The sequence below is a fragment of the Helicobacter trogontum genome, from assembly GCF_000765905.2.
Taxonomy (GTDB): domain Bacteria; phylum Campylobacterota; class Campylobacteria; order Campylobacterales; family Helicobacteraceae; genus Helicobacter_A; species Helicobacter_A trogontum.
The window spans coordinates 1-40,604 of sequence record NZ_JRPL02000022.1; the positions used below are offsets into that span (position 1 = coordinate 1).

A 40,604-nucleotide genomic window follows, 5' to 3' on the forward strand; every position below is an offset into this window, starting at 1 on the left:
AAGTCTGTATTCTAACATATTTTTTTACTGGATTCTAAAGTCAATTATTTTTTATTTGCTAGAATTGCTTGTTTTTGTCTAATAAGATTATAAAGGATAATGAAATGAAACATTTTCACAAACGCAAGACACAAAGATATACGCAAAAACATTAATGGCGTATATAAATAAAATTAGATCTCAAGCAAGATTATGTTCTATTGCATAAGATGGCATATTCACAATCTTTACATATAGATCTTTTCTCTGTCATCTCGTTTGTCTCTCCAAAAGTTTCAAGGATTTTATGAATCCTTTGTATATTATCACTAAGTTTTTTTTCATCATTAAATACTAGGATTTTACTTGCATCCTTTGCACCAAGATGATAATATGCTAATTTTATCTTTAAATCCGCATATGGTTTCAACAGCATAATATCAGTTGCACACATGACATAAAAAGGCATTTGCAAATCAGAACTTTTTGGGATACTAGCCCCACTTTTATAGTCATATAGCACAATCTCATTATCTACAATATCTATCCTATCTATTGCTCCATGTAGCTTATAACCCATACCTTGCGTGGAGTTTATATGAAAATTTTCTATTTTAAAGACATATTCAAGCCCTAAAATCTTTATACGCGATTTTTCCACTCTGTTTCTTTCATGTTCAAAAAAAGTCTGCATATATGGCGTAAAACTATCAAGTTTTGCAAAAGTGCTCATGGTAATTTCTGAATCTTTTGTTTGATTGTTCTGTGTTAGTAATGAAGTGCTTAGGGTTTGTAGTTTCGAAAAAAAACTAGCTTCTATTGTATCTATAGAATCCTTACTCAATACCTGTTCAACATAAGGAAGATAAGATTCATACAACCATTGATGTATAATGCTGCCAAAATATTGACTTTGCGTTCTCTCCTCTCGCAAGTTTTCAATATAGCGATAATAAAATTTACGAGTGCATTCATCATACACATTGAGTGCTGTGGCACTCAAATTTTCCACAAATCCAAATGGTTTGTATTCATCCTCATAGAATGTTATGTTTGCCTGTTTAGTCATATCATAATAACTATAAAGTGTATCAATAGATTGAGCCATCTCAGTATTACAACCAATCTCAAATAACATGCTTGATGGAATTTGCTCTTCATTATTTACAAAGCTAATATGCGTTAGCTCTGTGTTTCTCATAATATTATAATAATGGTGCTTATAGAGGTTTTCCTTATCTTTTCGTGTAGGCATTGCATAATGTGCACGAATCTTAGAGTTTAAAAATATATCATCATGTGTAACATTTGGGACAAAATCATCTGTAAAATCAAGTATTAATACTTCTTTAAAGTGCAAATTTCTTGCCTCTAGCGTACCAATCACTTTGATTTTACCACCTGCTACATGATTAATTCTTAATCCTACAATTTCACGCATAAATAAGGCAAATAGATTCTCAAACTCTAATGTATTGATATTAAAAAATCTTCTGTTTGCAATATGATTAAATGTTGCAAGTATTTGTATCATTTGTGTAAGCAAGGCTTCTTCACTTGCAAATAATAATATGAGAATATTTTCTAAATGCGATATATTTGGATTTATAATGATTGTAGAATCTTGTTGGCATTGTTCTCTTAACTCATTAAGTTTTTCTATGTTATAAGTCCCGACATGCTCTAAAAGCTGCGCTATATCAAATACCTTTGTTTGCATATAAGATTCATATAAAGATGAGAGTAAGCTATAAGATTCTAGATAGGCAATATGTATCCCCATTGCAAAATTAAAAATATTATTAGAATCTAGAGTTATTAAGTGATTGCAGAAACTTTCATTAGGTAAAATAATTGCAAAATCATTTTCATTTGCCTCACCACACAAAATTTCTTCCTGCCATTTATGTGCCAAGGCAAGAGCTAAATTTGCCTGACTAAACCTTTTTGTAGTTTTATAGAGTTTCAGATTTTTTCGTTGCAACTTTTGTGTATCTTGCATGAATTTTTCTTGTGTTTGCAAATTATAAATATAACTCTTAAAGGGTTCTAACTCTTGCTTTAAAAAATGAAAATGTCCTATATTATATCTATCTGTTCTAAAATAAAGAAAGGTTGGTGTAATATTGCTTACACGCTCTAAAATCTCATACTGCAATGGCGATATAAACCCCTCTAATTCAATATGTATGCTTGAAAAGTTTTGTATATATTCTGTAAAGATATTATATGATTGTGTTGTATTGCTATATATAGAATCTATTATATCATTAGAATTGAGCAAGAAATGATATTCCTCATAAATATCTGCCACAAGGCTTAATTGCTCATCATATTCTTCATAGCTATCAATAGTTGCAAACTTACTAAGATTTTCTTTTGTTATTGTAATTTTATGTTCTCTTAACTCGTCATAAAACTGCAATAACACTGATGAAGTTTGTAAAAACATTATAAAACTTGTTTCAAAGTTTAAAAAGCTTTGTGGTTTTTTAGTGATATTTTTATTTTTTTGCTTTACATTTTGTAAGGCTTGCAACATAAAAAAGTCACGTACGTTGTTTGGAATCTTAGGGTGATTGCTAAATGTTATTTTCGTGAAAAATTCAGCAATGCTTAGGGCATCAGGCAAAATCATTGTATCTTTATTTATACCAAATGTATCAGCAGAAGCATAGCTATCAAATAACATAAAACAATTTTGCAATATTTCATTGTTTTCTTGATTTAAATGTAAGTTGAAATCTAGGTGACTTTTAGACTTAAAGTGTAGATAAAATTCTTTCTTGGATCGTGTGCTACTTAGTATAAATAAGGGTTGCTTTGTGGTAAAAAGCTCTTGTAATTGTGTGTTATTATCCATTGCCTTCCTTTATTTTGCATGTAATTGTAGCATCAATATTATTGTTACACTAAGCCAAATATTCTGTGGCAAGAACAGATATAATCACATCCAATCAATAATCTGTGCGACCTCTAATGCTTGCACACACTTCACTTGTCCTTTATAACCTTTTGGAATATTTGGGACTATGGCGTTTTTAAAACCAAAGTTAGCCAACTCTTTTAATCTCAACTCAAGCCCACCAACTTCTCTGATATCACCAATAAGACTTACTTCTCCGATAAATGCTGTGCTTGATTTTAACGGACGATTTTTATAACTTGAAAGAATACTTGCAATAAGGGCTAAATCAGCACTTGTCTCGCTAATCTTAATACCACCTGCAACATTTACAAACACATCGTATTTATGCAAATGAATTCCCAACTTTTTTTCAAGTAAAGCCAAAATCATATTTAACCTGTTGCTATCAAAGCCATTTGTAAGCCGTTTTGGCACACCATATTCATTCTCACAGGTTAGTGCTTGAATCTCAACAACAATACATCTACTCCCCTCCATAATCGCCACTGCAGCACTTCCTGGCATATCTTTTTTTGCATTAAAAAACTTCCTTGTGGCTTCATTTGCACTCACTAAACCATATGCTTTCATCTCAAAGATTCCAATCTCACTTGTTGTACCAAAACGATTTTTAAAGCCACGTAAAATCTTTAGCTCATTGCTCCTCTCACCCTCGAAATACAACACACAATCAACCATGTGCTCTAACACTCTAGGACCTGCAATCTGTCCATCTTTTGTAATATGTCCAATAATAAACATGGCAATATTGAAGCTTTTTGCAAGACGCATAAGTTCAAATGTAATCTCTCTTACCTGCGATACAGAGCCTGGAGCCGCTGATAAATTTGGCGAATAAATTGTTTGTATAGAATCTATAATGCAAACCTCAAAACCACCATTTAGCAGATTTTCTTTAATTTCTAAGATGTTAATTTCACTTAAAAGATATAGGTTATCACTTAAACTTTGGCATCGTTTTGCACGATTGTGTATTTGGTTAAGACTTTCTTCACCACTTACATAAAGAACTTTTCTGCCTTTTGTTTGCATAGTTGTATGTTTTGTCTTTAGATTCTGTGTCATATTTGAGTGATCTGATGACTTTAGGACATCATCACCTGATTTTACCTTGGTCATCTGGGCTAGTGATGGATTCTTTTGTGCAAAATTTAGAGGAGCTATATCCTGTTTATTATTATGAAATTGAGTAGAAGGGTCATTGTGCAAACCTACTTGGAGATCTAAGTTTAAATGAGTATTTTTAGATTCTACGTTTTGTATATTTGAAGTCGTAGTTTCTATGTAAGATCTTGGATTCATTGTGTCATGATTTTTTTGTGACATATGCGGCTGTATATCAGAATCCCCATTTGCCAATCCACTTGCTACTTTTAAAAGCAGGGTAGATTTCCCAACACCAGGGCTTCCGCCAATGAGATACACTCCACCTCGCACTATCCCACCACCAAGCACAATATCAAGCTCACTTTGCGTAGAACTAAACCTTTCTAATACTTCTTCTTGTACTTGCGTGATAGGTAAAGCTTTTACATGAGAAGTTGCATATTGTAGGTTATGCTTTTGATTATGTTGTATGTAGTTCAACTGATCGCTTTTTAATTCTGCAAGACTTTCCCATGCATTGCAATTTGGACATTTACCAAGCCATTTACTACTTTGCCAACCACAATGCTGACACTCATAAAGGCTACTCTTTTTAGCTTTCATAATAAGCCTTTATTATTGATATCTTATCACACAATGAATTAGCCAATTTGACAAAATGACAACCTCATTACACACTTAGGATTAAAACAAATAAAAGGTATTATTATATCAATTCTTAAAAATACCATTTATTACGGCAAAGTTTTAATATTCACTTTTCTTATATACGATATAGCCCAACCATTGTGCTTCATCTTGTATCTCTTGTGGATGCACTGGAATCTTTGCTATCTTGAAATTTATAATTTCCTCTGGAAAAAAATCTATACAAAATTCATTCATCTTTTGCTGTAATTCTTCTGTCGTTTTTGCAGTAAATATCTGCACTTGTGTAGTCATCATCTCCTCCTTACTATAGATGTAAGATATTTATAACTTCATATCATTTAAAATTTGCTTAATCACACCAACTTTATCAATTGCATTGTAAATTGGTCGACCAACAACGATAAAATCACTTCCAATTTTTTTAGCTACTTTTACATTTGCTGTGCGTTTTTGATCATCGCTGCTAGATTCTAGTCGTATGCCAGGTGTCACCGTAAACAATGTGTTTGATATGCTTTTTATAAGTGAAACCTCATCTATTGAGCACACAAGCCCATCTATACCACTTTCATATACTATATTTGCAAGTGAATTTACACCATGTTGTATGGAGGTATTATATATCTCTCTAAAACCATCTTCATCAAAGCTTGTTAAAGCACTCACAGCTACAACACGCATGTCTGAAGATTCTTTACGCAACAATTTAGCAATAGATCGCATCGCTTCCTTGCCACAACTAGCATGGATAGTCATCATATCTACCCCAAGTTTATGACATTCATAGACACAATCAAGCATAGTATTAGGAATGTCATAAATCTTTAAATCCAAAAAGATTCGAAAACCTAAATCCTGCAATATACATACAAAGTCCCTACCATCACGCACAAAACTACGCAAACCAACTTTTAACCAAATCTCCTCATTACTAAAGTGCTCTTGCACCTCTTTTGCTAGTTTAAGATTCTCTTGCATACTTGGCATATCAAGAGCAATACAAAGCTTCATGTTAATCCTTTTTTGCAGTAGTTTTTATGTCTTTATTAAGACTTGTATTTGACTTTAGCACATCCTTTTTATCCCCATTACTTCTTGTATTATTGGAATCTGTTTGTGCATGTTTTATCCCATTGCTACTAAATTTTTTGAATTGACTAGATTTTTTAGATGCTTTCAAACGCTCAACATCTTTTGATCTCTTAGAATCTGACTTTTTATTCATATGCGTTTTTTTCTCTAGATTCTGTTGTTCTTTGCTCTTAGCATTTGCATTTATCTGGATCGATTTGATACGTGCTATATCTGTTTTTTTTGTTGGCAAATTTTGTATAGAATCTACTTTTATTGCTTTTTGCATATCCGCTTGAGGTCTTGTTTTTTTTGTAGCATCTTTTTTGAGATATTGCGTGTTTTTTGGCTTTTGTTCTTGTATTTTCTTAGATTCTATGTAAGTTTCATTTATAGGTTTTTGATCTACTGCATTAATACTATCTGTCTGCACTTGTTGTTGTATCAAATCATCTAACACCTTAGGATCTGCTTTTGCAACAGAATCAAGTATACCATTGACTAACCTAAATGCATCTTGCACATTAAAAGATTTTGTAAGCTCAATAGCCTCATTAATCACAACTGCTTTTTGCGTATTTGTTTGCAATAATTCATACACACCAAGCTTGATTATATTTTTTTCAATGACACCCAAACGACTTAAATCCCAGGTTTTCAAAAATACATTGATAACATCTGTAATGCGTTTCTCTTCACTACAAATCCCATGCAATAAAGTGAGGGCAAAATCCTGCTGCTTATTGCGTATTTTTTGTTCATATAGAAATGATTCTGCTTGCTCTATTGCCTTATCATTGCCCAATTCTTTTGCATACAGAATCTGAATAACAGCTTCTCTTGCTTGTTTTCTTGTTGCCATTAGTCAAGCTGCCTGTATATATCAATGAGTTCGATTAGACTTGCCATCGCTTCAAAACCTTTATTCCCCACCTTTAACCCTGCACGATCAAGAGCTTGTTCAATACTATCTGTTGTTAGGATACCAAAACTTACTGCTCCACCATATTTCAATGTTACATTTGCAATACCCTTTGTAGATTCTGCTGCTACATAGTCAAAATGTGGTGTACCACCACGGATAATCGCTCCAAGCACACATACACCATCATAATCGCCATTTTCAAGCACTTTCTCAAGCACAAAAGGCAATTCAAATGCACCTGGGACTCTTATAAGAGTGAAGTTATCCTCATTGCCGCCATGTCGCAAATAGCAATCTTTTGCTCCCTCGATTAACCTCTCTGTTACCATGCTGTTAAACCGACTGCACAAAACAGCAATTCTCTCATTGCCTTGTAAAGCAATCTTACCTTCTAAAATCTTCATATACCAAACCTTTCAACGCACAAAAATAAATACTAAAATATAATTGTAGCAATAAAAAATGAAATATGTAGTAATTAAATAATGTTTGCATTCAATCAATTTTAGATATTAATCAAACTAGCCCAATATCTTTAAGTCTAAGTTCTATAACCAATGTTTATCCAAGTGATTCTAATTTATGAGTGTGCCAACTCATCAACACATTTTAAGAATAAAAATCTATAAAACAAAATACTTATTACACAAAAAATAACCGCTACGCATTCTAAAGCTATCCTTCTTTAAATATTCTCAACAAATATCTATCAAACACACTCACAGACTTCCACCATAAAGCTTGATTGAATTAAGTGCTTATTTCATACATAAAAAGATGAAAGTCAAAGCAAATACAATAAAGAAACATCGCAATTATTATGTTTTATTAGGTTTTATTGCCATCAATAAAGTTCATTTGTAACACGCAAGGACACTTTTAGTGTTTTATAAATATTGTAAAGTATTATTGATTTTATATAAAAATAAAAATCGATATTAATATTAACAAATAATTGACACATTATATATAAGATTTCGCATCTTTCGTTGGAGCTTTTTTATGAAAAAAATCACATTTATCGTATTATTATTAGATTGTTTTAGCACTGCTTTGGCAGGACAAACCATAAGAGTTAATAGAGTAACGGCAACATCAAAAACAAATTATTTGAGTGAAGAGGTTTTAAATCACAATGGCACTGCACATATAATTTCAAGCGATACGCTTAAAAGAGGTGCGGTAAGAAATATTGATGAATCTTTGCAAAAAATCCCAGGTATTCAAATAAGAGACTATTCTGGTACTGGTATTTTACCAAAAATTTCCGTGCGAGGCTTTGGAGGTCAAGGGAATGGACATAGCAACACGGGATTAATCATGCTTGATGGTGTTAATATATATAGTGCCCCCTATTCAAACATAGAATTGGCTCTTTTCCCAATCACAACACAAATGGTTGATTATATCGAGGTTACAAAAGGGGCTGCGGCACTTTGGGCAGGTCCAAATACATTTGGTGGAGTGATCAACATCCATAGCAAACCAATCCCAAAAGAATGGGAAACAGAAATTAGTGAGAAAATCACATGGTGGGGCTTACCTGATAATATTTATAAACTGAAAGAAAATGGTAAACCATTTGGCAATAATATGTTGTTTGATACATATATACGCACAGGCGGATATATCACACAGAATTTTGGTATACAAGGACAAGCAAACGTGATTAAAGGGGAAAGTTTTAGAGAAAACACACCACAAACAATACAAAACTATAAGCTTGATGCTATTTATGATATAAGCGAACATCATAGTCTAAAAAGCTACATCCAATATTATGAATTTAACTCTAAACTTGCTGGTTCACTAACCCCTGCAGATTACATCGCTAACAGATTTCAAAACAAGCGTCCCTATCTCGCCGCAAGTGGTGCCACAACTAGATTTGGATTAAATTATGATTATGACTTTGAAAAAGAAAATATAGATGGAGATGTCAATATAGCTTACTATTATCATAACCTTAGTAGAGATTTTACTCTAGATGATAAATATAAAGAAGTCAATTATACTGGCAGCAATGCACCCACGACAATTACTGATCATTTAAGATCTTTTGTTGTAAATGGATTTGCACCAAAGCTTACACTTAATATCGATGGACAAGCAGTAAAACAAAAGATTGTTACAGGTGCTACCTACACTAGCGAGCAAATCACGCCATTTGTATATACCACAACCATTAATACTGGTGCAACAGAGCAAACATCTCGCAATTTTCATAACAATCATTTCCTTGCTTTTCACATAAGTGATGAAATAACGCTATTTGATAAGCTAATCTTAACCCCTGGTTTACGTTATGATTTCCTTTATTATAATGGAGAGTACACGCAAAGTAGTAGTAATTCCACAACAAACAAACAATCAATATATCATGAGGTATCTGGTGGGTTTAATATAGGATATAAACCTGTAGAATCTGTATTAGTTTTTGCAAATTACAATAGATCATTTTTACCCAAGCAATATGGAGCAAATCCGCTTCTTAATGTAAATTATAATCAACATGCAAATGTAGCAGAAGCTGGGGTAAGATATAATTTTAATAACGATATAGTTATGACTGCTACCTATTTCTATATATACGTAGACAATCAATCTGTTACTCAAGTAAGTGGTGGGCAAATACAAGCGGGTGCGACATCATCTCAAGGAGCTGAATTTGAGCTCTATTATAATCCAAGTTGGCTTGAAGGATTAAATATGCATTTAGGTTATAACTTTATTGATGCAAGACAATTAAAATCTGGACCAAATTATATGAAATTTCTGCCATTTGTATCTCCTCATCAACTTATTGCAGATGTGAGTTATAATTTTGGAAAAACCGTTCTATCTTATTCAAGTTATTTTTATTCTAGTGCCTTTAGCGACCTTGATAATAATATAAAAGAAGATTGGACATGTCCTTCATCAAATGGAACAAGCAGTCAATGCACTGGTGGAAAAATACCAGCATATTATGTCGCAAACATTCAAGTTAGTAGACCTCTTTGGGAAAGTGGCAAACAAGCCCTTATTGGTAGTCTACAGGTGAATAATATTTTCAATGACAAGTATTGGTTTATAGGTGATGGGACAAGTCCAAAAGGAAGATACCCAGCACCAGGTCGCAGTGTCAGTGTGCAATTTAGATATTTATTTTAATTCTATGGTATTGCATCAGCATTTGAGATTATTTGTAGATCTAGGGTTAGGTATAATTAGCAACCACATTTACACTGAAACCATACATGCAAGACTAGAAGATAAGAGGTGAGACATTATGTTGAATGTCAAAACTCTGAAAGCCTACCACAAACAGCAAATTATTAACCTACTCTACTATTAAACAATATCTTTGTATATTTTTTGGATGAATCATGAAGATTTAAGAGGGGGGATATTTGAAAATTTTATATCTTTTTCTAGATATTAGCACTCAAAATGGAGGGAGTTGAAATAAAACGAGATGCATGAATTTTTTAGACACCACCTCTCCTTCCAAAAACAGAAAAGTAGCAATTTTACATGCTTAGGTTATTTCAGAAGGTATGCTTTTATTTTAAAATTTCACTCTCTTTAGCTATGTTATTTATTGACATATAGCATATTTGGACCCCTCATTGATTTAGGTAAATTTCATACTGCCTTTATTTAACCAATCTTTGAAGTATCAAAGATATTGCATTGTAACAGGCGATTTGCTCTGCTATAGCTATTTGTTTCTTTTGCTTCTCCTGTATAGTGCTACTTTGCAATTCTCGGAGCAAAGCAGCATCTCGCTGCAAAAGGGATTGTTGAATCTGATATTTGTCTTGTAAGATATCGCAAAAGGTTTCTTGCATATAGGCAAGACTTTTATCAAGCTCATTCACGATTTCTTTTAAAGCGTTGATTAACACTTTATTGCAGAAATGCTCTAATGCCTCTTTCCTCTCCTCTTCACACGGAATTTGCAGAATCTTTACAAATCGATCATTACCAATACTAAAATATTGGGTAATGTGAGTTGAAAAAATCTGCCCTATTACCCTCTCGCTTTCACGCATTGCATAATCAATATTGTATGTAGGAATCTGACCTTGTTCGAGTATATCTTTCAGCGATTTAATATGATTTACTAAAAAATAGGTAATCTCATTTTTTATCTTTGAAGCTCGATCTTGCACATTATTTTTTAACTCATTTAAAGCATGGATTACACCCATGTTCTCTTCTGGATTCTGTGCCCCTTTCTTATATGTCTCTTTTGCGACATTATCTATATCTGCCTTATTATTAGAAAAGAGGTCTTTTGCCTCTTTAATAAGTCCAATCACCTTTGGAGCATACATTATAGCCGTCCTAACCACTTTACCCAATTCAGTAAGCCATTTAGCCATTATTTCCCCTTAATTTTTTCCCATTTAACAATGTTGCATATTTCACAAAAAATAACTCTTGCAAAACGACAAGTTGCTTGTGCTCTTTTTGGGCGATATCCTTGCCATCGCTAGATTTTAGATCTTCTAAAACATCAAGCGATTTTTGTGCATTTGCTTTCATGACCCCCAGCCTAGTTTTTAGCTTATCGTTGACATTATCTATGCAATCTTTATTCTTTGTATCCATATCATTTCTTAAGCGTATAAGAGATTCCTTAAAACTCTTATTAATAAAATTTCTCATTTCTGCTTCTTTGTCTTTACCTGCTTTTAATTTTAAGATTTTTAAGCATTCTTTATTACCAATGCTAAGCTTTGGCATAAGATCTTGCATCAGCACACCCTTTATATGTCGCACATTCACTCTGTTTGTATATTTAATTTGTCTTATAGGTAAATTCAAAGATATAGAACCAAACTTTCTATTATTAATTTTTTGTATTTGATCTTCCAATTGCCTAAAATTATTTGCTATCGCGTGAGCAATCTGATCCTCTAGTTTACACGCTGTATTTTTTGCTTCATTTGTAAGATCCACCAAGGATTGATGTATCCTATCAGCTTGTTCTGCAGACGCAGATGTAGAATCTCTATCATATGAGTCTTGTTTACCCATATCTTTTGCAGCTTTATCCCCAAACCCAAAAAATGACTTGATATTATCCCATACATCACTCATCCAATCAAACATTCCCATATATATATCCTCCTCATATCATCACGTCACAAGAGTTATCGTATCTCAATATCTCGTTACCATTTACCACGCTATCACTCAATTTCTCTATAATCGAATCAATTTGTCTTTTTAGTTCAATAATATTTTCTTTTGATTCTTCTTCAAATTTTTTCATTATTTTTTCCAAATCTCGTGTTTGGTTTTTAATCCCTTCTAGATCCTCCTCTGCTTTAGCAATCCTTTCATTGATTGCGTTTATATCCTTTTGCGAAACATCAAAGTTCTCCTGCAAGAGTGCTGCAGAATCTTGAAAATATGTCTCTATTTCATCATACAAAAACTTATAAGCACTTCGTGCATCTTCTATAGCTGCCTGCTCTGCTGTTTGAAGAATATCTTCTTTAATGCGTTCAAAAATTATATGTATATTGCTTATCTTTCTTAATCCCTCAATATGCTTTTCAAAGTCAGTATCTTCAAAGAATTTAAACGAACATTCTTTTATTTTCTTTCTACCATCATCATCAATCTTATCTTTCTCATACAAATCAAGTAAAAGACCTACATATCCTGATACTTGGATAATATTTTTCTCTGCTTGGATTTTTGTAAATTGCGCAATATCTTTATCTCTATCAGAAGAAAGGTATTTTATCCATGATTGCTTTTGCTGCTCCCATTCTTTTAATGGGTTATTGAGAGTATCATATTGTGTGCCAAGTACATATACTTTTTCTGGTTTACCCCGCGTATTATCAAAGATCCTATAAATTGTATCCACCTCTTTAGCTGTGAGTGTTTTAGCCTGCACACATACAATCACTGCATTTGCTCTATCAATATAATCTCGCGTAACTTTTGAACGATAGTCAACTGGATCATCAAGCCCTGGCGTATCTACAAAAACAATGTTTTTACCAAAAGGAAAGTCTTTTAACCTAACACACACTTCCTTGACAAAATAGTGGCTTTCACTCTGTGAACTTGTATATTTCTTAAGCGTGTCAATGCTTAGCTCCTCTGTTATAGGGCTATGGTTTATCCACTTGGACTTATAAAACTCTGCACCACTTTTTTCATACTCTTCCCTAAATACTCCTCCCTTACTTGCACTCTGCCAAAACTCTTGCCATTCAGATTCATTATAGAAGGAAACAACAATCTCATCTTTTTGTCCATAGCAAAACTTCGTTAAAACCGCTGTCTCTGGTGTCACGGAAGTAGAAGCATATTCATCTTTTAGCATAGCATTAATGAGCGTACTTTTCCCGGCCTTAATTGTGCCACAAACCGCAATTTGAAAGCTATCATCACGTGATAAAAAATTATTACATTTTTGGATAAAATTATTTATACGTGCATCTTTTTTATCATTTACTTGTTCATTATACACGGTAAAGACTTCTAAAAATGCCTTTGTCTTAGAAACATTATTAAACAAGTCTTGTAATTGCTCAATCTTAGATTCTACAATGCTTTTTGCCATCTTTTGCTGCAAAGATTGTAAAAAGGCTTTGATCTTTTTTTCACTCTCTTGCAAAGCTTCTTTATCGCTAAAGTATGAATCATCAACTATGCTTCCACAACTCATGCAAAACACTGCCTTATTTGAGTTTTCATATCCACATTGACACTTTGACATCTTATCTCCCTGTCATTAAATTTTATGTTGAAAATCTGCCATCGTACAAAAAAAAGAAAATAAGTCAAGCAATCACGAGGTTAAATAAAAAATGGGTTTATCATACATGATGTAAAATCACAATCAAAAAAGGAGTAAGCATGGATGTAACACAACAAGCAAAATATATTGCCACACACTACCAACAACAACTCCTAAAATGGTATGCTAAAGAAGGCAGAATCTCTCTTCCATGGAGAAATCTAAAAGGAGAAAATGCGCCCTATGGTGTATATGTGAGTGAAATCATGCTGCAACAAACACAGGTTAAAAGAGTGCAAGAAAAATATTTCACACCATTTTTACATACTTTCCCTACACTCAAAGCCCTTGCACAAGCTCCACTAGATTCTATATTGAAATGCTGGGAAGGATTAGGCTATTACACACGTGCGAGAAATATGCAAAAAAGTGCCATAATCTGTTGTGATAAATACAATGCTGCTCTGCCACGCACACGCAAAGAGTTATTGCAACTACCAGGTATTGGAGCATATACTTCAGGAGCAATTTTATGCTTTGGCTTTGGGGAGAGTGTAAGCTTTGTAGATGGAAATATCAAGCGAGTTCTATGCAGAATCTTTGCATTACGTGAGCCTAGCCAAGCACTCTTAGATAAACTTGCATTACTCCTTTTAGATAGCAAACATAGCTTTGATTATAATCAAGCCTTACTTGACTTAGGCGCGATGATTTGTACACCAAAATCTCCATCTTGTCATATCTGTCCTGTGCACAATTTCTGCAATGGGAAAACAAACCCTGCCCTCTACCCAACACCAAAAAGTTCTCACCTCACCACGCTTATACTGCATCTTGCTGTATATATGAATAAAAAAGGTGAAATTGCCTTTGTATACACAGATGAGAAAGAAGGCAAAAATAGCTTATATCAAGGTCTATACAATCTCCCAAGCTTTAAACTAGAAGAAATTGCACATCACGAAAAATGTTATACAAAGTGTGGGAGCTTTAAGCATCACTATACAAAATACGCCATCACCGCCAATGTATATTGGCTAGATTATGAATATCTAGATATTTTAAGGCATATGCAATACAAAAAATTACATTTTTTCCTACCTCAAGAGTTAGACGCTAAACCGCTCTCATCACTTTGTAAAAAGGCATTGAAGCTTGTAGATTCTAGATTTTAAGAATACAAATGGGGATTATGAAATTATGTATTATAAACCATACAAATAACACTTATCTAGAATCTCAAGTGTATTTCTTTCCTTTAAAATAGAATCTAAATTCTAGATTCTATAAATGCACGCATATCATCAACGATTACATCAATCGTTCTTTCTCCATTAATAACATGCAAGATACCATTATTTGTGTAAAATTCCTGAATCTCTTTCAATGGCTCCAAATATACACGCATACGATTTTTAAACACTTCAGCATTATCATCAGCACCCCGTGCACGACCAAGCACTCTGTCTTTTGCCACCTCTTCACTCACCTGCACTTCAATCACATTTACAAGCTGCACATTAGAATCTTGCTCTAAAACCTTATCAAGCTCAAGCATTTGCTCAACACTGCGAGGGTAACCATCAATCAAAATAATATCTTTTGGTGAGTTATTGATTGCACCAACAATTGTTTGCACAACAATATCAAGTGGGACAAGATTCCCAGCTGATGTAAAGCTCTCGATAAGTTTGCCTTGCTCACTACCACTTGCCACTTCCGCACGTAGCAAATCACCTGTAGAATAATGTGCAATCTTGGAATTAGATTCCGCAATTTTTTGTGCATCTGTTGTTTTACCACTACCCGGTGCACCAATAATTAAAAACAATTTTTTCATAGACTTCTCCTTTTTTAATGTTGAACTTTGATATGCAGCTCATTTAATTGTGACACCGCAACACTGCTTGGTGCCTCCATTAAGAGACAACTTGCTTTTTGTGTTTTTGGAAAGGCAATCACCTCTCGTATGCTTGTCGCACCACTTAAAAGCATGACAAGTCGATCAAAGCCTATTGCAAAACCACCATGTGGTGGTGCACCATACTGCAATGCTTCAAGCAAGAAGCCAAATTTTTCTTGTGCCTCTTCTCTACTAATTTGCAGTAAATCAAAAATTTTACTTTGTATTTCGCTTTTATGAATTCTTATGCTACCACCACCTAGTTCCACACCATTTAACACTATATCATAGGCAATTGATTGTATAGATTCCACGTCCTCTTCATCTATATTTTTTGGCATTGTGAATGGATGGTGAAGAGCTTTAACACCCTCATCTGTTCTTTCAAACATAGGGAAATTCACAACCCACACAAAACTCAATTTATCCGCACAAATAAGATTGAGCTGTCCTGCAACTTCAAGCCTCAATCGCCCCATATAATCCCAAACCACTTGCTTCTCACCTGCACCAAAGAATATAATATCGCCCTTTTTTGCACCAACTCTTTGTATCAGGGTTTTTATAGAATCTTCTGTGAGAAATTTAATGAGTGGTCCCTTTAAACTCTCTTCAATACCTTCTTTATCAAAGTTTTTACACTCTTCTTTCACTTGAATATATGCTAATCCCTTTGCACCAAAACTACGCACAAATTTTTCTAAATCAGTAAGGTTTTTGCGACTAAACTTGGAATCTCCATCAGCCACACACAAAGCTTTTATGCGATTAGCTTTTGTATCAAGGGCTATCTCTCTAAACATATCATTATTTGAATCTACAAACAAATCAGCAACTTCAACCAAAGGCAAATCAAAGCGCAAATCAGGTTTATCACTACCATAGGTCTCCATCGCATCAATATAATCTAAATGTGGAATTTTATAAGAAATGTTCTTCCCACATGCTTTAAAAATTTCAAGGATTAAATCCTCTGCAATCTGCATTACATCTTTTTCTTCACAAAAACTCATCTCAACATCAATTTGGCTGAATTCTGGTTGCCTATCAGCACGTAAATCCTCATCTCTAAAACACTTTGCTATTTGGTAATATCTTTCAAAGCCACTCATCATAAGCAATTGTTTAAAAAGCTGCGGACTTTGCGGTAACGCATAAAAAGAACCATCATGCACACGACTTGGCACAAGATAGTCTCTTGCACCCTCTGGAGTTGCCTTTGTGAGTATAGGTGTTTCAACCTCTAAAAAACCATTCGATTCTAAAAAGTTACGTGTAACACTTGCAATCTTAGCACGCAATTTAAAAATATCAAGGCTCTTTTGACTACGCAGATCAAGATAGCGATACTTCAATCTCAACTCTTCATTTACACTTTCATCACCTATAATAATTGGCGTTGTTTGTGCTTTATTTTCAATAACGAGCGTATCTAATACCACTTCTATTGCACCCGTTTTTAGCTTTGGATTCACTAAACCTTCGCCTCTAGCTCTTACTTTACCTTTTGCCAATAATACATATTCATCACGCACACTCGAAGCTACTGCATGTGCCTTACTACTTGGATCTGCCACAAGCTGTATAAGTCCACTCTTATCACGCAAATCGATAAAGACAACACCACCATGATCACGATAGCTATTGCACCAACCACATAGGGTAACCTCTTTATCAATATCATCTATACTTAACGCCGTGTTATAATGTGTTCGCATTAAATTCCTTGAAAGAAAATGATTTTAGGATTCTAGCATTTTTTTGTTGAAAATAACATTTTAAAAATCTCTTTTTATTTTTCGCATATTACACAACCTATCTACCTAATGCTTCCATAAGTCCTATGGAATCTAGATAGGTATCCCCTATACCCCAAGCATAGGAACATATTGAAACAAATATGATACAACAAGGATTGAAAAAATACAAAGAACAGCACACAAAAATGCGACAAAGCGAATTGGTGTGGTACTATTGTCTTCATAAAAATCCTCATTACTACCTTGCTTAAAATACATCGCAACAATAAGTTTAAGATAATAACACACAGCAATCGCACTGTTTAACATCATTATAAATGCAAGTAATATTTCATCCTGTTGAAAAGCATTCGTGACAATAAAAATCTTGCCCCAGAAAATGGAAAATGGTGGTATCCCAGCAAGTGAAAGCATAAATAAAGACATGCTCAGCGCCATTATTGGATGCTTTTTTCCAAAACCATAAAATCTTTGCAAGTCATAATCATAACGAGCTTGAGTATTGCGTGGCTTTGCCATCCACAACATTGCAAAAGCACCCAAATTGCTTATCAAAAATAACACCCAATACAGTATCAAAGTATTAAATGTGTTAAGGTAAATACAAGCTAAAGCAAAACCAGAATGCGAAATAGAACTAAATGCAAGCATTCTTTTCACATCTCTTTGCACCAATGCCATGATATTTGGCAAGGTAATGGTAATAAGTAAAAGAATCCTCATAAGCTCTTCAATATAATTGTGCGATGTGTTGTTTCCTTGTAAAAGCGGCAGAAAAAGTATAGCAAAAAGTGCAAAACCAGCAATCTTTGGCACAATTGAAACATAACCTGCCAACACAGGATTACTCGCCTCATAAACATCGGGCATCCAGCTATGCCATGGGACTAGTGACACTTTGAAGCCAAGCCCAGCAAGCATAAAAAGCATACTAAAAAGCAATAATAAAATATCTAACACATGTCCATATAATAAGACATTCTTATACTCGATCTCATTTCTTTGCAATGAGAAGTCGCCAAAATATAGATAAAAGAGCATGATTCCAAGTATAAAAAATATACTCGCAAGTGCACTTGAAACAAAATACTTTATACCCCCCTCAATGCCATAAATCCTGCGATTAAACGCTAAAAGTGCGGCTAATGGTAGGCTACCAATCTCCAATCCAAGCAATACTAATACTAGGTCATTACCGTGCACCATAAGCATAAAACCTGATATGGAAAATAGATAAAGTGGATAAAACTCGGGTGTTTGGAACTCAACAAACTTATATTTTGAGAAAGTAAGTAATATAAGCCAAAAAGAAGCAATAAGGATAATATATTCTGCACTCAAAGTAATTTCTGAAACATTTTCTATATGTCCAACACTAAGACAGAAAAATAAAGCTGCTACAATAAAAATCATACATAACGATAAACTTGTATTGCGTGAAAATTGGCTTGCAAACACATTACTAAACAGCACAACAATAGCCCCTAGCACCAAAATGACAGAAGGCATATACATATATAAGTAAGTGTAAAAATCTGGTGTATTCATATTTACTCCTCTCCATTTGCACTATTATTTTGGCTATTTATACTTTTAGATGCTAAGCTGTTAGAATGTGCATTGTCTCTTGTTTGCATACGCGATGGCAATTCCTCAAGACTTTGTGATATCGTATTATCAATAAATGCTCTCTCTATGACCAAGCCATTATTAACCTTAGCGATATGCTCTTTTGTCTCTTTTTCCTGTGCTAATGTATAAATAGTGCCAACAAGTTGTTGCACAGAAACCTGCATGGGATTTAAAAGCGTATTTGGAAAAACACCAAGCCATACAATTACAAATGCAATGGGGCTAAGTACACACAATTCCTTAAAGCCCAAATCTTTTAATGTTTGTGTGATATGTGTTTGTCTCAATGTGCCATAAAATATGTTCTTAAAGAGATAGAGCATATAACTTGCTGCAATGATAAGCGTCGTCCCAGCAATAGCAGTCACAATAGGTGAAGTTTGGAAATATCCATAAAGTGATAAAAACTCTCCTATAAAACCAATGGTAAGTGGTAATCCAACATTTGACAACATGACAAGTGCAAAGAAAGTTGCATAGTGAGGCATAGTGTGTGCAATCCCACCAAAATCATCGATATGTCGAGTCATTGTGCGATAATACAGCATACCTGCTAACATAAAAAGCCCCCCACTTGTAACACCATGTGCTATCATCATGAAAATCGCACCACTAATACCCTCATTGTTGAATGCAAAGATTCCAAGCACAACAATACCCATATGTGAAATCGAGCTATAGGCAATTACCTTTTTTATATCTTTTTGCTTGAAGGCAATAATACCTGCATATACCACCATAATAACTGCCAAAACACTCACAATTGGCATGAAGTGCACACTTGCATCAGGAAATAATGGCAACACAAAACGCAGAAGTGCATACGTCCCCATTTTCGAGAGCAATGCTGAAAGCATAACGCTGCCAAGTGCTGGTGCTTCACTATAAATATGAGGTAACCATGTATGTAGAGGAATAATAGGTATCTTCACAGCAATAGATACAAAAAAGCCTAAAAATAACCAAATCTGTGTTTCCAGCGGAATCTGTAAAGCCCCACTCAACCAAACACCTAAATCAAAGCTCCAATATCCAAGTTGTTCATAACATAAATAACCTATATAAAGAATTGCAAGCAACATCATAAGACTAGATGCAAAAGTATAAACAAAGAATTTCAATCCAATATAGATTTTTTGCCCACTACCCCAAACACCAACGATATAAATGATAGGTAATAATGCAAGCTCCCAACATGTATAAAACATTAATACATTTTGCGAAACAAATAACGCCATGAGGATTGCTTCCAATGAAAGTAAGCACACAACAAAAGGCTTTGCATCATCTCTTCTTTGTAAATAAATAGTAGCAAGAAAAATAATAAAAGCAGTCAAGACAACCAAAAACAAAGAGATTCCATCAACAAATACAATATAATCAATACCAAGTGCTGGGATCAAAAAAATCTTCGTAAAAAATTGAGTATCTGCTGTATCAGATGAATAGCCAACCCACAATGTAATAACCAGCCCAAGCTCAATAAAAGAGATAATACGCCCAAATCGCTTCGCCCCACTATCATCAAACATAAATATAAATAAGCACGCAACAAGGGGACAACCAATAATTAAGCTCAATAAATATTCCACTTTTACTCCTTGCTTAATTCATTATAAAATAGGCTAACGTTACACATAGCAAAATCGCAACACCTGCACTCATTAGCCGCAACATACTACTTAAATTCCCATTCCGCAATGGCCGTAATACATAACTACAGAGAACAAAACATTTTGCAATCCCATCAACAATCTTATCTAGAATCCCCATATCAACGATATGATACAAGAAATCTGATATAAAGCCAAAAGGTTTTATAATAAAGATTCTATATAAGTATGGAATGTAATATTCATTCTCTAAAATCTTATGCAATATGTTTTTCTTGCCCTCTTTGTAACCATTTCTATACATAAAATACGCACTCACAATAGAAAGTACAACAAGTCCCAATGTGAGTGAGATAAGCATAAAAATATTATCCACATGTATGTCTACTGATGTAAGTGCAGATGACAAAAAAGTATCAAATTGAGTATAAAATAATCCAGCAATAACCGCTAGGAATGCTAAAGGGCTCATTGCATAGAGCATAACTCTACTTGCTTCATGTGGATGTTCATCATGATTTTTTGGTGCCAGAAACACCAAAGTAAAGAGTCTAAAACTATAAAAAGCCGTACAAATAGCACCAACAAGCAGCACAGCCCATAACTCATAATTAGATTTTGCAAATGCAACTTCTAAGATCTTATCTTTTGAAAAATAACCAGAAAGAGGTGGGATACCACAAAGAGCAATGGAGCCAATAAGCATAAAAATCATACTTATTCTTAATGGCTTAGCCAAAGCTCCCATTTTAGTAATATCAAGCTTATCATTCATTGCATGCATAACATTACCAGCACCTAGAAATAAGAGTGATTTAAAAAATGCATGCGTAAAAAGATGAAAAAGAGCTATTGTGTAAGCACCAAGCCCAGCGGCTACAAACATATATCCAAGTTGTGAGAGTGTGGAATATGCAATAATTCTCTTTAAATCTTTATTAACAATAGCCATAAGTGAAGCAAAAACCGCTACAAATGCCCCAAGGCAAGCAATAAAGTAGGCAACTTGTGGGACACTATTATAAAGTGGAGCCAATCTGATCACTAAATACACACCTGCAGTTACCATCGTAGCAGCATGAATGAGTGCAGAAACCGGAGTAGGACCTTCCATAGCATTTGCAAGCCATGTATGCAAAGGGAATTGTGCGGATTTCCCCATAGCACCAATAAAAAGTAGTAAGGCTGTCCATGTAAGCACAGAATCTGAGGGTGGATTGGTTATAAGCTGTCTAAAGATATCATCATAAGAGAGCGAACCTAAACTCGTATACACAAGAAAGATTCCAAGCAACATACCTAAATCAGCTATCCTATTCATCACGAAGGCTTCCATAGAAGCTGAATTTGCACTCTTCTTCTGATACCAAAAACCAATGAGTAGGTAAGAACATGTCCCAACACCCTCCCAACCAATAAAAAGCACCATAAGGTTATCGCCACCAACAAGCAATAGCATGGAAAACACAAATCCACCCAAATATGCAAAAAAGCGATTAAATCCCTTATCGTGTGCCATATAGCCGATGGAATAAAAATGCACCATGCTTGAAACCAATGTAACAACTAGAATCATAACCACATTAATACGATCAAACATTAGAGAAAAGGTTACTTGAAATTGACCTGTTTGGATAAAATCCCACAGTACAACATGAAAACTCTCGCCACCATTCATTAAGAAGTAAAATAACAAAAGGGCAAGAACAAAACTCACACTAATGCAAAGCGAACAAATATAACCAAGCATCATAGATGGCTTAAGTGTCGCACTAAGTCCAGCTACAATGGCAGATATAAGTGGAAGCAATATTAATGCGATTAGCATTTCTTCTTGATATTGCATAATAGTTGTAAAAAGCATATCTACCCCCTCATATTACTAAGCTTATCAATATCAAGCGTTTTATACTTTTTATAGAGCATAAGCACCAAGCCTAATCCAATCGCAACTTCAGCTGCTGCTAATGCAATAATAAATAATGCTATAATCTGCCCATGCAAATCACCTCTATAATAACCGATAGCAACAAATGCTACATTGATAGCATTCAGCATGATTTCAGTTGCAAAGAGTAAAAGTAAGATATTTTTCCGTCTTAAGATTCCATAAAGTCCTATACAAAACATAATGGCACTAAAAACAAGATAATGATTTAGTGTAATCATCGTGCCTCCTTTTTTGATAATTGATTGTGTTGTATTGATGTATCATGCACGTCATTCTCTTTTGTTTCCAATAAATCCTCATGTGTAAATTCAGGTTTATGAGAACCCACACCAATACCTGCTATCATTGCCATTAAAAGCATAATCGCTGCTGCTTCAAAGCAAACAATATAACCCTTAAAGAGCAAATGCGCTAATGCATTCGTGCTATTGTCATTTGGATATGGGATTGCTGTTTGAGTATTACCAACAACAATTAAGAGTGCAATAGCAAAAATACTTACAAGCAACCACACTATAAACTGATTTTGAAACTTCTCTTTCACTTCCTTGCTCACATCAAATAACATCATACCAAAGGCATACATAACAACAACGGCACCCGTATATACAATAATCTGCACCACCCCTAAGAAATCAGCATTCAACAAAAAGAATAAGCCAGATACAAGAATCATGCCAAAAGCAAGTGCGGTAAGTGCATACAAAATATTATTTGTCATAACAACAATCAAAAATGCACACAAACACAATGCACCAAATACATAAAATGCGATAGCCTCAAACATACCTACTCCTTAGTAATCTAGCGGTGTTTGCTTTACTTCTTGATCTGCACTAGGACGCACAGAACCAAACCCTGCAAACTCGAGCTGATGATGAGTTTTTGCTTCTTCTAGATCTTTTAAGAAATCTTCTTTTAGACCAAAATGTGCTCTTTGCTCACTTGCATTTTCAAAACGATTTCCCATAACAATGGCAAGCTCTGGACACACCTCAGCACACAAGCCACAATAGATACAACGTCCTAAATTAATCGTATAAGAATCAATTTTCTTACGACCATCATCACCCTCATGTGTTAAAATTCTAATACAATTGCTTGTGCATATTTTTTCACACAAACCACAGCCAATACAACGCTCACTCCCTGATTCCAACATTCTTTGTAAGTTATGTACGGCACGATAACGTGGACTCAAAGGTTGTGTTTCAAAGGGATAATTAATCGTTACAGGCTTACTAAAAAACTCTTTTATTGTTAAACCTAAACCCTTGATAATATCTGTTCCTAAACTTAACTTCACGCTTCTTTTAAAACTCTCAAAGCCACTTTCTGGCATTTTCTCCATACTCACAAAATAGTAGTCATTTTTTTCTTGTGTTTCTGCTTTTATTTCTGTATGTGCTGTATGCATGCAATCTCCTTATAGTAACACAATGCCTGTAATAAGCACATTAGCCAAGGCTAAAGGCACAAGCACTTTCCAACAAGTATTCATCAATTGATCTGGGCGAACATGCGGCAGAGTAGCTCTTACCCACATAAATAAAAAGATAAAAAAGCATACTTTTAAAATAATCGCAATTCCACCAGGTATAAAGCCAATTGGGTTAAAACCACCCAAAAAGATTAAACTCACAACAAAGCCAAACGCAAACATATGTGCGTATTCAGCGATAAAAAACATTCCCCATTTTAAACCACTATATTCCGTGCAATACCCTGCAATAATTTCTGCCTCATGCTCGAGTAAATCAAATGGTGTTCTATTTAACTCCGCATAGCTTGCAATTAAGAAAAGTAAAAATGCTAAAGGCTGCTTCCATATCAGCCAGTCAAGCACACCACCATCCTGATACGAGTTCATATCAACAAGTGAAAGTGAGCCCACCAACATAATAGGTGCCAAAATCGCAAGTCCACTTACAATCTCAAAACTTAAAACCTGAATGCATGCCCTAGCTCCACCAATCAAACTCCATTTATTTCCGCTGCTAAGCCCTGCTAAAAGCGGCGCATAGATTCCAACTGCGCCAACAGAGATAAAAAAGAGTAATCCAACATTAATATCTGAAATAATGGGTGTTACCTTATAACCAAAAATCTCAAAGTCAGGAAAAAATGGAATGGCAACCATGGAAGTCATCGCACTTACTAAGGCTACAACAGGGGCTAACGTAAAGATAAGCTTATTTGCACCCTTAGGGATAATATCTTCTTTAGTAAAAAGCTTGATCGCATCAGCACCAAACTGCAACAATCCAAATGGTCCCACATAAACAGGTCCTAGTCTCCGTTGAAAAAATCCTAGAATCTTTCTTTCAATATAAGTGGCAAATCCACCCAAAAATGAAAACACAAGCAGAACAACCAATACCTTTATAATAGTTTCGATAATAAACACACTCATGCCCTATTCCTTTCACATTCTTTATCCATTTCACTAACCTTTATGATTTCTAGTGATGCACTAAAATACCCTTGAAACAATGCTCTCACATTTTCTATCATGGGCGAAACAAGTAAAAGCATGGTATCTACTTCATGATCGCAATAAATCTCACTTTCAATGCGTATATCATCTTGTATAAGATATATAGAATCTCCTTCGCCAAAACCATGCTCTTGCATATATGCCTTACTCGCATATACACCACTTTTTGATTGCAAATTGTTGCTTGAGCGTGTTGTATTATTGAATTGATTCTGTGTTTCAAGCAGTAAAGCATTATAACCTATAATCTCACGGGGACATAATGAAAACTTCACTTCCAAGCTATTTTGTATCTCTTTTTTATCTAAAAGCAACATATAACCGCGATTATCCCTGCCATCTCTCTCAAAAGTAGCCTTTAAGTCTTTATGTAAAATACGTTTATACATAGCATTATTCATAAATAAATATTCTGTAAAATCGCCTAAATATTCTAACGATGATAGCTCATCTGGCAGAGCTTCTAACTCTTTTGCAATATCACTTAAATCTAGTGCTGGTTCTAAGCACGAATCCAAATATGGCACACTTGGAATTAATGGTAACACTCGATTTTCCATATTGGTCACACTACCCTCACTTTGTGCAAGTGTTGGCAATGGAAAATGTGGCTTTATAGTAGAAAGGTTAGAATCTATTACAAAACTTCCTTTTGTGCGGATACCTATGCTATATCGAGATTCTATATTATCATTTGGAGTAAGATCACAAAGATTTGCAACACCTAAAGTATTTGTGCCTTTTGGGATATACAAAAGAGCTAGATTTAACCTATCACACACAAATGCAACAAGATGTGCTAGAATCTGAAGTTTTACCCCTTGATCCATAATATCATGCCGCACAGATTCTGTAATGCCTTCCATGATTGCTGTTGCCACAGCATTTTCTATTGTTGGTGGATTTTTATCTGTAAAGTGTGATTGCAATCCATAGCCATCACTGCTTGTGAAATCATGTTCTAAAAACTCATCAAAAACATATTGTGAAATCATTAAGATTCCATCTTTTTTAGCTAATTTTAAACTGCTTAAATCAGCAATATCTAATGCGTTTGCAATTATACTTGTATCATAAGGACTTAGATTGTCAACTTTGCTTTGTGTTTCTATACTATCTGTATTACCTACTTCTTCCTTATCGCTCACTCCTGCATCTTGTAAAGCTGCTTCTTGTGTAACATGAGGTGTTACATCTTGGTTGGAATCTTTTGTTGTAGAATCCTTTGTTTCATCACATTCTTTTTGGATATAAAACCCCTCAATCTTTTGATCTTCACGTTTCATAAATGCACTTAAACTATTTGGAAAACACTCTTCAAAATCATCAATTAAATCATTTGCAAACACTAAACCAAGCAATCCCATAAGCGAAACATTTGCACTATCGCCTTGTATTTGCGTAATATTTTTTCCAAGAGATTCTAAAAGCGTATCTTTAAATAAACTTATGCTTATGACCTGCGAGTTCTTTTGCATCTTTAGGTTATTATTTAGCCTATAACGCACAATAGGCGAGTCATTTTTAAAATAGGTATGCAGTGATATAAAGCTTGGACTTGTTTTAAAATCCTCAAAAGTAGCAAAAAATTGATAAACATCACTTCTTGCCTTATCTGCACTAAATTGTGCTTCATAAAGCTTTCTTGCTTGTAAAAAGTGATTTCCAAAATGCTGCAGACAATATGCCTCATGATTTATCAGTGGGATATTTAACTTTTTAGCTATGTAATCTGCAATCAATGCTTCTTCATTGCTCACATCGCTACCTATATATATCGAATCAGCCCTTTGAAATGCTTGAAGCAGTGCAGTTGTATTACGAGATCCAGTAGACACCATATCAAAGGCAAATCGCCCCGCCCCACAAATAGGATTATAAAGAAAATCATTTTGCACACGATAGACTTTTTGCAAATCGCCTTTAACATCCAAATGTTTTACATTATAGATAAGCTCACAACCACCCGCACAATGTGTGCATGTAGAATGCACTTTCTCTAGCTCCCATGCATTACTTGTGTAAGTAAAATCTTTATAGGTCATAGCCCCAACAGGGCATACAGCAATGCACTCTCCGCAATCCTTGCATTCATTTTTACCCACAAATTCAATCAAACCTTTTTGTCTTTTTGCCCATACAGAATATGGATCTTTGCCCATAGAATCCTTATGGTGATCTGGCGTAAAAAGGTTTGCCTTACCTACCTTTAGGTTTGCCTCTCCTATATTATCTTTACAAGTAGTAACGCATCTTTCACACATAATACACAACGCAGGATTATAAAAACTTTGTGCAAAACTATATGGTTTCTTATCAGCCTCTTGCAAACCAAACTGCTGAACATCAACTTGTGTATATAGTGTAAAATCCTGCAATTCACATTCCCCGCTTTTATCGCATACCCCACATTCTAAAGGGTGATTCACGCAATAAGTAGTCATAATCTCATTTCTATCTTTTTGCAATTCTTCATTATGGACTACCACATCCATACCATCTTTTACTTTTGCATTACAGCTATACACTCTTTTGCCATTAACTTCTACCATACACATTTTACATGCCAAAGTTGGACTACAACCACTTAGAAAACAAATGGTAGGAATTTGTATATTATTGCGTCTTGCAACATCAAGGATTGTATCGCCATCGTTTGCCTGAAGCACTTGTCCTTCAATTGTAATATTCATACTATGCCTTTAAAACTTTATAATCAAAATACTTTATAGAATCTATCACACAATCACTTGCAAGCACAGCAACCATACCTTTCATAAATGAAGTCTGCATAACCCTAACACTAAGAACTACACTACCTACTTGCAAACTTATAATCTCATTATCCTGCAACTTCGTAGCAATGCAAAATTGTTTTGAAACCTTTAAGATTCCATGTAACTCTTTGTCATTATATATGAGATTCTCACTCTTATATTCATTGCGATAAAAGCTTAAATTGCCACTAAGAGCTGCTTTGTAAATAAAGATACCACTTCCTTCGCCTAATATGATTTCTGGACAATATTCAAACAACTCTATATTTAAATCTAAGCCAAGTTGCAACGCTAGAGGATCTAAACGCATTTTAGATTCTAAAGAATCAAAATCTTGCAATCCTCTTTGACACATAAATTCTTTTACAAACGGAATCTCACTTGTAAGCTCTACTATGTATTCACAATCAAGCTCTAAATATGTCCCACATATATCAAGCAAATCATCGCATATACAATCTTGTGCACTACTATAAATATCATTATCCCTAAAGCTTGGATAAAGCTTTACGAGATTCCCATATATATCAATAACACTTCCTTCCATAAACTGCAATGGCACTATAGGGATACTCTTCTGCATATTTTTAGAATCTGCTACAAAGGGGAGAAAAGGCACAGGAGTGATACTAAAATCTGCATTCGCACGAATACCAAGCACATCACAATAGCTACCATCATCTGGGGTTAAATCGCATAACAAACTAATTGCATGAATGTTGTCATAGCAAAGTGGGATAATGGAGCAATCATTCTTGCAAAGGGCAATGACAGAGAGAATTTGTGCAATAAGCCTATAATGTTTAGAAAGATAAAAATCCTGTCCCACCAAGATTTTTATATGAGGTGTTTGTGTAGCTTTAGATTCTAGAGATTTATTGTAGTTACACATAGCATCTAAAAGGGCTATTTCACTCTCACTTACATTGCTTTCTGCCATAAGATAAGCTAAATCTTGCTCCTGTATCCATGCTAAAGTGCTTTTTAATAAAGCCAAAATCTTTGTGTTGTGGTGTAAAGAGGGATTAGATTCTAATGTATTTATTTTATCTTGTATTTGCTTGACAAAAAGACTTAAAAGCAAAGCACTAATAGCAAGCTCACTTGAAACCTCATAAGTAATTGCTAGATCACTTTGGAATCTTTCTTCAGCAATAGAACTTATCCAAATATTTTTAACACCTTTCTTTAGTGCTAGTTTTGATAAATCACTACGTAATATAGGCATTTCATCATACAAATAGCTACCTAAAATAATCACAACTCCATTATGCTGCAAATCTTTTAAGCTATTAGCACTCCCTACCCCAACGTAATGATTACAAATAGAGCTAAACTCTTTGTAATGCAATGCCTCATCGCAATAAATCTTTATATTTGCTTTTTGTGCCAAAAGAGCAGCAAGATAGGCTTCCTCATTTGTTATATTTGTCCCCAAACGCAAGGCGTTTATATGAGATAAAACCTCACTTATAGCAAAGCCTTTTGTCGCACAATCTCCCTGTAACATTCCTAAATTCTGACGTAAGAAATTGTGCCTACCTGCATGACACAATTGCATCGCATGTGCCTCATTTTTAATACGATATATTTCTTTTTTAGAATCTATATTATGTTTCACTTCATAATGAAGTGGGCAGCGTAAGCTACAATGAATGCAATGTGATTCGTTTTTTTCCAACTCCCAAGCATTACTTGTATAAGTAAAACGAGTAGAAAACATAGCTCCAGTAGGACATACACTCACACATTCATCACAATCTTCACAATAAGCATTAAAATCTACACCAATTTTAGAATGAAAGCCACCTGCAAGCACAGACAACACGCTATTACCCACATATTCATTACAAGTCCTAGCACATCGCTCACACATAATACATAAGGCTTCATTATAAACTTTATTATGAAAATGCACATAATCATTTTGCTTTTGAACTGCAAAAAATGGTTGAATTGCAACTTTAGATTCTAATACTTTATCTTGCAATTCACACTCCCCGCTTTTATCACACACGCCACACTCTAAAGGGTGGTTAATACATAAAAAACTCATGATTTGATTGCGAAATTTTTGCAGCTTTTCTGTTTGCGTATAGATTCTAATTGGCTTTGTAACAAAGCTTTTGCAGCTTGCAACTATATTTCCATTATCCTCTTCTACAACACACATCCGACATGCACCCGTTGGTGTTAGCTTCTTAAGATCGCAAAGTGTAGGAATATTAATATTATGATTTCTTGCGACGCTCAATAAACTCTCTCCCACCCTTGCATAGCACTCTTTATCATCAATAAATACCTGGATAAGTAAATCTTTTGTCTCTGCCTTAGATTCTTCATGTTTTATAGCAATATCTGCTTGTGTCATGTGGTCTCCTTTTGCAAAGCTTTTTTATCCAACTCCTTACTAAGACACATTGTGCTTGTATTATCAGAATCTATGACTTTAGTCTCAATGTCATCACAACCAACAACACACATGCTAATATAATAACATCGCATACATCGTTGTGCTTCTGCAATTGCTGTCTCATTATCAAAGCCCAAATTCACTTCTTCAAAATTTTTTGCCCTATATTCTGGCTGTAATTTATCACTTATAGCACGTTCATTGCCTGATAAAAACCCCTTAATCTCTCTATTTTTATCAAACACACCAATTTGCCTTAATAAATCCTCCATTCTCTCATCATCATTAATAGCAACCTCACCTGTTTGCAAATAATTTGCCACAACGCTAGCAACTCTTCTGCCCTGTCCTACAGCATTTACTATAGTTAAAGGACCGCTAACGCAATCTCCTGCAGCAAAGATTCCTTTTTTTGTTGTTGAGAAACTCGCATTATCCACAGCAATTGTCTTCCATTTACTCACTTCTACACCAAAGCTAGAATCTAGTGGGAAATCCATCTCTTGGCTAACTGCTGGAATTAAAATATCACACTCTAATATAACGCCACCATCTTCAATTAACTTTAATTCACCTTTTGGATCTGTATCACTTTTTACCAACTCATAACGATTTATTTTTAATGCTTTAATTGCAGAATCCTCTTGTATGATCTCATCTACTGCACTTAAAAAATGAAAGACAACGCCTTCTTCACACGCTTCATGATACTCTTCTTTTGAAGTATTTTTAATGATAGTTGCCTCATCTCTGCGATAAAGCATAATCACACTGCTAGCACCCAAACGTATGCAACATCTCACAACATCCATAGAGGTAAAACCACCTCCAACACATACGACTTTTTTACCTGTCAAATTGGGCAATTCACCTATATTGAACTTTTGTGCAAGATTTACAGAATCCATAAACTTAATAGCTGGTAGATAGCCATCTAAATCAACGTTCTCATTCTTACAACCAAGCTTTTTACTTGCCCTAGTCCCCACAGCTATAACTAAAGCATTATGTTTAGATTCTAAAGCGACAATATTATGAGAATCAACTAAAAAATTCGTATGAAAGGTAACACCTAAGGCTTTTAAAGATTCTATATCGTGATTATATGCATCAATTGGCATACGATAATTTGGCACGCCAACAGCCACCTCACCACCCAAAACAGGTAAGGCTTCATATACATCCACTTTAATACCTCGCAACGCCAAATAATATGCACTGCTAAGCCCAGCAGGACCAGCACCAATAATACCAACAGATTGATTAGCAAAAACATCTGTTGATTCTATATTATTTGGATGAGAATAGCCCTGCCATTTACTTGTTTGCTTTTTATTGAACTCTGCATTTGCACCAATCCGCTTCAACTCCATAATACTGATTGGAGAATCTAAAATCGCTCTACGACACGCACTCTCACATGGATGCGGACACACTCGTCCACAAACTTGTGCCAAGGGCATACTGCCACGAGTATTGCTTAAGGAATCAAGATAGCGTATATCCTTCACACCTTCAATATAGGCTGGAATATCTACACGCGATGGACATTCATCAGTACATGGTGCAGTGATTTTTGATATATATTCCACATTACTAATTCTTGTTGTTACTGCACTTTTATATCGTTCTAGGGTCTCAAAGCTATTACTAGTCGTATTATCCCGAGTAATATTGTAATCCACAGGCATTAGTGTATGACTTTTTAGCTCTTTTTTGTCTTTGTTTTGCATTATATCTTCAGCAGTTTTTGCAAATCCTGCAACACTACTATCTACATTCTTAGAATCTGTATTTTTCTTGTTTACACCCTGCTCTTCATGCTCATTACAATTATTGCTAGAATCAAGATATTTTGTATTGTGCATATCATGTTTTGTATTCGCCCAAGCAAGATTTGATTGTGTAGTTTCTCGTGCTATTTTTTTTGCAGATTCTGTTATTACATGTCGCAGATCTTCTTTTGCTTGTGTAGCTTTTATGTTTTCTATCCTCTGCATGGCATCATGAATTAGGGAAGAAGAAGTCACTCCATTTGCAATATCTTGTTGCACTTTATCGACAAATTCCCTTGCTTCTTGTAGCTTCTTTGTGCTTTGCTTGAGTTGCTTGGTAAGCTCACTTAACATCTGTGCTTCCTGCTCTAATATTGTGTTATTGCAACTCTGCCTTGATAGAGGTAAGGATCTTGCAAATACTTCTGGTTTTTCCTTGAGAATTTGGAGAATAGGATTGGGGGTAGTTTTACCGACTTCGCACTTTGAAGTAGCCTTCATAAGCTCACACACTTCTTGTAATTTTTCAATATCACTTAATGCCTCACAATCACTTGCATAATTGTGATTTTGTAGCTTTTCTAAAAGCTCATAGAGCACCTTACCACCATACTTACCAGGTGTGCATCGCCCACATGACTGTGCGTAATTTTGGTATTGTTTTGCATAGATTTTTAATGTTTGCAAAATATCTAAACGAGAATCAAAAATAACTATACCATCCCACCCCACAAATGCCTTGATCTCTTTTTGTTTGGTTTCAATAGATTCCTTAGTAAAAAACTTTACCTGTGGTAAAACCTTTGGAAAATCATTTAAGCTGTATGGAATGTTTGGATTTGTCTTCTTTACCATTACGCAACCCTTCTACTGCACATCATCGCTTGTAATATTCATTATTTTCAAACATCAAGCCTTTCTTATAACTATTGTCCAATCAACATGGTTAAATTGCAAAGAATTCATAAGTGTATGCCCTCTTTCCTTTACATAGTTAGCACTCTTTGCAACATTTTCATGTTCACCTTTTTCGAATAAAAAAATAGCTATTTCACCACTATCTAATTGCGTCTCAATCAATTCTCCCATCTTGTCGTAAAAATCATTTTTTAAATGTCGCAAATCAAATCTTTTCATATTTCCCCCAAATCCTATCTATCAATCTCGCCCAAAATAATATTGCTATTTCCTATAATCGTAATAACATCAGCTAAGTAGTGTCCGGGCAAAACCGCCTCCAATACCTGCAGGTGATAAAAGCTTGGGGCCTTGATTTTTACTCTGTGTGGATAAGGATTTCCTAAAGAGCTAATAAAAAAACCTAATTCACCTTTTGGAGATTCTGTAGGTGCATACACTTCACCTTTTGGTGGACGCATACCTTGTGTTACAAGTACAAAATGCTGCATTAAAGAATAATTTTGCGTCATAATATCTTCTTTTGGTGCAGAAATATATTGTGGAGCATGTGCCATAAGGCTTGTGTTTGTATCTTTGTAAAGTTTCATTGCTTGTCTAATAATGGAGCATGACTGAAATACCTCTTCAGTATAAAGCACATAACGACCATAGCAATCACCACTATCTGTATAGGGCACACTAAAATCTAACTCATCATAGATCTCATATGGCTCTTCTTTTCTAATATCATAAGGGATACCAGATCCACGAAGCATTACACCGCTAAGCCCATAGTCTTGTGCCATCTCTTTACTAATTTTTCCAACACCTTCTAAACGCATACGCCAGATTCTATTCTTATCTAAAAGCCCTTTTATAAGATTGACCGTCTTTATAACTTCATCCAAGCAAGATTCTATATTCTCAAACCAGTTATGCGGAATATCAAGTGGTACGCCACCTATGCGAATAGAATTATGCGTTAATCTTGCTCCACAATAATCTTCTATCATATCAAGCACGTATTCTCTGCCCTTAAAAGCATATAAAAACACACTCATCGCCCCGACATCAAGAGCATGTGTAGCCATAAAAAGAAAATGGGAAATAATGCGATTAAGCTCTAAAAGAATAGTGCGTATAACCTTGGCTCGTCTTGGCACTTCTACACCCAAAAGAGTTTCTACACCATAGGCAAAAGCATGATTATTGCTACTTGCTGCCGTATAATCCATTCTATCTGTTGTTGGCATAAACTCATTATAAATCATATTTTCTGCTAGTTTCTCAATCCCTCTATGTAGATAGCCAATGTCAGGATAAGCTTTTTTGACCATTTCTCCATCAAGTTCCAAAATCAGCCGCAATTGTCCATGTGCACTTGGATGTTGCGGACCAAGATTTACAATCATCTTGCCTTCATCTTGCTCAAATAAAACATTTTCAAATTGAGTTTGCAATTTATTAAAATATTGTGCCATATCTACCCCTATACGCGTTTTTCACGCACTTTTGGTTGTGTGTTGGGAAACTTTTGTAAAATTGGTGGTTTATTCGCCTCTTGGTAGCTTATCTCATGGACTAAATCACTTGGTATCGCCCCTTTTGGCACCTCTTTTCCAATACGCGAGAAATTGATACTATCTGCTCTATCAACCCTTGCACTATCTCGTTGTTCAGCTCCGACAATATCACGATACTCTCTACCAAAGATTTTATCCACTTCATACCATGCAGCAAATTCGTCACCTTTTAATGGATAGGTTTTTAAAAGTGGATTGCCCACCCAATCAATAGGCATAAGAATTCTCTTTAAGAAAGGATGATTAAGAAATTTGATACCAAACATATCATAACATTCTCGTTCACTCCAATTCGCACATGCAAAAACACTGCTTACACTTGGCATACTTTCATTTTCCTGTAAAACGCATTTTACACGCAATCTACGACGCCCTTTATGTGATTTTTCATGCGAAGTAAGCTGATAAAAAAGTTCAAAACTCCCCTCACTCGCAAGGTTATCAATCGCACTCATTTCCGATAAAATATTGTATTTCATTGATTTTAACATTTCTAGTGCTTTTAATACCTGCTCTTTTGGCACGTAAAATACTGCTTGATCAATCTCTACATAACTATTTAATACATTAACCTCTTTTTGTAAAGACTCTAATACTTCCTTAAAATTTGATTTTATGGTTTCAACCTTGGGGGTTGCTATGGGCTGGTAAAACCTATCAGTATGATAGACTTTTCTTTGAACGTCCTGCTTTTGTGCTGTCCTGCGTATCATCTCTAATCCTTATCTTCTTGTTTCTTGTTTGTTTGCTTTAAAATCTATTAAACTCAAACACAATCTCTCTTAAAACACATTCTGAAAATCCCCTGTCAAGCAAGATCCTACCTAACTACACATAGGATTTAAATTGCGTGTAAAACTTATACAAGTTCAACGTATCCCATAGCTTTTGAAAGCCCTGATAAGGTATGTATGCAATACGAAATCTTTCGACACTAAAGATACTCGCATAAACCTGCTTTCTCAACACTCCTGCATAGCACATCCTATATTCTCATCCTTTCTCGCGCTAACGATATTCTAGTTTACATGCAACTGAGTAAAATTCTCCTTATAGAATCTCTACACAAGCCTCTTTGGCGTCTCATCTTTTATTGCCTTTTCAGAGCGAATCTTTTGCTGCAACACCATCATTGCGTACTGCAAAGTTTCTGGTCTTGGTGCACAACCAGGTAAATAAATATCCACAGGGATGATTCTATCAACACCTTGCACAGTAGCATAGGTATTAAACATGCCACCAGTATTTGCACAACTCCCCATGGAAACAACCCACTTTGGTTCAGGCATTTGATCATAAAGTCTTCTTGTAAATTCTGCATGCTTTTTAGTCAGTGTGCCTGCAATAATCATCACATCACTCTGCCTCGGACTAGCACGAAAAATAATACCAAATCTATCAAAATCAAATCTCGAACCACCAGTTGCCATCATCTCAATAGCACAACAAGCAAGCCCATAAGTAAGGGGCCAAAGGGAGTTGCTCCTCCCCCAATTCAAAATCTTATCCACACTCCCAAGTGCAACAGGCATACCTCTTGCACTAAGCTCACCTACCTCATGTGTTGCCATGATAATGCTCCCCTTTTCCATGCAAACAAAAAGCCAACTACAAGCAAACCAAGAAATGCAAACATTTCTACAAATCCCAATATTCCAAGATTACGGTATTCCAAAGCCCACGGAATCATAAAAATCACTTCTACATCAAAAAGCACAAACAATACAGCTATGATATAGAATTGATGTGAGATTTTGTTCTGTTGCTTAATTGGAATTGGTCCACATTCATAGGGTGCTGTTTTAAGTTTATCGCTTTTTTTCTGTGCGATCTTTCTTGATACAAGTCTTTGCAAAAAGAATGTTGCCTGAAAAGCAACAAGGGTTAAAACAAACATCACAAATGCACCAAAATATGGGTGTGCCAACATAGGCTCTAACGTTTTGGGCATACTCTTCCTTCACCATTGAGTTTTGATATAATTCTAATTGTAAATAAATAAAAAATAATTTAAACTTAATTTTAATACGTTATTTTATTGTAATGTGGGTTACAAAATGTTACTCAAATATACTATCTATGAGTATAAGCATATATTACATATTACATTGCTTTATATTAATAAAATTATATATTAAAGAATTATTGCAGATGTTATATAGTACTGATTTCTTACTTATTGCAGAAAAGATAGAACACCTTATGAAATAAAAGAACTATTTGATGTAAATCAAATTATAAAAGTTACTTCTACGCTAATATTATCATATTATACTAATACAAAATGTAACATTAATATTTCTAATCTTCTATGCTATGGCGTATGATAATCTAGTGCTCATTGCATTACACTCTGCAGAATACATCTCAAATATGTGTCTATTCTGTAGCTTTATGCTATAATGCGAGATATTTGAGATACACTAAAATATCGCAAAAATTACAGCTGTATCCAACAATCAAACCAAGGATGACAATGAATAAAAATAATAAAGTAGTCATGAAAAAAGATTCTAGAATTTTTGTTGCTGGGCATAATGGGCTTGTTGGTAGCTCTATTGTGGCAAGTCTTAAGGAGCAAGGATTTCATAATATCATATGTAAAACTAGGGCTGAACTTAACTTGCTTGATTCTGTAGCGACCGAGCATTTTTTTGCCACACAAGACATAGAATTTGTATTTTTAGCTGCCGCTAAAGTTGGTGGGATTCTAGCAAACAGCATGTATCGTGCAGATTTCATCTATGAGAATCTTACCTTGCAAAATAACGTTATCTTTAACTCATATAAATTCAAGGTCAAAAAACTTCTATTTTTAGGTAGCTCATGTATCTATCCAAAGAACTCACCCCAACCAATGAAAGAGGAATATCTACTCACAGGAGAACTTGAATATACAAATGAACCATATGCTATTGCAAAAATTGCGGGATTTAATATGTGTGAAAGTTTTAATTTGCAATATGGTACAAATTTTCTTGCTATTGCTCCAACAAACCTCTATGGAAACAATGATAATTTTAATCTTTTAAATTCTCATGTACTACCTGCTTTAATCCGTAAATTTCACCTTGCAAAACTATTAAAACAAGGCAAGGAAGATTGTGTATATAAAAATCTCATGCAAGATTGTGCAAAAGATAAAGATGAGTGCGATACCTTATTGCAACAACTCTTAATTAAGCATGATTCAGTGGGTATATGGGGCAGTGGTAAGCCAAGAAGAGAATTTCTACATAGCAAGGATATGGCAGATGCAAGCGTCTATATTATGCAAAATGTTGATTTTTGCGACTTGACAAACAATAAGGAAAACGTCCATAACACCCATATTAACGTTGGTTATGGCAGTGATATTAGCATTGCAGATCTTGCAAACCTTGTAAAAAATATTGTGGGTTATGATGGAGATATTGTCTTTGATACAACTAAGCCTGATGGTACATTTCAAAAGCTTATAGATTCAAGCAAACTAAATTCACTTGGTTTCACACCAAAAATCTCACTTGAACAAGGTATAGCTAGTGTGTATCAACACTATCTACACAAATATAATGGATAATTATGAGAAATCTAGCCTATAAATTTCGCCCAACAACACTTGAAAATTTCATAGGACAACAACATTTACTAGGACAAAATGCACCACTAAGAATCATTATCGAAAAAAATATACAAGATTCTAATATGTTGCCAAATCTTTTATTTTTCGGACCACCAGGTAGCGGGAAAACAAGTCTAGCCCATATTATTGCAACACTAAGTAAAAAAACTTTTTTATCTTTCAATGCTACGAATTTCAAGCTCGAGACTCTTAAAAAAGAGTTGAGTACGTATGAGCACACAATAAATAAACCACTTTTATTTATTGATGAAGTGCATAGATTAAATATCGCACAGCAAGAATTTTTACTGCCCATTCTAGAAAAAGGACAGGCCACTTTCATTGGTGCTAGCACGGAAAATCCATTTTTTACACTAAGTGCGGCTCTTAGAAGTCGATCCTTTCTCTTTGAGTTGAAGGCATTGCAAACAAATGATTTTGAGGAACTTTATGAGAGAGTATTAAAGGCGTATCCACCTATACACAGCTTTGATTCTATAAAATCATGGCTTTTATCTCATCATAATGGCGATTGTCGTGCATTTTTAAATCTGCTTGATATTGCCCTTGATATAGATTCTAAGCAGGAGGTAAGCATCTCTATGCTTGAGTGTCTAGTCCAAAATGCACAGGGTGTCAAGTCACAAAATACGCATTATGACTACATATCAGCTCTTATTAAATCAATACGTGGAAGTGATGAAAATGCAGCATTATATTATCTAGCATGCCTCATACAAGCAGGAGAAAATCCAGAGTTTATAGCGCGTAGATTGGTCATTTTAGCAAGTGAGGACATTGGCAATGCAAACCCAAATGCACTCAATTTAAGCGTAAGCACGATGCAAGCAGTAAGTAAAATAGGTTATCCAGAAGCAAGAATTGTTTTGTCTCAATGTGTAATTTACTTAGCATGTTCACCAAAAAGCAACACCGCATATACAGCAATCAATCAAGCCTTAGACGACACAAAACTACGTTTAGAATCTGTACCTAGCTATTTGAAAACAAATGCTAAAGGCTACAAATATCCACATGATTTTGGTGGTTTTGTAAAGCAGATATATCATCATGGGAAAAAATATGTATTCCTTAAAAATATTGGCTTTGAGAAAACTCTGCAAGAATGGTTAGCAAAAATACGAAGTAGCAGCACGTCAAAAAAATAAATAAGCACAACTCCACACGCAAAAATCCTCATCTCTGCTTAAAGTTATAATCTAACTTGCATAAAATCTAGCTAAAAGTAAAAATTTAAACAGCATGAATACTAGCCATGCCTAATTATTATAGAGTGAGAGCATGTTTGGGCATAAGATTATAAAAAGCATTCCCTCTAAAATCACACATAATCGCAACACTAAGGCACACCTCTTAATAATAGCTCCAAACTACTATTAAACTGCAATGTCTTAATTAATGTGTAACAACAGATATTTGATAATCATCAAGATATTTTAACAATAATGAGGGATCCATATCTATTCTTTCGAGAAGATCTGCGAAATCTGTAAGCTCCAACATTGTTGTATCTTTACGCTTTAATGTAAGGATTGCTTGTCGTTTCTTAGAAGTGGCTACATCTCCCAATGCAGTCGCCACATTTGTTACCTGTTTTAATGTAGATTCTGAAACCTTTGCATTGGCAAGTCCAGCCAATGCCATCGCGATACCCATATTCACATTTGCATCATACTGCTCTTTTGTGTAATTTGGATCCTCATTCTTCAAGACATCAATCATCTTACTTGCAAACCGATTGCCCTTTATATCTATAGTAATCTCTCTTGCATCAATTTTGAAATCTTTTAGTGCTTGTTGCATATTTAGATCATCTATATTATCTACTAATTGATCAAATTCATCAGATGCTTCCAATACGTCCTTATTTAAAAATCTATGCGATTCTACAGAACCAGCACCTTTAATTTTTAAAACATAGGCTGGGGCATTAAGCTCACAAGAAATCTGTCTAGAATATATCTTACCCTTAAGATTTGCGGGAGAGGAGCAAGAGATTTTTTTGGGTACAAATTCAAGCTCTCGTTCAATTCTAGGATCAACCACTTGAATATAAAATACGATTGCCTGATTAATTTCATTGCCATTCATCATGTAATCAATCCGTATATCATGGAAATTTAACCCGGATTTCATTTCTACTTTTTTTGCAACACAGCTTGCTTTTACTTCATCACCTTGACAATCATATTTGAGATTAGGTATGTCTTTACCCAAATACATCATTGCCTTTTCTGCAGAATCTCTCATACTAGTCTTTGCATATAGTGGTGAAGCAAGGCACAAGGCCATAAACACACCGCATACTCCCATTTTAAAACTTGACATTTAAACTCCTAAAAAAAATATTCTAAAATTATACTAAAAAACTATGTATTAACAAAATATCGCATATTTCATACTTAAACTACCTATTGATCATTTCCTTAATCTCATAATAGAATCTATATAGTACAATAACTTACAAAACAACATCTAATAATTCGGCTACTTGTAAAAATCATTTTGTATCTGTGTATATAGTAAAAAACAAAAATATTTGTGAATCTCTTAGACACATTTTTTCATAGTATATTAAAATCTGCGACTTTTAACAAAGCAAGATATTTTATTACTTTAAGTATGACAACACAAACTGAATTTTATGACAATAAACTCTGTTTACTCAACCAAACAACAAACACTACTTATTAGCTATCATTACTCTTGCTCAAAATTTCTTTTATCAAGCACATCTAATCGTGCATCAAGTAGAGCTA

At 34.6% G+C, this 40,604-nt stretch carries 29 protein-coding genes and 3 pseudogenes; 4 read left to right on the plus strand and 28 right to left on the minus strand.

All coding sequences use genetic code 11. The features are described from left to right. Positions 1-190: 190 nt before the first annotated feature. From LS81_RS08100 to ribH, 7 genes and pseudogenes are all read right to left on the minus strand, one after another. Positions 191-2,842 carry a PD-(D/E)XK nuclease family protein gene (locus LS81_RS08100; RefSeq protein ID WP_104696486.1) on the minus strand — a complete coding sequence of 884 codons (2,652 nt, stop codon included), beginning with the start codon at positions 2,840-2,842 and terminating at the stop codon, positions 191-193. An 84-nt stretch (positions 2,843-2,926) separates the two neighbouring features. Next, positions 2,927-3,931: pseudogene (gene radA, locus LS81_RS08105) on the minus strand (DNA repair protein RadA); the annotation flags it as partial. Between the two features lie 327 nt (positions 3,932-4,258). Beyond that, positions 4,259-4,618 (minus strand): annotated as a pseudogene (locus LS81_RS11315) (DNA repair protein RadA); the annotation flags it as partial. A gap of 144 nt (positions 4,619-4,762) precedes the next feature. Then, a complete protein-coding gene (locus LS81_RS08110; protein ID WP_034318881.1) occupies positions 4,763-4,957 on the minus strand; it encodes a hypothetical protein in 195 nt (64 codons plus the stop codon). A 30-nt stretch (positions 4,958-4,987) separates the two neighbouring features. Further along, the gene (gene pyrF / locus LS81_RS08115) at positions 4,988-5,677 is read right to left on the minus strand and encodes an orotidine-5'-phosphate decarboxylase (protein WP_034344513.1); all 690 of its coding nucleotides are present in this window, start codon (positions 5,675-5,677) and stop codon (positions 4,988-4,990) included. A gap of 1 nt (position 5,678) precedes the next feature. Further along, positions 5,679-6,599, minus strand: coding sequence for a transcription antitermination factor NusB (gene nusB / locus LS81_RS08120; protein WP_052096422.1), 921 nt, complete (start codon positions 6,597-6,599; stop codon positions 5,679-5,681). Beyond that, positions 6,599-7,066, minus strand: coding sequence for a 6,7-dimethyl-8-ribityllumazine synthase (gene ribH, locus LS81_RS08125; RefSeq protein ID WP_034318887.1), 468 nt, complete (start codon positions 7,064-7,066; stop codon positions 6,599-6,601). The genes nusB and ribH overlap by 1 nt, the downstream gene beginning before the upstream one ends. Before the next feature lie 598 nt (positions 7,067-7,664). On the opposite strand from ribH, the gene LS81_RS08130 reads away from it, so the two are divergent. Then, a complete protein-coding gene (locus LS81_RS08130; RefSeq protein ID WP_052096516.1) occupies positions 7,665-9,815 on the plus strand; it encodes a TonB-dependent receptor family protein in 2,151 nt (716 codons plus the stop codon). A 485-nt stretch (positions 9,816-10,300) separates the two neighbouring features. On the opposite strand, the gene LS81_RS08135 is transcribed toward LS81_RS08130, so the two are convergent. From LS81_RS08135 to LS81_RS08145, 3 genes are read right to left on the minus strand one after another with little or no spacing between them, the layout of a single operon-like run. Continuing rightward, on the minus strand, positions 10,301-11,032 hold the full coding sequence (locus LS81_RS08135; RefSeq protein WP_104696487.1) for a hypothetical protein: 732 nt from the start codon (positions 11,030-11,032) through the stop codon (positions 10,301-10,303). Beyond that, complete coding sequence (locus LS81_RS08140; RefSeq protein WP_034345872.1) at positions 11,025-11,771, minus strand: hypothetical protein; 747 nt, start codon at positions 11,769-11,771, stop codon at positions 11,025-11,027. Before LS81_RS08140 ends, LS81_RS08135 begins: the two co-directional genes overlap by 8 nt. 13 nt (positions 11,772-11,784) lie before the next feature. Beyond that, positions 11,785-13,395 carry a dynamin family protein gene (locus tag LS81_RS08145; RefSeq protein WP_034345869.1) on the minus strand — a complete coding sequence of 537 codons (1,611 nt, stop codon included), beginning with the start codon at positions 13,393-13,395 and terminating at the stop codon, positions 11,785-11,787. Positions 13,396-13,535: 140 nt separating this feature from the next. Between LS81_RS08145 and mutY the strand changes: the two genes are divergently transcribed. Continuing rightward, positions 13,536-14,591, plus strand: a complete 1,056-nt coding sequence (gene mutY / locus LS81_RS08150; protein WP_052096515.1) for an A/G-specific adenine glycosylase — start codon at positions 13,536-13,538, stop codon at positions 14,589-14,591. Between the two features lie 95 nt (positions 14,592-14,686). On the opposite strand, the gene LS81_RS08155 is transcribed toward mutY, so the two are convergent. The 17 genes and pseudogenes from LS81_RS08155 to LS81_RS08235 form a co-directional block, all read right to left on the minus strand. Further along, positions 14,687-15,256 (minus strand): adenylate kinase, encoded by a 570-nt coding sequence (locus LS81_RS08155; RefSeq protein ID WP_034345867.1) that lies wholly within the window; start codon positions 15,254-15,256, stop codon positions 14,687-14,689. Between the two features lie 14 nt (positions 15,257-15,270). Then, complete coding sequence (gene aspS / locus LS81_RS08160; RefSeq protein WP_034345864.1) at positions 15,271-17,037, minus strand: aspartate--tRNA ligase; 1,767 nt, start codon at positions 17,035-17,037, stop codon at positions 15,271-15,273. Between the two features lie 147 nt (positions 17,038-17,184). Further along, positions 17,185-18,627 (minus strand): NADH-quinone oxidoreductase subunit N, encoded by a 1,443-nt coding sequence (locus tag LS81_RS08165; RefSeq protein ID WP_034345861.1) that lies wholly within the window; start codon positions 18,625-18,627, stop codon positions 17,185-17,187. A gap of 2 nt (positions 18,628-18,629) precedes the next feature. Next, positions 18,630-20,303 (minus strand): complex I subunit 4 family protein, encoded by a 1,674-nt coding sequence (locus LS81_RS08170; RefSeq protein WP_034345860.1) that lies wholly within the window; start codon positions 20,301-20,303, stop codon positions 18,630-18,632. A gap of 13 nt (positions 20,304-20,316) precedes the next feature. Continuing rightward, positions 20,317-22,170: an NADH-quinone oxidoreductase subunit L gene (nuoL, locus tag LS81_RS08175; RefSeq protein ID WP_034347124.1), complete on the minus strand. Its 1,854-nt coding sequence runs from the start codon at positions 22,168-22,170 to the stop codon at positions 20,317-20,319. Positions 22,171-22,190: 20 nt separating this feature from the next. Beyond that, positions 22,191-22,493, minus strand: coding sequence for an NADH-quinone oxidoreductase subunit NuoK (nuoK, locus tag LS81_RS08180; protein ID WP_034319669.1), 303 nt, complete (start codon positions 22,491-22,493; stop codon positions 22,191-22,193). Beyond that, on the minus strand, positions 22,490-23,062 hold the full coding sequence (locus LS81_RS08185) for an NADH-quinone oxidoreductase subunit J (RefSeq protein ID WP_034345857.1): 573 nt from the start codon (positions 23,060-23,062) through the stop codon (positions 22,490-22,492). Before LS81_RS08185 ends, nuoK begins: the two co-directional genes overlap by 4 nt. 12 nt (positions 23,063-23,074) lie before the next feature. Next, positions 23,075-23,692, minus strand: a pseudogene (gene nuoI, locus LS81_RS08190) (NADH-quinone oxidoreductase subunit NuoI); the annotation flags it as partial. Between the two features lie 9 nt (positions 23,693-23,701). Beyond that, on the minus strand, positions 23,702-24,688 hold the full coding sequence (gene nuoH, locus LS81_RS08195; protein WP_034345854.1) for an NADH-quinone oxidoreductase subunit NuoH: 987 nt from the start codon (positions 24,686-24,688) through the stop codon (positions 23,702-23,704). Next, positions 24,685-27,465, minus strand: a complete 2,781-nt coding sequence (locus tag LS81_RS08200) for a 2Fe-2S iron-sulfur cluster-binding protein (RefSeq protein WP_034345852.1) — start codon at positions 27,463-27,465, stop codon at positions 24,685-24,687. The genes nuoH and LS81_RS08200 overlap by 4 nt, the downstream gene beginning before the upstream one ends. A 1-nt stretch (position 27,466) precedes the next feature. Next, complete coding sequence (locus LS81_RS08205; protein ID WP_034345849.1) at positions 27,467-29,920, minus strand: 2Fe-2S iron-sulfur cluster-binding protein; 2,454 nt, start codon at positions 29,918-29,920, stop codon at positions 27,467-27,469. After that, positions 29,917-32,592 carry an FAD-dependent oxidoreductase gene (locus LS81_RS08210; protein WP_081955910.1) on the minus strand — a complete coding sequence of 892 codons (2,676 nt, stop codon included), beginning with the start codon at positions 32,590-32,592 and terminating at the stop codon, positions 29,917-29,919. The genes LS81_RS08205 and LS81_RS08210 overlap by 4 nt, the downstream gene beginning before the upstream one ends. A 54-nt stretch (positions 32,593-32,646) precedes the next feature. Continuing rightward, positions 32,647-32,874, minus strand: a complete 228-nt coding sequence (locus tag LS81_RS08215) for an NADH-ubiquinone oxidoreductase subunit E family protein (protein ID WP_034319652.1) — start codon at positions 32,872-32,874, stop codon at positions 32,647-32,649. A 14-nt stretch (positions 32,875-32,888) separates the two neighbouring features. After that, positions 32,889-34,118, minus strand: a complete 1,230-nt coding sequence (gene nuoD, locus LS81_RS08220; protein WP_034345846.1) for an NADH dehydrogenase (quinone) subunit D — start codon at positions 34,116-34,118, stop codon at positions 32,889-32,891. An 8-nt stretch (positions 34,119-34,126) separates the two neighbouring features. Then, on the minus strand, positions 34,127-34,930 hold the full coding sequence (locus tag LS81_RS08225) for an NADH-quinone oxidoreductase subunit C (RefSeq protein ID WP_411710186.1): 804 nt from the start codon (positions 34,928-34,930) through the stop codon (positions 34,127-34,129). 351 nt (positions 34,931-35,281) lie between these two features. Continuing rightward, positions 35,282-35,791 (minus strand): NuoB/complex I 20 kDa subunit family protein, encoded by a 510-nt coding sequence (locus LS81_RS08230; protein WP_034345841.1) that lies wholly within the window; start codon positions 35,789-35,791, stop codon positions 35,282-35,284. Then, a complete protein-coding gene (locus LS81_RS08235; RefSeq protein ID WP_034345838.1) occupies positions 35,773-36,171 on the minus strand; it encodes an NAD(P)H-quinone oxidoreductase subunit 3 in 399 nt (132 codons plus the stop codon). The genes LS81_RS08230 and LS81_RS08235 overlap by 19 nt, the downstream gene beginning before the upstream one ends. Positions 36,172-36,720: 549 nt before the next feature. On the opposite strand from LS81_RS08235, the gene LS81_RS08240 reads away from it, so the two are divergent. Beyond that, positions 36,721-37,782, plus strand: coding sequence for a GDP-L-fucose synthase family protein (locus LS81_RS08240; protein ID WP_034347121.1), 1,062 nt, complete (start codon positions 36,721-36,723; stop codon positions 37,780-37,782). Positions 37,783-37,784: 2 nt separating this feature from the next. Next, positions 37,785-38,993 carry a replication-associated recombination protein A gene (locus LS81_RS08245; RefSeq protein WP_034345835.1) on the plus strand — a complete coding sequence of 403 codons (1,209 nt, stop codon included), beginning with the start codon at positions 37,785-37,787 and terminating at the stop codon, positions 38,991-38,993. 247 nt (positions 38,994-39,240) lie between these two features. On the opposite strand, the gene LS81_RS08250 is transcribed toward LS81_RS08245, so the two are convergent. Then, positions 39,241-40,173 (minus strand): hypothetical protein, encoded by a 933-nt coding sequence (locus tag LS81_RS08250; protein WP_034345832.1) that lies wholly within the window; start codon positions 40,171-40,173, stop codon positions 39,241-39,243. Positions 40,174-40,604: the final 431 nt, after the last annotated feature.

Excerpts from the sequence above, each read along its gene's own strand:
- nuoH (WP_034345854.1), bottom strand. The coding sequence starts at position 24,688 with ATGAGTGTGTTTATTATCGAAACTATTATAAAGGTATTGGTTGTTCTG.
- LS81_RS08165 (WP_034345861.1), bottom strand. The coding sequence starts at position 18,627 with ATGAATACACCAGATTTTTACACTTACTTATATATGTATATGCCTTCT.
- LS81_RS08185 (WP_034345857.1), bottom strand. The coding sequence starts at position 23,062 with ATGTTTGAGGCTATCGCATTTTATGTATTTGGTGCATTGTGTTTGTGT.
- LS81_RS08245 (WP_034345835.1), top strand. The coding sequence starts at position 37,785 with ATGAGAAATCTAGCCTATAAATTTCGCCCAACAACACTTGAAAATTTC.
- LS81_RS08135 (WP_104696487.1), bottom strand. The coding sequence starts at position 11,032 with ATGGCTAAATGGCTTACTGAATTGGGTAAAGTGGTTAGGACGGCTATA.
- LS81_RS08210 (WP_081955910.1), bottom strand. The coding sequence starts at position 32,592 with ATGGTAAAGAAGACAAATCCAAACATTCCATACAGCTTAAATGATTTT.
- LS81_RS08205 (WP_034345849.1), bottom strand. The coding sequence starts at position 29,920 with ATGACACAAGCAGATATTGCTATAAAACATGAAGAATCTAAGGCAGAG.
- LS81_RS08155 (WP_034345867.1), bottom strand. The coding sequence starts at position 15,256 with ATGAAAAAATTGTTTTTAATTATTGGTGCACCGGGTAGTGGTAAAACA.
- aspS (WP_034345864.1), bottom strand. The coding sequence starts at position 17,037 with ATGCGAACACATTATAACACGGCGTTAAGTATAGATGATATTGATAAA.
- LS81_RS08230 (WP_034345841.1), bottom strand. The coding sequence starts at position 35,791 with ATGGCAACACATGAGGTAGGTGAGCTTAGTGCAAGAGGTATGCCTGTT.
- LS81_RS08250 (WP_034345832.1), bottom strand. The coding sequence starts at position 40,173 with ATGTCAAGTTTTAAAATGGGAGTATGCGGTGTGTTTATGGCCTTGTGC.
- LS81_RS08200 (WP_034345852.1), bottom strand. The coding sequence starts at position 27,465 with ATGAATATTACAATTGAAGGACAAGTGCTTCAGGCAAACGATGGCGAT.
- LS81_RS08145 (WP_034345869.1), bottom strand. The coding sequence starts at position 13,395 with ATGTCAAAGTGTCAATGTGGATATGAAAACTCAAATAAGGCAGTGTTT.
- pyrF (WP_034344513.1), bottom strand. The coding sequence starts at position 5,677 with ATGAAGCTTTGTATTGCTCTTGATATGCCAAGTATGCAAGAGAATCTT.
- nuoD (WP_034345846.1), bottom strand. The coding sequence starts at position 34,118 with ATGGCACAATATTTTAATAAATTGCAAACTCAATTTGAAAATGTTTTA.
- nuoL (WP_034347124.1), bottom strand. The coding sequence starts at position 22,170 with ATGCAATATCAAGAAGAAATGCTAATCGCATTAATATTGCTTCCACTT.
- LS81_RS08130 (WP_052096516.1), top strand. The coding sequence starts at position 7,665 with ATGAAAAAAATCACATTTATCGTATTATTATTAGATTGTTTTAGCACT.
- ribH (WP_034318887.1), bottom strand. The coding sequence starts at position 7,066 with ATGAAGATTTTAGAAGGTAAGATTGCTTTACAAGGCAATGAGAGAATT.
- nusB (WP_052096422.1), bottom strand. The coding sequence starts at position 6,599 with ATGGCAACAAGAAAACAAGCAAGAGAAGCTGTTATTCAGATTCTGTAT.
- LS81_RS08215 (WP_034319652.1), bottom strand. The coding sequence starts at position 32,874 with ATGAAAAGATTTGATTTGCGACATTTAAAAAATGATTTTTACGACAAG.
- mutY (WP_052096515.1), top strand. The coding sequence starts at position 13,536 with ATGGATGTAACACAACAAGCAAAATATATTGCCACACACTACCAACAA.
- LS81_RS08100 (WP_104696486.1), bottom strand. The coding sequence starts at position 2,842 with ATGGATAATAACACACAATTACAAGAGCTTTTTACCACAAAGCAACCC.
- LS81_RS08140 (WP_034345872.1), bottom strand. The coding sequence starts at position 11,771 with ATGGGAATGTTTGATTGGATGAGTGATGTATGGGATAATATCAAGTCA.
- LS81_RS08110 (WP_034318881.1), bottom strand. The coding sequence starts at position 4,957 with ATGACTACACAAGTGCAGATATTTACTGCAAAAACGACAGAAGAATTA.
- nuoK (WP_034319669.1), bottom strand. The coding sequence starts at position 22,493 with ATGATTACACTAAATCATTATCTTGTTTTTAGTGCCATTATGTTTTGT.
- LS81_RS08235 (WP_034345838.1), bottom strand. The coding sequence starts at position 36,171 with ATGCCCAAAACGTTAGAGCCTATGTTGGCACACCCATATTTTGGTGCA.
- LS81_RS08240 (WP_034347121.1), top strand. The coding sequence starts at position 36,721 with ATGAAAAAAGATTCTAGAATTTTTGTTGCTGGGCATAATGGGCTTGTT.